Here is a 57,671-nt window from a genome sequence, read left to right as displayed (position 1 = left end):
CCGACCGACGGGAAGAGCTTCTGAGCGAGGACATCTACCGCTCGCGGGCGGAACTCACCGTCCACGGTCATGGCCGACTCGATCGCCTGGCGGACTGTCTCTCCGGTGGGCCCTGCAGCAGTCGCCCACGTGTCAGCCAGCAGGGTCGCGGCGAACTCGTCGAGGTCAGTCTTCGAGTGGGTGCGCTCAGGCTCCTTGATGAAGGCGAAGCTGTCGCGCGGACGCGCGAAGAACTCAGAGAGGAATGCTCGGCCAGGTACGTCATCGCCGATCGACGCTGACGTCGCGATCACCGAGAGCTGCTTGGGCCGTGTGTCGAGCCCGAGGCGCCTGAAAAGTCGGCGCAGGAGGAGGGCGACCTCGGTACCGGCGGTCCCACGGTACATGTGCAGCTCGTCGACGACGAGCGTGAACACATTGTCGGCTGACGCCTCGATCCACTGACGGGTCTTCTCGAAGATCGATGCCTCGTCGTCACGACCAAGAGCGATCGAGAGCATCGAGTAGTTGGTGATCAGGATGTCGGGTGGCGTCTCCTGCATGTCCCACCTGGAGCGCATCTCTCCACCGGTGAGGGACGGCAGGAAGTAGCGGGCATCCTTTTCCACCTCTCCTCGGCTCAGCCGCTCGAGGAGGGAGGTGTGCCGCGCGTCGGCTTGGCGGAGGATCTCGCGCAGCCGGTCGACTCGTTCTGGCTTCGCCGCGACTCTTGTGCCAGCAACCGGTGTCCGGCCGGTGTAGCGCCCGAAGAAGAACGGCTCGCCATGTGTCTCACGCGCGTACCACTCTTGGGCGGCATCCGAGTCCAGAGCCTGGCGGAGCCGGACGAGCTGGTCCTCCACCAAGGCGTTCATCGGGTAGAGCACAAGGCTCCGGACGGCTGCCGGGCGACCGCTTCGGTTCTCGCGCTGTGGCTGGAACGGACCCTTAGCAGCCCACCACGTCGAGTCGGTCCGAGAACGCTCGGACCAGGAGGTCGACTCCTTGACCAGTCGCGCGATCACCGGCAGAAGGAACGACTCCGTCTTGCCCGACCCAGTCCCAGTGCCGACCACGACATCGCGCCCAGAGAGGGAGGCGACGAGGGCTTCCGCCTGATGCTTGTACGGGTGAGCGTGCGGCAGGAGCCCCGAACGGATGAGGTCGGTCGCCTTCGGCACCTCCGCCTTCTCGAGGACTTCTGCCAGTGTCTCGGTCGACGGCTCGTAGGACGGGATCAGTTCGACGTACGGGGTGGTCAGCGCAACGCCGTCGCGGCGCAGCAGCGCCTCCCGCTCGGCGCTGATCGCTTGATCGCGCAGGTTGTAGGCGGTGTTGTAGAACCGCAGGAACGTCTCGCGCAGCGACGCATACGCGCCATCGACCGTCAAAGGTCTGTCGGTCATGCGCACTCTCCATCTGTTGAGTCCTGAAGGTCCTGGTCCAGCAGTTCGGCGACTCGGCTCGCTGCCGTGGGCCCGACGTTCTCGTACACGTAGTACTGGTCTGCTTGACTGCCTAGCGGGCGCCTCGTCGGCTGGAGGCCCGTGCGCAGCACCAGGGAGCGCTTGATGAGATGTGGCAGGTCGAGCGCAACCGGAGTAAAGAGCAGCCGCTTGCCCTGGTTGTGCTTGAGGTGAGTCCGTCGGTTCTCACGCGCCTCGTCCATCCACTTGCCCGTGGTGACGTCGGGCAGCAAGACCAGGTCGCTCATCAGCGTCGGGCGCCACGCGTGGACTCGCGTCCCGAAGGTGGTCCGGTACTGGTACAGCCCCGGTGCGGCATCGTTGCTCGCGTCACGCCACGAGTAGGACGTCCGCAGGCCGTGATCGCGTCGCCACACACTGAACCGACTGGACGGCGAGACCGTGAGCAAGGTGCCGTTCTGCACGATTTGGTCCGGTGTCGGGAGTGCGTCGAGCAAGCCGTCGGAGGGCTTTACGTCGCACGCCTCGATGCCCAGCGCCTCCAGACCCTCCACGATCTGCTCCATTGCACCCGGCTGTGGTGCCAGGTAGAGCGTCGTCGGGCCGAGGGGCCTGTGCGTTCGCGGGTCGGTCTGAGTTCGGCGGAACGGAAGGAAGAGCTGTGCCGCGCGGGCGACCGCCTCGTCGTCGTCCGCCGACGAGAAGAGCCGCTTCAGTGCGCCGATCGGGCGGGCACCGGTCAACAGACAGATGCCGTCTGCACTGGGGAGCCCGACGAGGGCGGCGGGCGCTACGTGCACCGCCTGGTTCGTGAAGTCACGCTCGATGTGACCGAGGACGCGAAGTCGCTCCAGGGCCAAGCGCCACTCGGCTGCGAGGTCGGGCCAGCCGGTGTCATGGCAGATCCACTCCCACGTGCTGGCGAACCTCTTCGCACTGGACTTCGTTTCCTTCAGCGTCGAGAGCCACATCAGCGCGACGTCGTACGGGTTCGTACGTTCGTATCCCCGCGGGCTCCGCGCGACATCGAGCCGTGCATCAACAGTGACCACGGGCGCGAGCTTGGGGCGGGCGGCCCCGGTGCCCCTTGGCAGCCCATCAGCGAGCGCTCGCGTCAGCACCTCGCTGCGACGCTTCTCCGCCGGGGCACCCTTCCATGTCCACTCCCGTCCGACGAGACTCGCAAGGAGATCCTGACGCTGCTGGAACCGCGAGTTGGCGAACGGCTGGGTCGCTCCGCGCTCCACGCGGCTCCTGAGCGGTTCACCATCCAGCAACGGCAACGACCGAGGGATCTCCACGGCGTGGATGAGCCCCCTCGACGAGACGCTCAAGAAGAACGCAGGGCGCACAATCGCATAGGTGGACTCGAACTGCTGCGCGACGACGCGCCGATGCGTCCCGCGCACAGCCCTCCGTACATCCAGGTTCCAAGTCTCTATGCCAGCACGCTCCAACCAGCGCTCGCGGCGGAGCGACGTGAGTTCGAACAACCCACCCTCGTCGTCGAGCACGAGCGCGGTGTAGTTCTCGCGCACCTCCGCGACGATCGTCGGTGCGGAGTCATGCCCACCGCGGAGCACCGCTCCCGCAAGTATTACCGAAGACGCATCCCGCTCCTTGCGGTTGGTAGCAACCGGAACGTCGGATATCTCCCAGCCGAAGCCGGATGCGACGGCGCGACGCCGCGACGGCGCGACGGTCTCGTAGCTGATGCGCTCGCCAGACACTGTGTCGACGACCAGATGCGCTCCGCTACGGAGGCGATAGGCAGAGAGTTCATGCCCGTCGGACGTGCCATCGATCTGGATGCTCTGGTCGAGCGTCGCCGGGTGCTGCTCGGGCATAAGGAGCTGGGGCTCGTAGCCGACGATGTACCGTGCCTGGGCCAGCCGCAGGCCACCGCGCAGTTCCATGCCGATCGGTGTCGGGGGTGTGATCACACCCAGCCCAAGCTCCTGAAGCGCCGGGCCGACCTCGCGCGCGGAGACATCGTGAAACCAGGACCAGCCAGCGGCCGGACCGGGTTCAGCAGCACTGCCGACAACGCCGAGCTCGCCTGCGACCGCCGCGACGTGCTGGTCGGCGACGAGAACGTCGTAGTGGGTCGCGGACGCGTTCCCGCGCACCTCGATCATCCCCTCGAGCAGCGGCTCGTCGCGGAACGCATACGCCTGCGCAGGGGTCATGCGTAGCGTGAGCCCAGGTCGCAGCGGGACCTTCGTTCCGCCGGTGAGAAGCGTGGACGAGTTCGACGGCGTGCGAACGAGGCGATAGGACTCGTCCGGCCCGATGGTCTCCGGCCCGTCTCCCAGGTCGACAGGGGCGTCGGTGACGCGATCGTCGACCTCGATCGCGAGCCCGAGGTAGTCCTCGTCGGGCTCGTAGAAGAGAAGCCCCTGAACGGAGCGACCGATTGCGGTGCGCGAGAGTTCTCGACCTTCAGCGAAGCGCTGGACTTCGTCGTCGAGGACGTCCGCAAGGATCTCCCGTGCCTCCGGGCTGTCGAACCGCGCACGGAAATGCCGCACACGGTCGCCGCCTCGGTACGTGAGCCACGCCCAGAAGTCGCTTAGTCGCCTCTGGCGGTCAACATCGGTGACCTGCGCGGCGCGTACCGTGCTCAGGTAGTCATCGATGAGGTACCGGTCCCGAAGTCGAACGAGCCCTTGGCTCCTCGCCCATCCCTGATTGGTGTAGTGCGGCGAGGGGGCGGCGCTTGGGAGCCCGAGGTACGCGCCAGCGCCATCGAGCCACTCGTTCCAGATCCTCCAGATTCCGGGCACGTGGAGGTCGTAGTCCGGCGGCATCCCGCCATCAATGGGCAGCCCGAGCAACTCGTTCTGGCGGGGATAGACGCTCGAGACGTGCCCCAGCGGCATCTCGGTGACAGCCAAGACCGTCATAGCGAGCGCCGCGATGATCGGCGGATCGCCGAGCCAGCCGCTCGCCTTCCACCGGCGAGCATCCAGGTACGCGCGCTCGAACGGCTGGCGACCACACGCATCCCGGAACGCCCGCGAGAAGTCCTCCACGGCCGCACCGGCGTCGAGACCCGCGACTGTCGCTAGCGTCTCGCGGTCGACGTAGAGGTAGAGGCGGCGCTGCGGTCTCGCGTCAGCCTTGAGGCGGTCCAGCAATGCCCTATTCCAAGCGTGCAGGTCCACTGAGCAGGTACTCCTTTGTTCCTGCTGCAACGTACCCCGAGGCTCCGACACGACCCACGGTGGCGTCGGGTGAAATGGCGCCGCAGTTCAGTTCGGTTCGTGCTGACGGCGTGCTCGCACCGAGCGCTCCACCGCCCTCGGCGCATGGCGTCGGCCGCATGGAGTTCCGCCGATCGCACCGGCGTCCGCCGTGTGCTGTTCCTGACCCGTGACGCGTTCAAGTCGTGCGGCGCCACGCCTCATCCGTCGGCCTTCCGAGCCGCTCGATGGTCGAGTGCAGGTTCGGCGGCTCCCGGGCGCGCGAGCAGAGCCAGGACGCGCACGGCCGCCGCCGACGCTGGCTCGTGCTCCCAGATGCGCACGACCGTCCAGCCCAGCTCGGCGAGCATGCGGTCCGTGTCCCGGTCTCTCGTGCGGTTCGCCGTGATCTTGGCCTTCCACCACTCGCTGTTGGCTCGCGGGCTTGTGCCGTGCTCGGGGCAGCCGTGCCAGAAGCAGCCGTCGACGAAGACGGCAACCTTGGCTCGGGTGAACGCGACATCGATCGTTCGGCGGCGCTGACCTGGCACCGGGAACGCGACGCGATACCGCAGCCCTCTAGAGAAGAGTTCGCGGCGCAAGGCCAGCTCAGGCGCCGTGTCTCGCCTCCGCGCCGCGCTCATCCTCAGCGACACCTCAGCGGACGACGCGCCCGGGTGCGCCGGGACATGTTGCGGCCGCGCCCGCCCGGCATCCATCAGAACCCCCCCTCACCCGTCTGCCTCGACCGCGAACACCCGATCTGTCGGACCTGGCCCATGCATGAACTGTGACGAGTGTCGAGGCAAGCGCGGCGCGACGTACCGCCACGGTCAGGTCTGTGGAACTGCCAGGATCGCCGAAGCACTCGATTCGCACCACGACCCGTGCTGCCCCTGGAAGGTCGCGTTCAGTCCGCAGCGCCGAGCACGCCAGCCGTAGCGTCAGGCTCGTCGGCGAGAACGGCCTTGATGAGCCTCTGTCCAGCGGGCGTGTGCTTGAGCAGATCCTTGTCGCGGCGGACGTGTTCGCGCAAGACGTGCCGGACGACGCCGACGTTCACACCGTTGCCCATCTGCTTGTACGTCGCGGCAGCACGCTGATCTCCGAAGTCGAACCACTCCGGCAGACCCTGCAAGCGCGCGGTCTCGCGCGGCGACAGGCGACGCTCCAACGGGCCGACGATCGACGTCTGCGTGATCGCAACGAGTGCAGGTAGGTACGTCGGGCGCTTCGCCCTGATGCCGGACGGACGGAAGTGCATCACCGTGTCCCACAGGCGTGGTGCGTCCTGAGCCTGCCACTCCAGCTTGCGACGTGACGCCGGGAACAGATCCGTGTACACACCCCACCGGTAGGCCCACGCCACGATCTCGGCGAAGTGCCGTTCGAAGAAGTCGTAGTTACGGCGGAGGTGCGACTGCTTCCAAGCGGGCAACGTCTCGTCGATCGTAGGGCGTGTCACCGAGGCAGGGACGAAGCCCTCGGGCATGTCGGTTCGAGCGACGTAGCGCTTACGGTCACCGACCACCTCACGCTCCGGCGCTTGGAAGCCTCTGATCACGACGAGGCGCGAGAGCTCTCGGAAGTCGGTCCACGAGTCTGCCCAGTACGGGAACCCTTCGAGCGGCCTTCCTGTCGCGCGGCGGATCGTCGACTCGAGGTCGTCCCACGCATCGATCCACAGCGTCTCCGTCTCGGTGAGGCGGAGGTCGACGTTGCTCGGCTCGGGGTCGCCCTCACGGATGATCCCACTCGTGAGGAGATCCCAGCCGGACTTGCGGTCGCCGGGCTGGAAGAGTTCCTTTCCGCCCTTCTTGGTCGGGAACCGGTCATTCATCGTGGCGACGGGCTCGGGCCCGACGGCCTCGGCGTCGATCTCACCGGTCTCCGTGCGCGGGATCCTCTCGTCGCGGAGGTGCTCGGGAATCAATGTCGCAGTGATGAACACTCGTTCGCGGACCTGGGGAGTGCCCCCCATCCACGCCGGGAGCAGGTGGGGCGAGAAGATCGCCGGCGCGCCCGAGACCTCGTAGCCGAAGAACCGCAGGGTCTCGATAATGGTCAGCCACTCGTGGCGGTGACGCGGCCCTACGAGGTTGCGAACGTTCTCAAGGATCAGGACCGTTGGTTCTCGCTCCTCGATGATCCTCGCGATGTTCCAGAACAGAGTGCCACGGGTCTCCGCCATGCCGTGCTGGGCACCCGACTTGGAGAACGGCTGGCAGGGGAACCCGCCCGTCAGGACGTCGATCGGGCCGTCGTAGCCCCGGAGCGTCACACCTTCATCGTTCGCGTCATCGGTGATGTCACCGAGCGCGGGCTTGTTCCAGTTGCGTTCGTAGACCGCGGCGGCCTCCCTGTCGATCTCGACGGCGTACTCGCACACACCGCCAGTTGCAGCCAGTGCGGCATGGAACCCACCGATGCCTGCAAACAGGTCGACGAAGCTGTACTTCGCGTTGGCCTTGCTCAACTGGTCTCCCACCTCTGAAGCTTGACAGCTCTCCGCGCCTTGTGCAAGTAGGACGCGCCTGACTGCGGAGGAGCTGTAGACAACCTAGCTCCCGACACCCACACGGCGTGCACACTCGTCCAGAGGACTCGGGCCTGCGGTGCCAGTCCGTCCCCGACTCGTTGCGACGGCGGCCCCTGCGGCGGCGGGCCGTGTCCGAAGATGGCCAAGCACCGCGCACACCTCGCCTGCGAGGCGGGTCTGGTAGGACTTGGCCATGGGTCTCCGCTCCTTCTCCGACGTCCCGAACCGGATCGTGCGGCTGTACCTCCAAGAGGCCGGTCGCCAGTACGACGCAAACCGTGGTCTGCCGCGGTTCGGCTCGATGACTCGTGCACTGATCGCGAGGTTCGAATCCTGCTGCGCGTACTGCGGCGAACCGGGCCTACGCCTTGTCGAGGAGCACCTCGTCCCGATCAACCGAGACGCCGTCGGGCTGCATGCCTGGGGCAACATCGTCCCGGCCTGCAGGCCCCGCAACGACATCAAGGCCGGGAAGCCCTGGTCGACCCATCCCAAACTCGACGCAGCCCGACGCACAGCGATCGCCACCTACGTCGCCGAGTACGCTTACGCGCCGAACGTCACCGAGCTCCGCGCAGTGGTGGAGAAGCTCTACGCCCTCGCCGACAGCCAGACACGGTCTCTGGTGGACTTCGGCCTCGTCGCCTCACGACCGTTCATCACTGGCCTCCACGTCGAAGACGGCTATGTGTCAGACACGTAGGCCGCTGGGCACCTCGGGCAGCGCGCTGGAGAAGATCAGGAAGTTGTCGATGTGCTTCTTCAGGATCTTGACCTTGGGCTCGCGCGCGGCACCGCTGGGTTGCCGGCCTTGGTGATGGTCGCCGAGAACGAGGCCAGCGTTCGCCTCGTTCACTTCGAGCACCTGCATACGGGCGAACCGCACCGACTCCTTGAACCGCCCAGAGTAGGAGAGTGGGCTGTACTCCTTGCCCTGAACGTGCCCGACGGACCGCCGCCACTCGTTCCACTCGATCGTGGCGACGTCGCCGTTGGTCTTCCCGTGGACCGTGTCGTGCTCGTAGATCACGTACCAGAATCGGCCGAACTCCTCGAGGCAGCGGACCAGGTCGTCGCGGTCGTTGCCGATGGCCTCCTGCTTCACGATGTTGGAGGCCTTCAGATCACCGTAGAAGTCGACACGCGGTCCGTCGTGGAAGACCAGGTCGTAGTCGTAGCCCCCGCGCTGCTTCTTCTTCTGGAACTGGACGATGTCAGCAAGCCCCTCTGCTCTCACGAACCTGTCGAAGCGGTACTCGAGGTAGAAGCCAGCCCACTCGTTCTGGAACCTGTCGGGCCAGGCGGCGGCGTGCATCTCCTGAACCGCGTCGAGCGCGCGCAGCCATCGGCCGGTGAAGAAGTCCTGGTTGAACCGCCGGAACACGTCGACGCTCGGGTGAGTGGTGTCTGCGACACCGAGGAGGTAGTCGGCGAACAGCTCAGCCCGGACGCTGGTCAGACGATTCCCGTTGCGATCGACGCGCTCGAACAGCCCGAGCGTCTGTGCCTGGTGAAGGTCGTTGGTCGAGACGTGGGCCGCAGAGTTGTTGGCAGCGCGCTGGATGTACGTCCGCGGGTCGAAGTCGACAAAGACGGTGACGGCGCGGTACCGGTAGATGCCGACGAAGCGGGTCACCAGTCCGTCGCGCGTGGCCTGTCGCTCGACCTCAAGCCACGACTTCGGGATCTGGATGCGCTTCTTGTAAGCGGGCCACGGGTACCCGAGGTGCGTCACCTGAGCCTTGAGGATGACCTGGTTGTGGAACCTGACCACGCGGGCACCGCCATACGTCGACGTCGTGGCGCCGGGCAGTGCGGACAGGAGGAGGTCGTTCTTCTCCTTCTCGGTGAGCGTCGTGTCGACGTCTGGAACGAGTTCCCCGTCAGGGCCGATCTGGTCAACGACGATTGATCCCACGCGCGCTCCTGCAAACTTGTTCTCGATGGACTGGGGTTCACCGACCCGACCCGACACGCCAGCGGCGTGGCCCGCCCCAACTCTGGCACAGGGGTACGACACTCTCGCTCGCCGCTCAGACGGACCTTCTCGCAGCACTCGTCTCGCGTTCGCAGTCGAGTGCGACGCCGCACCCCGGGTCCCCGCTAGATCGGGCTTCTCACACGCATTGTCCGTGCGCGCTCGCGTGGAGCGATGGTTCCGCTGATCCTCCGTCGAGGACCTCTAAGAACGCCGAAGGCCGCTGATCAGAACCTTCATCCTGACCAACGGCCTTCGAGGAGTGGAGCTAGGGGGATTCGAACCCCCGACCTTCTCATTGCGAACGAGACGCGCTACCAACTGCGCCATAGCCCCTCAAGCGAGGAACAGACTAGCACCCCGGGGGCGGGGTCTACCAAACCGGCCGTCCCCGGGGGAGCTACTGCCCCGCCGCCCGACGCCGCGCGAGGATCTCGTTGAGGTCGAGACCCAGCGTCTCGGTCGACGGCTTGCGCTCGTCGCCCGCCGCGGGCTCGGGTGCGCCCGACGGCGCGTCCACGACCACGTCCGCCGCGGCGACCGGAGCGGGAGCGGCACCTGCCCGAGCCGGCGAGACGACGTCGTCGTCCGTGAGCGGCGCGGGCTCGCGGCGCGGGGCCGTGGGCTTCATCGTGTACGTCGGCGGGGGCACGGGAACCGGGTCCCACGCACGGCCCGAGGGCACGCGGTCCTCGTCGACGCGCTCGACCTCGTCCGCGACGTCGGTCGCGACGGCCGGAGCCTCGGACGACCCGACGCGCGCAGACGCAGGCTCCTCGGAGCCGGAGTCCTCGGCCGTGGTCGTGCTCGGAGCCGTGACACGCTCGCGCGGCGATGCCCCGAAGGGGCCCTCTGCGGAGAGCGCGGCCGCCGTGGCGTTCGCCCGCGCGAGGTCCTGGGGCGTGACGCGCGGGATCATCTGCGTGCTCACCTGGGAGCCGTGCACGGCGCGGCCGGTGACGCGGGGACGCGCTCCCCGGGGCGCGGGCGGCGCCCCCAGGACGGTCCCGCGCGCGGCACGGGCGGCGGCGCGACGCTCGGCCAGCCACGCGGCGTCGGACCGCTGCGCGGCGAGCACCGCCCGACGGCCCAGCACGAGCACGAGCCCGAGGAACGCCGTCGGGACCACGCCGGCCCACCACGGGAGGTACCCGAGCGCGACGACGGCCCACACCGCGACGCTCGCGAGCAGCAGCACGACCGTGAGCGCGAGACGGCGGCGCGCCGCGGCGGCGCGCCGCTCGAGGAGGGCGAGGCGGGACTGCTCGGACGCCGGCTGACGGCGCGGCGGTGCCCCGCGCGAGGGTGACGCGCTGTCGGTGCTCCCCATGGCGTGCGATCCCTCCTCCTCGTGCGTCCGGCCGTCCGGCCGGTCCTGCGCCCCCGCACCCCCGAGGAGGGTACGACCACCGTCCGCGGACGGCCCCGGGCCGATCGACGCGACGGCCGCGACGCCGTCGAGCCGTGCGTCCCAGCCGCCCGAGCCCCCGCCGCCCGGGCCGGCGACGGCCAGGACGCGCAGGGAACCGGAGAAGCGGTCGTCCGTGCGCGCCTCCAGCAGCTGCTGCCGGTGACGCACCCGGTGCGGGACGTAGAACCCGACCCACAGCAGGAACACCGCGAGCGCGACGATCCCCGAGGCCGATTCCACGTCACGACCGTAGGCGAGGCGTGCGGCCACGGTCCGCACGCGCTCCGGCGTGTCGGTCGGCTCAGATGCTCTCGCGGCGCGTCGCCTGCCACCGCGCGAGGAGCCCGTCCGGGACCTCCTCGCTGGTGATCGCGAACGTGCGGTGGTCGCGCCAGGCCCCCTGGATGTGCAGGTACCGCTCGCGCACGCCCTCGTCGCGCAGGCCCAGCTTCTCCACGACGCGCAGGCTCGGGCCGTTCTCCGGCCGGATGTTGATCTCGATGCGGTGCAGGCCGAGGACCGCGAAGCAGTAGTCCGTCGCCATGGCCACGGACGTCGGGATGACGCCCCGGCCCGCGACGTGCTCGCTCACCCAGTAGCCGATGCTCGCGCCGCACAGCGACCCGTACGTGATCGAGGAGACCGTGAGCTGCCCGACGAGCTCGCCGTCCAGCTCCACGGCGAACGGCAGCGACGAGCCGGCCCGCGCCTGGGCGGACAGCACGCGGACGTACTCGGCGAACGTCGGCGGCCCTCCCCCGGTGTCGGGGCGCGGCGACGTGCCCTCCCAGCGCTCGAGCCAGTCCGCGTTGTGCGCGCGCAGGCGCATCCACGCGTTCGCGTCCCGACGGCGCAGCGGCCGCAGGACGATCGACCCGCCCAGCGTGTCGTCCCGCAGGGTCACGGGCCACGGCTTGGTGACGGTCCAGCCGCGCGTGATCTTGTGCGTCATGCGGCGGTGACCGTCCTCGGAGCTGTCGGCGGGCCCGGGCGGGTGCCCGGTCCTCGGTGCACAGGGTGACACCACCGGGCGCCCGCGCGCCACCGACCGGTGACGGGGGCACCCGGTGGTGCGACCAGGGGATCAGCCGAGCGTGACGACGACCTTCGCCTCGGCGCCCTCCGGCAGCGCGGGGATCGGGCTCGCCGGGTCGTGCTCGACGCCGTCGACCGTCACCGAGCGCACGCCCTTCGACACGTGGTCGGGGTTGCGGACCTCGATGTCGTAGACGGCGCCGCGCCACTCGCGGCGCACCTCGAACCCGTCCCAGTCCTTCGGGATCGAAGGGTCGACCACCAGGCCGTCGAGCGCGAGGCGGACGCCGAGGACGTACTTGGTCACGGCGGTGTACATCCAGCCGGCCGTGCCCGTGAGCCACGGGTTCTGCGCCTTGCCGAACCACTCGTGGTCGCGGCCGTAGAGGAACTGGACGTACGCGTACGGCTCCGCGCCGCGCACCTCGATGTTGTCGTTCTGGTGGTACGGCAGGATCGCGTCGTAGAACTGCACCGCCTCGTCCCCGCGGCCCAGCATCGCCTCCGCGATGATCGGCCACGCGTTGGGGTGGGAGAAGATCGCGGCGTTCTCCTTGATGCCCGGGTACACGCGCGTCACGAAGCCGACCGTGTCGTCGACCTTCGTGAACGCCGGCCAGTTGAGGTGGTTGCCGTACTCGGAGCCGAGCAGCTCGCGCACCGCGTCCATCGATGCCTCGCCGCGCTCCTGGCTCGTGATGCCCGCGATGACGGGCCACGCCTGGTGCTCGAGGAAGATCTTGCCCTCCTCGTTCTCGGCCGAGCCGATCTTCACGCCGTCGCGCGTGTACCCGCGGATCCACCACCGGCCGTCCCAGAGCTGGGCGTCCGCGACCTTGGCGATGCGCTCGCGCTCGGCCGTGAAGCGCGCGACGTCGGCCTCGGCCCGCTCGTCGCCCGCGGCCGCGAGCGGCTCCGCGATCTCGAGGAACGCGCCGATCGCCCACGCGTGCAGGAACGTCACGAGCGACGTCTCGCCGCCGCCGAGGTTGAGGCAGTCGTTCCAGTCCGCGCGCAGACCGAGCGCCACGCCGTTCTGGCCCACCTGCTGCGCGGAGAACTCGAGCGCCCGGACCAGGTGGTCGTACACCGTGGCGGGCGTGCCCTCGGCGAACGGGATCTCCAGGTCGAGGAACGAGCGGTCGCCCGTCTCCTTGACGTACTCGACGACCGACGGCACGAGCCACAGGTGGTCGTCCGAGCACGTGTCCTCGAGCCCGTGGATGAGGTCCTTCGGGTCGACCGTGGGCACGATCGTCGGGGACGGGACGTCGGGCAGCTTCTCGGCGTCGGGGTCGAACGCCTTGGGGTCGAACAGGTGCAGGCCGTAGCCGGCCTCCGTCTGGGCCCGCAGGAGCTCGACGATGCGCTGGCGCGTCTTCGTCGGGTTGGAGTGGATGACGCTCATGACGTCCTGCGCGGTGTCGCGGTACCCGAGACCCGCGCGTCCGCCGACCTCGACGAACGACGCGAAGCGCGACCACACGACGCACGTCTCGGCCTGGAGCAGCGTCCAGGCGTTGATCATCGTGTTCATGCCCTCGTGGGGGGTGCGGATGCGGAGCTTGGCCTGCTTGGCGCGCCAGTAGTCGCGCAGGCGCTCGCGCTCACGGTCCACGGCGGCGACGTCGGAGTACTTCGCCTGGATCGCGCGCCCGGCCGCGTCGCGCGAGCCGTACCCGAGCATGAAGACGAGGCGCTTGGTCTCGCCCGGCGCGAGCGTCACCTTGTGCAGCAGCGCGCCGCAGTGGTTCTGCGTCGTCGCGCTCTGGTTCGAGCCCTCGCCGCGCTCGATCGCGACCGGGTTGGTCTCGGTCCGGTACGGCCCGATGAAGCTGTCGCGCAGCGAGTCGTACGACGACGGCGTCTCGCTCGACGCGAAGTAGTGGTACGTCCAGGGCTCGTAGTAGAAGTCGTACTCGATGATCCCGTCCTCGTACGAGGAGCCGGACGCGTAGAGCGACATCTGCAGGTTCTGGTTGTCGATCGTGATCGTGTGGAAGCTGAACTCCACGTACGACCCCACGGTGAGCTCGCGCACCTCGTCGGTGGTGTTGGTGACCCGCACGTCCCACAGCTCCACGTCGTCGTCGAGCGGGATGAAGACCGTCTGCTCGGCGTCGATGCCCTTGTACTCGGAGCGGAACGTCGTGTAGCTCAGACCGTGCCGCGTGGTCCAGCGGCCCGCGCCCCCCGCGGGGTCGAGCTCCTCGTCGGGACCGACGAACGGCTTGCCGACCGGCTGCCACGACACCGACCAGTAGTCGCCGTCCGCGTCGTCGCGCAGGTACACGTAGTGCCCGGGGCGGTCGAGGGGGACGCCGTTCTGGCGGAAGCGCGAGATGCGCCCGTACTGCGAGCTCTTGAAGTACGAGTACCCGCCGCCGTTGTGCGACAGGACCGTGCACATGTCCCGGGTGCCGAGGTAGTTCGTCCACGAGACGGGGACGTCGGGGCGCTCGACGACGTACTCGTCGTGCGCGGTGTCGAAGTGGCCGTAGCGCATCGTTGCTCTGGTTCCTGTCGTGGGGGTGGGGCTGGGGGCGGGGGGTCGGGCAGGGTGGGGAGGTCCGGCGCCGTCACACGCCGGCGGTGACGAACCCCTGGAGCCACTCGAGGAGCTCGGCGGCCTTCTCGGGAGAGTCCGCCTCGACGAACATGCGCAGGACGGGCTCGGTGCCGGAGAACCGCAGGAGCGCCCAGTTGTCGTTCTCGAGGAGGATCTTGGTGCCGTCGAGGTGGGAGACCGAGACGACGGGGTACGGGCCGACGTGCGTGAGCGGCTCCGCCTCGAGGCGCCGCGGCACCTCGACGCGCATCTCCGGCGTCGCCGGCACGCCCGCCTCGAGCGTGTAGAGGCGACCCGTGATCTCGTAGATCATCGCGCGCAGCTCGGAGATCCGCTTGCCCGTGCGGGCCAGCATCTCGGCCACCAGGGCGCACGCGAAGATGCCGTCCTTGCCGAGGATCCAGCCGCGGATCGTCAGACCGCCCGACGACTCGCCGCCGAGCACGGCGCCGATCTCCTCCATGCCCGCCGTGACGTGCTTGAAGCCGACCTTGACCTCGCGCGACTCCTCGCCGAAGTGGGCCGCGAGGCGGTCGAGCAGGTGCGTCGTCGCGAGGTTGCGCACGACGCCGCCCTTCTCGCCGCGGACCTCGTGCAGGTACCAGTAGAGGAGGAGGAGGAGGTCGTTCGTCGAGATGTACTCGCCGGTCTCGTCGACGATCCCGATGCGGTCGGAGTCGCCGTCGGTGGCCATGCCGAGGTCGTAGCGACCCCCGCCCTGCTGGATCATCGTCACGAGCGTGCTCAGGCGCTGCAGGTCCGGCGCCGGCGCGACGCCGCCGAACAGCGGGTTGTGCGCCGCGTGGATGAACTCCGAGCGCACGCGCATGTCGGACAAGATCGTGCCGAGCGTGAGCTGGCTCGTGCCGTACATCGGGTCGACGACGACCTGCAGGTCGGAGCCGCGCACCGCCTCCACGTCGATGATCTTCTCGATCGCGTCGACGTAGGGGTCGGTGAGCGACCGGTCGACCACGACGCCCGTGCGGCGCGCCACGTCGATGTCGAGCGTGATGACGTCGTCGACGGACAGCGCGTTGGCCTCGTCCTGGTAGCGGTCCGTCTCGTCGTCGAGCGGCAGCGAACCGTCCTGGCGGAACACCTTCATGCCGTTCCACTCGGGCGGGTTGTGGCTCGACGTGACGATGATCCCGTACGCCGCCCCGAGGTAGGGCGCGGCGAACGTCACGAGCGGCGTCGGGACGTCGTCGGGCAGGAGCGTGACCGCGATGTTGTTGCCCGCGAAGACCTCGGCCGCGGCGATGGCCGACTCGCGCGAGAGGAAGCGCCGGTCGCCGCCGATCACGACGCCCTTGCCGTCGAGGCCGCGGCGGATCGTCTCGTTCGCGATCGCCTGGCACAGCCGGCGCACGTTCGCGAGCGTGTACCCCTCGCCGATGACCGCGCGCCAGCCGCCCGTGCCGAACACGATCTTGGTGTCCGTGTTCTTCTTCGGGACGAACAGGCGCTTGAGGACGATGTCCGCCGCCTGCGCGAGCTCGTCCGGCGTGTTGATGCCGCGGACCTCGTCGACGTCGACGATCCGGTACGACGAGATCCGCTTCCCCGCGCCGATGACGCGGCGAGCGAGCTCCGTGAGCCGGTGCTCGCCGTCGGACGCCATGCGCTCGAGCTCGCCGAACAGCAGCCCCGGCGCCGCCACGTAGGCGCCCACGTTGATCTCCGTGCGCGGCTCCGCCACGTCGCCCGCCTCGGACGACTCGAGGATCGCGGTGATCTCGCCCTCGGCGCGCACCACGCGCCCGTAGCCGTCCGGGTCGTCCACGACGGCCGAGAGGAGCGACAGGTCGGCGCCCGTGAGCGTGTGGCGGGTGAGCAGGCCCAGGAGCGACTCCGAGCGCAGCAGGGGCGTGTCCGCGTACGCGACGAGCACCGGCTCGTCGACGCCGAGCCCCAGCACCGACGCGACCGCCCCGCGCGCCGCGAGGACCGCGTCACCCGTGCCGAGCGGCGCCTCCTGCTCCACGTAGACGACGTCCTCGCCGAGCAGCTCGCGCACGGTCGGGTCGTCCGGCGCCACGACGACGACGATGCGGCTCGCGTCCACCACCCGACGGACGTTCGCCACGGCCAGCTCGACGACGGTCGCGCTGCCCAGCGGCTGGGACAGGAGGTCGCGCGACGCGGCGTCGTGCCCCGCGGCGAGCACGACGGCGGCCCTCGCGGTCCGGCTGTGCGCGCCCCCTCGCGGTCGCGGGGTCGTGGCGCTGGGCTTCGCGGGCGTCGTCGCGGTCATGGCGTCCTCACTGGTCGACCTCTGTCGGACAACGACTCATTTGTCAGGAGTCCGAACTACTGGCTCTCCCCGATCATAGGCACCCGAGACCCGTCGAAGGAACCCGATCCGGACCACCAGGGCCGAAGGTCACCCGCGCTGCGTCCGCGAGGAACCCCGAGCCGGGTGACAATAGGGACATGAGTGGCCCGGTCCAGCCGTACCCCCTGCACGGAAGCATCGAAGCCGAGGACGCGAAGGAGATCCTCCGCAAGGCCATCCGCACCAACCGCCAGGCGCGGTCCGAGCGGCTCCGCAAGGAAGCGGCCGCCGCGATCGCCGACGTCGTGGAGACCATCCCCGAGGTCGCCGCCGCCACGTGCGTCGCGACCTACGCCGCCCGCCCCGCGGAGCCCGGCACCACGGAGATGCTCGAACGGCTCTCCGCGCGCGGCGTGCGCGTCCTGCTGCCCGTGCTCGGCGCCGGCCTGCAGCGCGACTGGGCCCTGTACGACGGCCCGGCCGACCTCCAGGTCCGCGCCCCCGGCCGACCCCCCGAACCCGGCACCCCGTCGCTCGGCGCCGAGGCCATCGCCCAGGCGGACGTCGTCGTCGCCCCCGCGCTCGCCGTCGACTCGCGCGGCGTCCGGCTCGGCCAGGGCGGCGGCTGGTACGACCGCGCGCTCGAGCACCTGCGCCCCGGGACCAAGGTCGTCGCCGTCGTCTTCCCCGAGGAGGTCTACGACGCCTCCGACCGCCCGCTCCCGGTCGAGCCCCACGACAAGACCGTCGACGCCGTCGCGACCCCCCTCGGCTGGCGCTGGCTCCCGTAGCCCCGCCGCCCGCGCGGTCGGGCTGACGTGGGTGACCGCTCGGGCTGCCGCTCCGTCGCCACGGGGCGCGCGTGGTGACGAGATGCGAGAAGTGGCCCCTGGTACAGGGCCAGGAGGGGCAACTTCTCGCATCTCAGCAGGGCCATCCGCCATCGGTGGCACGGCGGCGCGCCCGGGCCGAGCATGACCGCCGGACCCGGGCCGCGGGTCGTTCGGTGAGGGGCAGGACGAGCGGTGGGGTCGGACCGTGTGCGCAGGACGTCAGAGGCGCACTCCTCGAACCGCCGCCCAACAGACCGGGGTGACGGTGCGCCAGTCCCAGCACACGGTCCGACCCCACCGCGGACCTGACCCAGCGGGCAGTAGACCCCACCGGACCAGCGGACCCCACCCCGCGGGCACCAGACCCTGCGGGCCGTGAACCGACCCCGGGACTACGGGACGAGGGTGAGCTCGTCCTTGCTCGCGTCGGCGACGGCCTGGGTGGAGAACGGCCAGTCGTAGGTCTCGCCCCGGGCCCAGGTCTTGAGCTGGTCCGCGTAGTGCTGGGACGCGGGGTGGCCGGACGTGCCCGTGACGGTGACCCAGGTGGAGCGGTCGAGGTCGTCGAGGTCGACGACCATCCGCATCGACGGGCCGGCCGTCACGTCGAACGACCCGGACGCCGCGTCCCACGCGGTGGCGTTGACGATCGAGGAGCCGCCGGGCATGCCGACGGGGTCGGGGTTGACCCAGTTGCGGACGGGGCCGGGGATGGACTCGCCGCCGAGGATCGGGTGCTCCAGCGCGAGCACGTGGAGCTTGCCCCATGCCCAGTCGGAGGGCTGCTTGCTCTGCTCGACGGTCAGGTCGAGGCGGGCGGACACGAGCGCTTGGGTGAGGACCTCGTCGCGCGTCTCGACGACGCTCACGGTCTGTCGGTCGTCCCAGAACGGGTCGGTCGGGTTCTCGAGGAGGTTCTGCACGACCGCGAGCCAGCGGCTCCCGCCGTTCGGGCGCGCCGACTCGGGCAGGTCGTCCCAGAAGGTGAGCTGGAGCAGGTTGCGCCAGACGGCGGCGAAGTAGGCGGCCGCGGCGGAGTCGGTGTCGGTCCGGTAGTCCCAGTCGGCGAGGAGCGCCTGGCCCTCGGCGGCGAAGCCGTCGTCGATCTCCTGGTCGAGCAGGAGCGGCACGAGCACCTCGGCGTAGGGGCTGCGGTCGTCGGTCTGGATCTCGTTCATCGTGTCGACGTCGACGGGTCGTCCGGCGGAGATCTCGGCCTCGAGGAGCTGGCGGATGCGCTGCGAGCGGTAGCCGTAGTCCCAGTCGGTGGTGAGGAACGGCGCGACGCCGGCGGGCAGCACGGCCTGGTTGGCGGCGACGACGAACCCCTCGGTCGGGTCGACGACGCGCGGCATCTGCTCGCTCGGGACGTAGCCCTGCCAGTCGTAGCGCTCGTCGGAGCCGTCGCGCGGCCACGTGCCGTCGGAGGGCACCTCGGCGTCGGGCACCGCCTGGCGGACGGGGATCTTCCCGGGTGCCTGGTAGCCGATGTGGCCGTCCGCCGTCGCGAAGACGATGTTCTGCGCGGGCACCTCGAAGAGCGCCGCGGCGGCCTGCATGTCGTCGGCGTCCTGGGCGAGGTTGAACGCGAAGACGGCGTCGGCGGTGCGGCCCGGCTCGAGCGCGGTCCACTGGAGCGAGACGGCGTACTCGCCCAGGCGGGTGTCCAGGGCGGGGGTGTCGACGGCGGACTCGGTCGCGGGGATCGCCTCGGAGACGATCGGCCCGTGGAGCGTCGAGCGGATCTCGAGCTCGACGTCCTCGCCGCCGGCGACGTGCAGCGTCTCGGTCCGGGTCTCGAGCGGCACCCAGTCGTCACCGCGCAGGTAGGTGTCGTCCCGCACGCGCTCGACGAAGAAGTCGGTGACGTCGGCGCCCATGTTCGTCAGGCCCCACGCGAGCTGCGCGTTGTGCCCGATGATGACGCCGGGGAAGCCGGCGAACGAGAAGCCCGCGACGTCGAACCCGCACTGCGGCCCGACCTCGTTGCAGTGCAGCCCGACCTGGGCCCAGATCCCGGGGGCGCCGAGGGCGAGGTGCGGGTCGTTCGCGAGGATCGGCTTTCCGCTGACGGTGTGCTCGCCGGAGACGACCCACGAGTTGGAGCCGGTGCCCTCGCCGCGCCCGACGAGCACGGGGACGGCGTCGAGCGCGCGGTCGGCGGCCTCGAGCGCGCCCCGGAGGTGGTCCGAGCCGTACGCGGCGCGCGCCTCGGGGCCGAGCTCGAGCGCGACCTGCTGGGGGTTGTCGAGCTCGCCGGGGTCGAGGATCGGCGCGTTGACCTCGGACGGGTAGGCGGGGAAGAGCGCGGCGACGCGGGCCGTGTCCTGGAGGGTGCTGAACGACAGCGCGCGCTCGAGCTCGTCGTCGTAGTTGCCGCGCAGGTCCCACGCCATCGCCTTGAGCCAGGCGAGCGAGTCGACGGGGTCCCAGGGCTCGGGCTCGGCGACGTCGACCTGGAGGCCGAGCACGGTGTACTCGATCGCGATCTCGGACGGGCTGCGGTTCTCGAGGTACGCGTTGACGCCCTCGGCGTAGGCCTGGAGGTACGCCTTCGTCTCGGGCGAGACGACGTCCCACTCCTCCTCGGCGACCTGCCGCCAGCCGAAGGTCCGCGTCACGGTGTCGGCGGCGATCGCGTCGGGGTTGTCGCCCACGAGCTCCGCGAGCCGACCCGCGGTGACGTGCCGGCGGTAGTCCATCTCGAAGAAGCGGTCCTGCGCCTGGACGTAGCCCTGGGCGCGGAAGAGGTCCTCGGGGGTGTCGGCGTAGATCTGCGGCACGCCCTGGGCGTCGCGCAGCACCGTGACCTGGGCGTCGAGCCCGGGGAGCTCGACCTGGCCGGAGGTCTGCGGCAGCGGCCGGCGCACGGTGACGACGACGAGCGCGGCCCCCGCGACGAGCGCGAGGACGAGCAGCACGGCCACGCCGATCAGGACACGCCGACGGCCGGACCGACGACGCCGGGGCGGGGCCGCGGTCTCGACGGGGTTCGCGGGGTCGGTACCGGGGACGGCGTCACCGGCGGGGGCCTCGGCGGGTTCGTGCGCAGACACGGATGCGAGACTACCCCGGCCCTGAGCGAGCGCCGCTCCGCGTATGATTAGCACTCGGAAGTTTCGAGTGCCAGGCGGTGTTGACACCGACGACCCGGCCGAGACCGACCCGATCCCGACCTGCCGGTGGCCGCCCCGACGGCCGTCTCGTGAACGAGGAGAACCCGTGCCCACCTACGCGTACACGTGCACCGCCTGCGGTCACGCCTTCGACATCCACCAGTCGTTCAGCGACGACGCCCTGACGGTGTGCCCCGAGTGCTCGGGGCGCCTGCGCAAGGTGTTCTCCTCCGTCGGTGTGACGTTCAAGGGCTCGGGCTTCTACCGCACGGACTCGCGCTCGGGCGGGAAGTCGTCGACGGCACCGGCCGCCGCGAAGCCCGCCGCTTCCTCCGCCGCGTCCGGCACGAGCAGCGCGTCCGGCGGCACGAGCAGCACCCCGTCGTCGAGCGGCTCGACCGCGTCCTCCTGACCTGACGCCCGGGGCGTCAGACCGAGGCGCCCCGGACGACGGCGGTCGACCACAGCCTGCACCGGGCGGCGTCGGCGGGCTTCGACCACGCGCCCCGTCCACAGGGCCGGACCGGCCCGCGTCTGCCCCGGGCGCGCGCGCCGCTACGGTCGCGCCCATGCTGCGCTCCCCCCGCCCGCCGGATCCCCGCCCGCGACCCGACCGCTCGACGGCGCGGCGTCGGCTGCTGCGCGGGGTGTGGTGGCGCTCCCGCTTCGTCGTGGCCGCGCTGTGCTGCGGGGTCGCGGCGTCCGTGGCCGTCGGGGCGCTCCGCCCTCCCCCACCACCGACCGCGCCGGCGGTCGTCACGACGCGCGAGGTGCCCGCGGGCGCCGTGCTGACGGACGCGGACCTCCGCGTGGACCCCGTAGCGGCGGAGCTCGTCCCGGCGGGCTCCGCGGCCCGGCCCGACGACGTGGTCGGACGCCGCGCGACCGTCGCCCTGCCCGCGGGCACCCTGCTGCAGGACGCGCTCGTGGCCGGCGGCGAGCTCGCCGCCGCGGCTCCCGCGGGCACGGTCGTCGCACCCGTCCGGCTCGACCCCGGTGTCGCCGCCCTCCTCGGCCCGGGAGACCGCGTCGACCTGCTCGCCGCCGGCGACCAGGCGCTGACGACGGCGCTCGCCGGAGCGCCGACCGACGGACAGCAGCCGCCGGCCGCGGATCCCTACCTCGCCCGCGCGGCCGTCGTCGTGCCCGCACCGGAGCCCGACGACGGGGGCGGGCTGCTCGGCACGGGCGGGTCGGGCACGGACGTCGTGACGCTCGTCGCCGTGCGTCCCGAGGAGGCCGTCCGCCTCGCCGCCGTGAGCGGACAGGCGAGCGTCACGGCCGTCCTCGTCCCCTGACGGACGGCCCCGGTCGCGCCGACGGGTGAACCGACGACCGGTGCCCGACCCGCCGGGCGAGGCCGTTGCCGGGCGGCGCCCGCGTTGGGAGGATCGCGCGTGCACCTGTCGTGGCGCCGCCGCCACGCGGACCACCGACCGGAGAGGGAAGCAGCACATGAAGGGCGTGTTCCAGGGATTCAAGGAGTTCGTGCTCCGAGGCAACGCGATCGACCTGGCGGTCGGCGTCGTCATCGGCGCGGCGTTCTCCTCGGTCGTCGACGCGATCGTCACCTACCTGATCAACCCGATCATCGGCGCCATCTTCGGCAAGCCGGACATCTCCAACCTGTGGGACATCACGTTGCGGCCCGCCCACGGCGACGTCGAGGCCTCGGTCCTCTCCGTCGGCGGCATCCTCAACGCGATCCTGCAGTTCCTCATCATCGCGATCGCGCTCTACTTCGTCATCGTCCTCCCGATGAACAAGCTCGCCGAGCGTCGCAAGCAGGACGTCGAGCCCGAGCCCGAGGCACCGGCGGAGGACGTGCGCGTCCTCCAGGAGATCCGCGACCTCCTCGCCGCCCAGGCCGGCAGCGGCCCGGGCCGAGCACCCGGCGGCCCGACGCCGCCGCGCGACCTCTGAGCACGCCCCCCACCGCCACCTGACCCCACGCGCCGCGGCGCCCCTCGGACGAACCCGGGGTCGCTCCTCACCTCACGCCGAGAGTGGGGAACGACCCCGGGTTCGGCGCATCAGCGCGCGGTCGGTGGCGTGCGGTCAGTGCCGCCCGTAGTGCGGCGGGACGTCCCCGAGCAGCCGGTCGTCGTTCTCGCCCCGGCCCCCACGTCCGGGCGCCGCCTCGTCGCCCCAGCCCTCGGACCGCTCGTCGGCGCTCACCCCGGACACGACCTCGCTCTCCGTCCCCCGTCGCACGGCCCGCCGCGGCCGCCGACGCCGCACCGCGCCGCCGGGCACGTCGTTCGGGCGGTCAGGACTCGGGTCGGACGTGGTGCTCACGCCTCCATCGTCGCACCGCCCGAGCGCCCGACGTCAGCCACCACCTGCTCAGGCCACTGAGATACGCGAGGACAGCCCACGCGGGAGCCGCGACAGGGTGACCTGCACGACGCCAGCACGTGACCCAGGCGACGCGGCCGTGGTCGCACGCGTGCTCGACAGCGCGGACCACGCCGGGCCCGCGCACCAGAGCCACGGTGCGACGGACGGCGGCGGCTCAGCGACGAGATCGCAAGCAACCGGCCCACGGTGAGACGACGTGGCGGGGTGGGAGGCGGCGCCGGGTCGTGGCGGGGTGGGAGGCGGCGCCGGGTCGTGGCGGGGTGGGAGGCGGCGCCGGGTCGTGGCGGGGGCCTGGCGGGAGCCGCGAGGAACGAGCGGCGGATGGTAGACCCGGCGCCGCCTCCCACCCCGCACCCGACCCGACCAGGCGGGCAGTCGCTCCCCCGTCCCCGCGCCCACGGTGACGACCCCGAACGGGTCGGCCGAAAGTCAGAGGTCGTCGTCGCCGTGCTGCTCGTCGTCGTCGATCACCGGCACGACCACGATCCGGTCGCCGCCGCCGGTCTGCGCGACACCACCCGTCTCGGGCAGCCGCGCGTCGCGCACCGCCTGCACGACCCGTCGGATGCGCTCGGCCTCCTTGGCGGGGTCGAGGAACGCGGCGGCGGACCACACCTGGGCGACGGTCCACCCGATGCGCTCGAGGCGTTCGGCCACCTGCCGGTCCCGCACGCGCACGCTGCGCTCGGCGACGTAGGCGGCGTCGTCGGTGAGGACGGCGACGAGGAGCTCGCCGGGCAGGTCGGGGTGGCCGACGACGAGCGGGATGCGGTCGCCGTCGCCGATGCCGTAGTCGGTCTCGACGACGAGGCCGGCTCGCCAGAGGCGCTCGGCGAGGTCGAGCACGAGCCGGTCGGGGCTGCCGCCGAGGTCGACGCCGTTGCCGAGGGTCACCTGGTCGGCCGCGCCGCTGCGCTGCTCGGCGAGGTCGAGGACCTCGGCGAGCAGCCGGGCGCCGGCGCCGCGCAGCCGCTCGGGGTCGAGGTCGCCCGCGGTGAAGCACGACACGACGTGGAGCCGGCGGCGGGTCGCGCCGACCGAGTCGAGCAGCATGGCCTCGGCGCCGGGGGTGTTGAGGATGCCGAACCGGTGGAGCACGCGCCCGTGCGGGGTGCGGCCGAACCCGACGGACAGGACGATCGTGTCGCGCACGAGCCCGGCGACGCCGGAGACGTCGGCGACGACCACCGGTTCCTCCCGCGCCCCGGAGAAGAAGCCGGCGAGCGCGGGGTTCTGGCGCACCTCGACGAGGAGGGCGTCGCGGATGCGGTCGGCGTGCAGGGGCGTGACGGTGACGATCGCGAGGGACTCGTCGGGCCGCGTGAGCGCGTGCTCGATCGCGACCTCCACGACCCGGTCGACCTCGGCCTGGGTGCTCTCGACCGCCCCGGACGCCGGGTCGGGCATGCCGGCGCCGTCGACGACGTCGAGCTGGACGAGGACCTCGGCGCGCGGCAGGGGCGCGGGGCGCAGGACGCCGTCGTAGCCGTGCTCGGCGAGGAAGGTCGTGACGAAGGGGTCGCGCCGCGAGCCGTCGGCGAGCAGCTCGACCGTCGGGAGCAGCTCGGCGAGCTCGCGCACGGTGTCGGTCGAGGCGGCGCGCGGGTCCCCCACCGCGACGACCTGTCGGCCACGGGCGAGCGCGGAGAGCACGAGCTCGACGGGTGCGTGCTCGATCGCGTCGAGGACGACGAGGTCGACGGTGCGCGTCGCGGGGACGAGGTGCGGCACGAGGGTCGGCGTGGCGACGAGCACGGGTCGCAGGCGCCGCAGCACGGCGGGGTGCTTCTCGGCCGTCTCCCGCAGGCTCACGAGGCGACCCTCGAGCAGCTCGGTGAACAGGTCCTCGGCCTCGTCGCGGTGCTCGCGCATCGCGGTCCCGAGGTGCTCGCGGACCGCCGCGCGGACGGGTGCCGCGAGCGACGCGACGTGCGTGCGGTCGAGGTCGCGGAACCGGCGCGCGAGCGCGTCGAGGCCGGCGCCGTCCTGCCCGGCCAGGGCCTGGTCCTGGGCGAGCACCTGCTCGAAGACCGAGCTCCACCACGCGAGCTCGAGCTCGGGACCCACGAAGTCGGGCTCGACGCGGCGGGCCGCGAGGTCGGCGAGGAGCTCGCCGAGGCCGAGGTCGGTGAGCCGGCGCAGGATCGCGGTGCGCGCCGGGAGGGAGTCGAGGGACTCGGCGTCCTCGGCGAGCGCGTCGAGGCGCGCCGCGAGGGCGTCGAGCGGCGTGTCGAGGAGGTCCCGGCCACCGGGGGTCCCGTCGAGCGCGGGCTCGAGCTCCTCCACGTCGATGCGCACGGCCTCGTGCGTGTCCTCGATCGCGGACAGCCCCTCGGGCAGCACGGGCCAGCCGCCGCGCGGGCACTGCTCCTGCCAGACCGCGCGCTGCGCCTGCACCTCGACGAGCGCGGCGTGCAGGTCGGGCACGCGGACGCCGGGACGGACCATGTCGCGCGCCTGGCGGTGCAGCCGCCTGCGGGCGAACCAGCCCATCTCGATGCCGCGCTCCGCACGCCACTGCTTCGTCGCCGTCGCCTCGACCATGTCCTGCGCGGTGCGCTCGAAGATGAGGGGCTGGAACACGTCGAGCGTGCCCCGCATGCCGCCGAGCATGGTGAGCTGGTCGCCCCACTGCCGCAGCGTCGTCGCAGGCGTCAGCCCGGTGCGCTGGGCGACCTGCTCGACCTGCGCGCGCAGCTGCGGGAGCGTGTGCGTACGGAGGCGCTCGACGCGCACGAGCGCGTCGTGGGCCTCCTGGGGCGTCGTGAGGGCGGCGCCGTACCACGGGGTCGAGGTCGCGCGCGTGGTGAAGGCACCGAGCAGGGCGGCCTCGCGCAGCTCCGCCGCGACACGCTCGCGCTGCGGCCCGACGCCGAGCACGACCTCCGTCGTCAGGCGTACCCGGGTGTCGGGCGCCGGTCGCTCGGCGGTGAGGCGGGCGAGCGCCTGGAGCGCGTCGTAGGCGGACACTCCCCACGGGTCGCGCACGAGGTGCAGCGCCTCGATGTACCCGGCGAGCCGGGCGCGCGCGCCGAGCAGCGCGTCGCGCGTGCGCGCGAGGTCCTCGTCCTCGCCCGGCTCGGGCTCGGTCGCCATCGCGGACAGGAGGCGGTGCGACGCGGTCTCGCGCCAGGTCGGCTCGGGGACGATGTCGAGCACGAGGCCGCCCAGGCCGAGCTCGTCGAGCCGCGCGAGGAGCGCGTCCGCGGCCCGGCGGTGGCCCGGGACGTACAGCACGTGGCGCCCCGACGCCGCGGCCTCGGCGACGACGGCCGCGAGCGTGCCCGCGACGTCGGACCCGGCGGGCGCGTCGACGAAGAGGTGCGACCCGCTCGCGAGCACGTCGACGACGTGGCGCTGGGACGGGTCGAGGTCGCCGGCGCCGCGCTCGTGCACCGGGTCCGCGTCGCCGACGCGCGGCGCGGGCAGCTCGGTGCGCAGCGCGGTCGCGGAGCGCTCGTCCCCGGCGAGCGCGGCGACGACCTCGTGGCGCTCCAGCGCGGGTGCCAGCTCGTCGAGGTCGTCGACGAGGACCTGCCCCGGGTGCACGAACGTGCCGACGAGGACGCGGTGGGTCAGGTCGAAGTCGTCGAGGACGGCCTCGCCGAGCGCGGCGATGCGGCGGGTCGCGTCGCCGGGGTCGAAGCCCGCGCCGGTGAACGTGGAGCGCGCGAGCGTCACGGGGTCGAGGAGCGCGCCGTGCGCGCGCAGCGTGCGCGCGAGGAGCGGGTTGATCTCGGCCGTCGGCTCGAGGGTCAGCTCGTAGTCGGTCTCGCCGTCCCCGCGCGGGGTGACGGTCAGGGGACGCAGGAGCACCGGGGCGCGCACGGTGCGGGACGTCGGCTCCTGCTCGGTCTCCTCGACCGCGCCCGGGGGCCGGTGACCCGCGTCGGGGACGTGCGCGCCGTCGGGCCCGTCCCGCTCGTCGGAGACCGCACGACCGTCCTCACCCGTGGCGTCGCCGGGGCCGGGTCCTGCCGCTGCGGGGCCGACGACGTCGTCGTCCCCGCTCGGGACGACCGTCGCGGGGGCGCGGCCGGCGACCCGGGCCAGCGCTGCGACGTCGTCCTCGGCCAGCGGCGCCGAGAGGCTCTGGGTCCAGGTCGCCACGCCGATCGCCAGGTACGTGGGCGCGACGCCGTAGCGCTGGGCGTGCTCGGCGGCGCGGACCACGACGGCCCGCGCACGGCGCCGCGCGGCGGGCAGCGACCCGCCCTCGCGGAACAGGTTCGAGAGCCGGGTCGGCCGCCCGGCGAAGAGCTGGGCGACGCCGGAGGGGTGGGCCGCCGTCAGGTCGACGACGGCGTCGCCGAGCAGCGAGACGTCGGCGAGCGACGACCCGCCGGCGAGCTCGACGAGACCGGCGCGCCACCGCGCCACGGCCTCGTCGACGAGGTCGGCCGTCGTGGGCTCCGGGACGAGCACGGGGCGGGGCGGCGTCACGTCGGCCGCCTCGGCGGAGGGCTGGTCGGTCTCGCCGGGAGCGGTCGCGGGCAGCCGAGCAGGATCGGCCACGCTCCGGGCGGCTGAGCTGGTGCGGGCTGCGGCATTCACCCTCCGACGCTAACCGGCCGCCTCGCGAGGCCCGGCGCGGCGCGCCGGAGGGTCGACGACCCGGACCGTCGGGCGGCGGCGTGCCGGGGCCGCCCGACCGCCGGTCGTGCGCGAGGTCACGAGGAGGCAGGACGACGAACGGCCCCGGATCACGAGAATTCGTGTTCCGAGGCCGTCGTTCCGAACTATTCCGGGGCGTTCTCCCGGAGAAGTGTGAAACAGCGCGCACCGCGCAGGGGGCAGGCGATGCGCGCTGTCGAGGACAATCTTGCACGGCGAGATGCCAGGCGTCAACACGGCCCACGGCACTGGACGGGTGAATCACCCGCGCGACCCAGAAGCGCCTGAGAACCACCTGGACGAGCGTCCACAACATGCGCGGGATTCCGCGAATTCGACGGCCGCGACGGCCGCGGCGACCTGTGGCGCACGCCACACCCGGAGGTCCTCGCGCACCCCCGTGACGCGCCGACGCGACCCTCGGCAGGATACGTCGCCGCCCGCGGCACCGGGCCTCGTCCCGCCCGGGGACGCGACGAGCGACGCCGGCGCGCACCGCCGTGGCGCTCCGACCGGCGGCGTCACAGGATCTTTCCCGTTCCTCTGAGCCCCCGGCACGACGCCCCTGAGCGAGGTCCACACGGGCGGCCTACCGTGGGAGGACGCCCGTGGCCCGACGCCGGTCCCTGGCGCGCGGCCGTCGTCCACGGCCGGTGGCGGCGGGCGGTCCTGCCCGCCGACGACCGGAGACCCGCACCACGTGACGACACCCCCCGCACCCCGCCCCGACAGCGACGACTCCGCCCCGCGACCCGCGACCCACGACGCCGGCCGCGAGGCAGGACGTGCCGCCGCGGAGACCGCGCCCGCGAAGGAGCGCGAGGCCCCGGCCCGGCTCTCCCTCACGCAGGTCGTCGCGAGCGCGCTCGCCGCCGTGAGCACCACGGTGCTGCTGTCGTACTTCGGGACCGCAGGGACGATCATCGGCGCCGGCATCGCGAGCGCCCTCACCGTCGTCGCGAACTACGTCTACACGCGCTCGATCCAGAAGACGCGCGAGCAGCTCGTGCCCGTCGTCGGCAAGGTCGTGCAGGTGACCACCGGCGGGAGCACCCCCCGCGACCGCGCCACGACCACCACCGTCACGACCGCCGTCGCGAGCGTGCCGCGCGGGACGGTCGTCGTGGACGGCTCGGCGCCGGACGCGGGGTCGGGCACGGGGGCGACGGGCGCCCTCGCTCCGGGCGGCGACGCCACCGAAGAGGCCGACGGCGACCCCGTGGCCCCGGAGCAGCCGCAGAACGCCTGGCTGCGGCTCGTCGACCGCTACGGCCGCGGGCGGGTCCTGACCGTGTCGGCGCTCGCGTTGTTCGTCGTCGTGATGGGTGTCGTCCTCGTGGTCGAGCTCGCGATCGGCAAGCCGATCTCGGACGCCGTGCGGGGCGTGGAGGGCTCGGGGACGACGATCAGCCGCGAGCGCTCGACCGGGACCGACGCTCCCGCGACGCCCACGCCGTCGGGCCCGGCAGTGGACCCGTCGACCGTGCCGACCCAGGACCCTGCCCCGACCCCGTCGACGACGCCGACGGACGAGCCGTCGACGACCCCGACCCCGGACCCCACCGAGAGCCCCACCCAGGAGCCCTCGCCGGACCCGACGACGCCGGACCCCGGTCCCTCGACCACGCCCGAGCCCGGCACGGGCGAGGGGACCGGCGCGGGAACGGGTGAGGGCGCCGAGGCCGAGACGGGCGGGAGCACCGGCACGGCGCCGACCCCCGCGCCGTCCACGCCCGCGTCCGCGTCCGCGTAGGACCGTCCGGCCGCACGACGGCGGTGGGAGGATCCGAGGATGCGCCGGTCTCCCTACGCCACCACCCGTCGCGCGACCGTCCTCGCGCTCTCCCTCGTGACCGCGCTCGCTCTGGCGCTGGCCGGGTGCACGGCCGACCGCCCCGACGGGCCCGCCGTGCCGCCGGACCGGCCCGCGGACGTCGCCGGGGCCGTCGACCGCGACGACGGCGGTCCGCGGCTCGTCGACGCCTCCGACCCCTACTACGAGGGCATGGCGCTCCTGTCCGCGAGCACCGTCGTCCTGGACGCGGACGGCGGGCGGGTCGACGGCGACGCCCTGGACGACGGTGACGTCGTCGAGGTGTGGGCCGACGTCTGCGCGGAGTCGTCCCCGGTGCAGTGCCAGGTGCTCGCGGTCCGCGTCGTCGCCTGAGCAGGCTCGCCCGGCGAGCACGGTGTCGTTCGGTGCGCCTGGCCAGATTCGAACTGGCGACACCCGCTTTAGGAGAGCGGTGCTCTATCCCCTGAGCTACAGGCGCGCGGCCCCGGGGAACGGGCCGGAGGACAGCCTAGCCGTCGGCGACCGTCGGAGGCGAAGCGCGCCCGCGGCCCGGCGGTGGCCACCGGGCCGGAGCGCGGCCGGCGGGCGAGGATGGGCCCATGCCCACCGGACGTGCCGACGCGCCACGCCGCGTCCTCCTCGACTGCGACCCCGGCCACGACGACGCGATCGCGATGCTGCTCGCGCACGGCAGCCCCGCCGTCGACCTCGTGGCCGTGACGACGGTCGCCGGGAACCAGACGCTGGAGAAGGTCACGCGCAACGCGCTCGCCGTCGCCGAGCTCGCAGGGATCGACGTCCCGGTCGCGGCCGGGTGCGACCGGCCGCTCGTCCGGCCGCGGATCGTCGCACCGGACATCCACGGCGAGTCCGGGATGGACGGGCCGGTCCTGCCCGCCCCGCGCCGCGCCGTCGACCGCCGCCACGCGGTCGACCTCATCGTGGAGACGGTCATGGGCGCCGAGCCCGGCGAGATCACCCTCGTGCCGACGGGGCCGCTGACGAACGTCGCGATGGCGGCGCGCCGGGAGCCGCGCATCGTGCCGCGCGTGCGGGAGGTCGTGATGATGGGCGGGGGCTACCACGGGGGCAACCGCACGCCGGTCGCGGAGTTCAACGTGCTCGCCGACCCGGAGGCGGCGCACGTCGTGCTGCACGAGCCGTGGCCGGTGACGATGGTCGGCCTGGACCTCACCCACCAGGCCGTCGCGACGCCGGACGTGCGCGACCGGCTCTCCGCGCTCGACACCACGGCCGCCCGGTTCGTCGGCGAGCTGCTCGACTTCTACGGCGCGACGTACCGCTCGGCGCAGGGCTTCCTCTACCCGCCCGTCCACGACCCGTGCGCCGTCGCGTGCGTGATCGACCCGGAGGTCATGACGACGCGCCGCGCCCCGCTGGACGTCGAGCTCCATGGCGCGCTGACCACCGGCATGACGGTCGCGGACCTGCGCGGCGACGAGCCCGGCCCCGACGAGTGCCGCACGCAGGTCGCGGTCACCCTCGACCACACCCGCTTCTGGGACCTCGTCCTCGACGCCCTCGCCTGACGGGTTGTGGGCGGTCAGGGGCGCATCGCCGTGACGAAGCGGTAGCGCAGGCCGGTCGACGACGTCGCCCAGTCGCCCTCGTGCGCAGCCCAGCCGTCGGGGATCTCGGGCGCGTAGGTATCGCCCTCGACGACGGTGTCGATCTCCGTGACGACGCAGCGGTCCGCGAGCGCGATCGTCGCGGCGTAGAGCTGCGCGCCGCCCATGACCCACACCTCGCCCGACCCGGTCTCGCTCGCCGCCGCGCGGGCCACCGCGAGCGCCGCCGCGACCGACCCGGCCACGCGCACGGGCGCGTCGGTCTGCTCGGCCGGGCGACCGCCGTCGGGCACCGCACCGCCGGACGCACCGACGCGCGGCGACGGGTCCCCCGGTGACCACCCGGGCTGCCGCGTCACGACGACGTTCACGCGCCCGGGCAGGGGCCGGAACCGGGGCGGGAGCGAGTCCCACGTGCGGCGGCCCATGACGACGGGGTGGCCGGACGTCACGCGCCGGAAGTGCGCGAGGTCCTCGGGCAGGTGCCAGGGCATGGTGCCGCCCGCACCGATGACGGGCCGCCCCGCGGCGTCGCGCGCCTGCGCCCAGACCAGCCCGAGCGTCTCCTCCCCCACCGCCGTCAGACCGCGATCGGGGCCTTGATCGTCGGGTGGTGCTGGTACCCGACGACCTCGATGTCCTCGTACTCGTACGCGTCGATCGAGTCGCGCGGCGCGAGGCGCAGGGTCGGGTACGGGTACGGCTCGCGCGTGAGCTGCTCGCGCACCTGCTCGACGTGGTTGTCGTAGATGTGCACGTCGCCGCCGGTCCACACGAAGTCGCCGACCTCGAGCCCGGTCTGCGCGGCGACCATGTGGACGAGCAGCGCGTACGACGCGATGTTGAACGGCACGCCGAGGAAGAGGTCGGCCGAGCGCTGGTAGAGCTGGCAGGACAGCCTGCCGTCGGCCACGTAGAACTGGAAGAACGCGTGGCAGGGCGGCAGAGCCATGTTCTCGATCTCCGCGACGTTCCACGCCGAGACGATGTGCCGGCGCGAGTCGGGGTTCGCCTTGATCTGCTCGATCACCTGCGCGACCTGGTCCACGTGCCGCCCGTCCGGCGTCGGCCACGAGCGCCACTGGACGCCGTAGACCGGGCCGAGCTCGCCGTCGGCGTCCGCCCACTCGTCCCAGATGCTCACGCCGCGCTCCTGGAGCCAGCGCACGTTCGAGTCGCCGCGCAGGAACCACAGCAGCTCGTACGCGATCGACTTGAGGTGGACGCGCTTGGTCGTGACGAGCGGGAAGCCCTGCGACAGGTCGAAGCGGAGCTGGCGCCCGAACACGCTGCGCGTACCCGTCCCGGTGCGGTCGCCCTTGGGGGTGCCGTGGGCGAGGACGTCGCGCAGCAGGTCCTCGTACGGGGTCGGGACCGGCCGGGCGGGGCTGCCCGACGGCGCACGCTCGCCCTCGGTCACGACGGCGAGGGTCGGGGAGGTCGAGTCGGGGGCCACGGTCGTCAGTGTGGGTCGTCGCCGCGGGGCGGGTCAACCACTGCCGTCGGCCTGTCCCGACCTCGACCGCGCACGGCCGCGGGCGCTCGTCGACGAGGGTGACGCACGTCATGTCACGCCGCGCGCTCCCGGACGGTCAGAGGGGTAGAGCGCCGGACCGGACGCTCGTGGGCACAGGAGGCAGTGATGGAACGCATCGTGGTCGTCGGTGGGGGCTACGCCGGGTTCACGGCGGCCCGGGAGCTCGAGAAGCGCCTGCGGCGCGAGCAGCGCCGCGGCGAGGTCGAGGTGGTCCTGGTCGACCCGCGCCCGTACATGACGTACCAGCCGTTCCTGCCCGAGGTCGTCGCGGGCTCGGTCGAGGCGCGCCACGCCGCCGTCGCGCACCGGGGCCACCTGCGCCGCACGCGCCTGGTCGACGGGACGGTCGAGCGCGTGGACCACGCGCGCCGCACGGTCGTCGTGCGGCCGCGCTCGGGCGAGCCGTACGACCTGACGTACGACACGGTCGTCGTGACCGCGGGCGCGGTGACGCGCGTCTTCGCCGTACCGGGCGTCGCCGAGCACGCGATCGGCATGAAGCACGTCGAGGAGGCCGTCGCGATCCGCGACCGGATGCTCACGTCGTTCGACCGCGCGGCGAGCCTGCCCCCGGGCCCGGAGCGCGAGCGGCTGCTCACGGTGACGTTCGTCGGCGGCGGGTTCTCCGGCGTGGAGGGGTTCGCCGAGCTCCTGTCGCTCGCGCACGACCTCACGCGCGTCTACCCCGAGATCGACCCGGCGGAGCTGCGGTTCCACCTCGTCGAGCGCACCCCGCGCCTCCTGCCGGAGGTGACGGAGCGTCCGGGGCGGTGGGTCGTGCGCGAGCTCGAGCGCCGGGGTGCGCACGTGCACCTCGAGACGGGCATCGTGTCCGCCGAGGGCGGGGTCGTGACGCTCTCGACGGGCGAGTCGTTCGCCACGGGGCTGCTCGTGTGGACGGCGGGCAACGCGGCGAACCCCGTCGTCGCGACGCACACCGACCTGCCGGTGGACGCGCGCGGCTACCTCGTCACCCGACCGGACCTGCGCGTCGGGACGGTGGACGACACCGTCCCCGACGCCTGGGCCGCGGGCGACGGCGCCGCCGTGCCCGACCTCGCGGTGCCCCGGCCGGGCGCGCTCACCGTCCCCAACGCGCAGCACGCCGTGCGGCAGGGCCGGCGCCTGGCGCGCAACCTCGTCGCGGCCCGGCGCGGTCGGGCCACGCATCCCTACGTGCACGGCAGCCTCGGGGTCGTCGCGACGCTCGGTCTCGGCTCGGGGGTGTTCGAGTACCGCCGGCTCGTCCTGCGCGGGCGCCTCGCGTGGCTCATGCACCGCGGCTACCACGTGCTCGCCATCCCGACCGGGGAGCGCACGGCCCGCGTGCTCGCCGTGTGGGCGACGGGCGCGCTGTTCGGGCGCGACGTCGTCTCGCTCGCCGCGGTGCAGCGCCCTCGCGCGGCGTTCGTCGCCGGGGCGACGGCGACCGCCGCCCCCACGAGCGCCACGACGGTGCCGGCGCGGCCGGCACCGGAACCCGCGGTGCCCGGACCTCTCCGCGCGGCCTGAGACCGCCGTCCGGACGGGGAATCACGCGACCGCCGTCCGCGTTCTCCGGTCGACCGACCGGTGGGCGACGAGCGCACCGGCACCGCACGAGTGCGAGGATCGACGCATGACGACCGAGCCAGCCACCACGACCCCGCAGACGGGCACCGACGAGATCGCCCCGTCGTCGCCGTCGCCCACGGACGCCCTGTGGGTCGAGCGCACGGGCGTGCGCACGTACACCGGCTACTCCGCGCGCGGTGCCCAGGTGCCCATCGGCCCCGCGAGCGCGGGTGCGGTGTTCACGCCGGGCGAGCTGCTGAAGATCGCGCTGGCCGCGTGCGCGGGCATGAGCTCGGACCGCACGTTCGCGCGCCGCCTGGGCGACGACTACGCGGTGACGATCCACGCCGAGGGCGTCAAGGACCTGCCCGAGGACCGCTACCCCGAGATCACGGAGCGGTTCGAGATCGACCTGTCCTCGCTCGACGACGAGGCGCGCGAGCGCCTGCTCACGGTCGCCGAGCGGGCGATCGAGAAGACCTGCACAGTGGGACGGACGATCAAGGCCGGCGCGACCGTGCACACGGTGTTCCAGCAGCCGGGCGGCAGCGTCGAGTGACGACCGGGCCGTGAGGCCCGACCGACGACGGGAGGCGTGATGGCGCACGAGCAGCCGTCCGGTACGCCGGACTACGGGACGTGGGACCCCCGGGGGACCCCCACGTCGGACGCCGTCGCGCGGCGGGGTCGTCGCGCCGTCCGGGCGCCCCAGGACGCGGCCGTCGACGCGACGGACTGGGCCGCCTACCGGCCCACGCCGCTGCTCGACGCGGCGCTCGACAAGGCCGTGACCATCCCCTCCCACGTCATCCGGTCGCACGTGGACGGCGTACGACGCCGGAACCCGGAGGCGAGCCCCGCGCAGATCGTGCGGATCCTCGAGCGCGAGTACCTGCTCGTCATCCAGGCCGCGGGCGGCGCCGTCGGTGCGGCGGCGGCGTTCCCGGCGGTCGGGACCGGTGTCGGGATCGCGTTGACGTCGAGCGACATCGCGACGTTCTTCGCGTCGTCGGCGGCGTTCGCGCTCGCCGTCGCGGACGTGCACGGGATCGCCGTGGACGACGTCGCACGCCGCCGTGCCCTGCTCCTCGCCACCGTGCTCGGCGAGAAGGGCGCGCGCGACGTCGAGCGCGCGACCCAGGGCTCGGGCCTCGCGTGGGGCAAGGTCCTGCTCACGAGCATGCCCGCCGGGACGCTCGTCAAGGTGAACAAGGCGCTCGGCAACCGCTTCCTGCGCACCCAGCTCGCCAAGCAGTCCGGCCTCGCGATCGGGCGCCTCGTCCCGTTCGGGGTCGGGGCGGTCGTCGGCGTCGCCGGGGCGCGCGCGCTCGGGCACGGCGTGATCGGCCAGTCCCGGCGCGCGTTCGGGCCGCCGCCGTCGGTGTTCGGGCGGCTCCTGGAGGTCGTCGAGTCTCCGGTCGAGGACGCACCGCCACGGCTCGTCCCGGTGCCCGACGACGCCGCGAGCCCTCGGCGCCGTCATCGCCTCCTGCCGGGGCGCGGCCGGCGGGACCACTCCCCCGCGCGCGACGCCGAGTGACGCCCGCAGCGCCTGACGACCCGGCGGACGACCATGCCGGCATCGCCCGGCGGGCGGGAGACGGCGCGGCTCGGCGCGTCTCCGTCGCGCGCGACCTGGCCGTCGACGCGACCGTCGCGTTCGCGTGGGTCGCGGACCCGCGCACGCACCCGCGCTGGATCCCGCTGACGGCCATGGCGACCCCGGCCGTCCGCGGTCCCGAGGTCGGCGACCGCTTCACGATGGTGAGCGGACCGTCCGCCCGTCGTACGGGGCGGGGGTTCACCGACCGCATGGTCGTCGAGTCGCTCGACCGCCCGTCGGTCGCGGCGGGCCGGACCGGGAGCACGCGGGTGCACAAGCTCGGCCCCGTCCTGCTCGGCGACGCCGGGTTCGACGTCGTGCCGCTCGGCCGCGGACGCTGCCGCGTCCTCTGGTGGGAGGAGGCGTACCTCGCCGTCCCGCTCCCCCGCGCCGCCACGGCGCCGCTCGTCGGGCTCGCGCTGCGCTGGATGATGCGGACGTCACTGCGCCGCCTCGAGGCCCGCCTGCTCACCCACCGCTGACGCGGGTCGACCGGTGCCAGGGGCCGGGTCGACGCCCCGCGGCCGCGCGCCCCAGACCCGCCGAACCCGGGGTCGCTCCCGACCCACGGCTGCGGGTGAGGAGCGGCCCCGGGTTCGGCAGGGTCGGCGAGATCGGCGAGGTCAGGCCGATGGCGCGTCCTCGACCGGGGCGTCCTCCACAGGCGTGCCCGACGACGCGGGGGTGCCCGCGTGCGGCGCGGGGGTGGTGGCTGCGGGGCCGGCGAGGATCAGGTAGAGCTCGCGGCGCGTGCGCTCGAGGAGCTCTGCCGCGGCCTGCGCCTGCTCGTCGGTGCCCGTGCGGGCGACCTGGTGGACCGCCGCGGCGACGGCCTCGACGCCCGCGCGCAGCTCGCGCCGCGAGCGGCCGCCGCGACCGGCGGCCTCGGCGAACGGGTCGCCCAGCTCGGCGGCGTGCTCCGCGACGTACGCGGTGCCCGCCTCGGTGAGCGTCGCGAGGCGACGCCCGCCGTCGGCCGAGAGCTCGACGAGCCCCTCGTCCTGAAGCAGGTTCAGCGCGGGGTAGACCGCGCCGGGGCTCGGGCGCCACTGGCCCTCGCTCCGCTCGGCGATCTCCTGGATGACCTGGTAGCCGTGCATGGGCTGCTCGGCGAGGAGCAGCAGGACGGCGGCGCGGACGTCGCCGCGGCCGGCGCGCCCCGGGCCGCGACCGCGGCCCCCGTGACGACGCCCGCCGTGTCCCGGGCCGAACCCGGGACCGCCGGGGCCGCCCGGGCCGAACCCGCGCTCGCCGGAGCCGGGGCCGAAGCCGCGTCCGCCGTCGGCCGGGCCGCCGAACCCGCGGCCACCGCCGCGGCGCGCGCCGCCCCGACCACGGGGACCGTCGCCGCGGAACCAGGCCGCGTCGTCGGGCACGGGCGGGAAGCCGTCGCGACGACGGCGGTCCGGGCGCGGCCCGGGTCGCTCGCCGAACGGCTGGGACATGTTCTGGACGTTCTCCGGGGTCCTGCCCCGGTGCTGGTGTGCGTAGCTCATGGGATGCGTCTCCTGTGTTCGTGGGCTCCGAGTGTTCCGCGGAGCGGTGGCGGGCCGTGGCGGCCTCGCGAGGGTCGCGAGTCGTCGGTTCGACTCTCAGCGATACGCTAACGATATATCGATAGAGTATCGCTGTCAACGCCCTGCCATGGAGCGCCGTGTCCCAGGACGCGGGCAGGCCGCGGACGTACGCTGGCATCCAGCAGCCAACCGGCAGCCCACCAGCACCATCGGACGCCACCCCCGTCCGACCACCACCCGGGCCGCACCACCCCGGCAGGCCCGGCTCCCGCGAGGAGGCGGCGATGCGCCCAGGCCAGCCCCGGCACTACCTCATGTGCCGGCCCACGTACTTCACCGTGAGCTACGAGATCAACCCGTGGATGGACCGGCGCACCCCGGTCGACACCCCGCTGGCGGTCGCCCAGTGGGAGCGCCTGCGCGACACCTTCCGCGACCTGGGCCACACCGTGGAGACGATCGACCCCGTCCCGGGTCTGCCGGACATGGTCTACGCCGCGAACGGCGCGACCGTCGTCGACGGCCTCGTCTACTCCGCGCGCTTCGCCCACCCCGAGCGCGGCCCCGAGGGCCCCGCCTACCTCAAGTGGTTCGCCGACCAGGGGTACGTCACCCACCTCGCCGAGCACGTCAACGAGGGCGAGGGCGACCTCCTCGTGGCGGGCGAGGCCGTGCTCGCCGGCACGGGCTTCCGCACCGAGCGCGCCGCGCACGCCGAGGCCGCCGCGCTGTGGGGACGCGAGGTCGTGACGCTCGAGCTCGTCGACCCGCGCTTCTACCACCTCGACACCGCGCTCACCGTGCTGCGCGGAGGCTCCGGCACGGCCCCGGGGGGCACGCAGCCCGACGGCGGCGCGCACCCCGGCCTCACCGGCCCGCCGCCCGTCGACCTCGCCTACTACCCGCCCGCGTTCTCGCCCGCGGCGCAGGAGGTCCTGCGCGAGCGCTACCCCGACGCGCTCCTCGCGACCGAGGAGGACGCCGTCGTGCTCGGCCTCAACGCGGTGAGCGACGGCGCGCACGTCGTGCACGCCCCGCGCGCCGAGCGGCTCGCCGCGGCGCTGCGCGAGCGCGGCTACGAGACGCTCGCCGTCGACACGTCCGAGCTGCTGCGCGGGGGCGGTGGTGCCAAGTGCTGCACCCTCGAGATCCGCGAGATGGGCGCCGGGCCGGTCGCGACGTCGGGGAGCGCGTCGTGACCGCGCAGGACGTCCGCCCGGTCGCCGGGCCGGCGGACGAGACGCCGCGCGACGCCCTCGCGCACAACTACCACCCGCTGCCCGTCAACGTCTCGACCGCCGAGGGATCGTGGGTCACCGACGTGGACGGGCGTCGCTACCTCGACTTCCTCGCGGGCTACTCGGCCCTCAACTTCGGGCATCGCCACCCCGCGCTCGTCGCGGCGGCGACCGCGCAGCTCGGGCGTGTCACGCTCACGTCGCGCGCGTTCGACCACGACCTCCTGCACCCGTTCGCCGCCGCGCTCGCCGGGCTCGTCGGGCCGCTCACCACAGGGGGACCCGACTCGCTCGTGCTCCCGATGAACACCGGCGCCGAGGCCGTCGAGACCGCGATCAAGACCGCGCGCAAGTGGGGGTACGACGTCAAGGGCGTCCGCCCCGGGGAGGCGACGATCGTCGTCGGCTCCGGGAACTTCCACGGCCGCACGACGACGATCGTGTCGTTCTCCGACGACGAGGACGCGCGCCGCGGGTTCGACCCCTACACGCCCGGCTTCCGGGTCGTGCCCTACGGCGACGCCGACGCCGTCGCCGCCGCGATCGACGACGCCACCGTCGCGGTGCTGCTCGAACCCGTCCAGGGCGAGTCCGGCGTCGTCGTGCCGCCCGCCGACTACTGGCCGCGCCTGCGCGCGCTCACCGCCGAGCGCGCCGTGCTGCTGGTCGCGGACGAGATCCAGTCCGGCCTCGGCCGCGCGGGCACGACGCTCGCGGTCGAGACCTGGAGCGTGCGGCCCGACCTCGTGACGCTCGGCAAGGCGCTCGGCGGCGGGATCCTGCCCGTGTCCGCCGTCGTGGGACGCCGTGACGTGCTGGAGGTCCTCACGCCCGGCACGCACGGCAGCACGTTCGGCGGCAACCCGCTCGCGTGCGCGGTCGGCCTCGCCGTCGTCGACCTCCTGGCCACCGGCGAGCCGCAACGCCGGGCGCGCGAGCTCGGCGCGCGGTTCCAGGACCGGCTCGCCGGGTTCGTGGGCGCCGGGCTGCTCGACGGCGTCCGCGGCCTCGGGCTGTGGGCGGGACTCGACCTCGATCCCGCGCGCGGGACCGGTCGCGACCTGTGCGAGGCGCTGCTCGCGCGCGGCGTCCTCGCCAAGGACACGCACGGCTCGACCATCCGTCTCGCTCCCCCGCTGACCATCTCGGCCACCGACCTCGAGACCGGGCTGTCCGCCCTGGAGAACGCGCTCACGGACCTTGCGCGGGGTCGGTAGAGTCCGGAGGGTGACCACGCCCGAGCACACCGCACCCGGTACCACCACCCTCGCGTCGTCCCTGGACGACCTGCGTCGCGCGTACGCCGACCTGCAGGCCCTGGGGCTGAAGCTGGACCTCACGCGCGGCAAGCCCTCGGCCGAGCAGCTCGACCTCTCCGAGGCCCTGCTCGCGCTCCCGGGCGAGGGCGTCCACACCGACGCCGACGGCACCGACGTCCGGAACTACGGCGGCCTCGACGGCCTCCGGCAGCTCCGGGAGATCTTCGCCGAGCTGCTCGGCGTGCCCGTGGAGCAGCTCCTCGCGGGTGGCAACGCGAGCCTCACGCTCATGTACGACACGCTCGCCTACGCGACGCTCTTCGGCGTCCCCGGCTCCGAGCGCCCGTGGGGCCGTGAGGAGAAGGTCCGCTGGATCTGCCCCGTGCCCGGCTACGACCGGCACTTCTCCGTGTGCGAGGCTCTCGGCATCGAGATGGTCACCGTGCCCATGACGGCGGACGGGCCCGACGCCGCGGCCGTCGCCGCTCTCGTCGCCGACGACCCCACGATCAAGGGCATGTGGGTCGTGCCGACGTACGCCAACCCCGACGGCTCGGTCGTCACGGAGGAGGTCGCGCGAGCGCTCGTGTCCGTGCCCGCCGCCGCCCCCGACTTCCGCATCCTCTGGGACAACGCGTACGCCCTGCACCACCTCACCGACGACGAGGTCCGCAGCGCCGACGCGATCGCGCTCGCCGCCGAGGCCGGTCACCCGGACCGCGTGATCCTCTACGCCTCGACGTCGAAGATCACGTTCGCCGGCGCGGGCGTCGCGTTCCTCGCGTCGTCGCCCGCGAACGTCGCCTGGTACAAGAAGCACCTGTCCGCCCAGTCCATCGGCCCGGACAAGGTCAACCAGCTCCGGCACGCGCTGTTCTTCGGCGACGCCGACGGCGTGCGCGCCCACATGCGCAAGCACCGCGACATCATCGCGCCCAAGTTCGAGGCGGTCACGGGCATCCTCGCCGAGCGCCTCGGCGGCACGGGCGTCGCGTCGTGGACCGAGCCGAAGGGCGGCTACTTCGTCAGCCTCGAGGTCGTCCCCGGCACCGCGTCACGCGTCGTCGAGCTCGCGAAGGCCGCCGGCATCGCCCTCACGCCCGCGGGCGCCCCGTTCCCCTACGGCAAGGACCCCGACGACAAGGTCCTCCGCCTCGCCCCGACCCTCCCCCCGATCGAGGAGGTCCGCGTCGCGATGGACGGCGTCGCGACGTGCGTCCTCCTCGCCGCGGCGGAGGCCGCCGCGCAGTAGAGGGTCTCCGACCCCGCGAGAGAGAGCCTCCGGTCGCGAGGTAGAGACCCACGGGTTCTACCTCACGGCCGGAGGCTCTCCTTCGCGCGGCCACACTCCGCTCTGCTTCTGACGAATCGCACTGGTCGTCGGGCGGCCGCGCGGCGCAGGATGGAAGACGCGCGACCGATGAGTTCCGCCGGCCCCGACGGTCGGTGGGTGGGTGGCCCGGGGAGCCGGGCGGCTCGTCGGTTCCGGCGAACGACCACCCGCGGAGGGGACATGACCGACACTGCACGTGGCGACCTCGCCGTCGAGGCACGCGGCCTCGTCAAGCACTTCACGACCGGGAAGTCCGTGACCAAGGCGGTCGACGGCATCGACCTGCTCATCCCCGAGGGGACCGTGTTCGGCGTGCTCGGGCCGAACGGCGCGGGCAAGACGACCGCGGTCCGCATGCTCGCGACGCTCCTGCGCCCCGACGCGGGGACGGCGCGCGTGCTGGGCCACGACGTGGTGCACGACGCCGACAAGGTGCGCTCCGTCGTCGGGCTCACGGGGCAGTACGCGTCGGTGGACGAGGACCTCACGGGGACGGAGAACCTCGTGATGCTCGCACGGCTCTACGGGTTCCTCGGCGGCACGGCGCGCGGGCGCTCGGCCGAGCTCCTGGAGGCGTTCGGCCTGGGCGACGCGGGCGACCGCCAGGTGAAGACGTACTCGGGCGGCATGCGGCGACGCATCGACCTCGCGGCGAGCCTCGTCATGAGCCCGCGCGTCATCTTCCTCGACGAGCCGACCACCGGGCTCGACCCGCGCAGCCGCAACCAGGTGTGGGACATCGTCCGCGTGCTGGTGGCGGACGGCGCGACGGTCCTGCTGACGACGCAGTACCTGGAGGAGGCGGACCAGCTCGCCGACCGGATCGCCGTGATCGACCACGGCAAGGTCATCGCGGAGGGCACCGCGACGGAGCTCAAGCGCTCCGTGGGCGAGGGCGCGGTCCACGTCCGGCTCGCCGACGCGACCCGGCGGGGTCGCGCGGCGGAGGTCGTGGGCGCACTGCTCGGCACGGAGATCACGCTCGCGAACGACCCGTACGCGTTCACGGCGCGCGTTCCCGACGACGGCGCCGCGGACGTCGCGCGCATCCTGCCCGCGCTCGGGGACGAGGGCATCGTGGTCCCCGAGTTCACGCTCGGCCAGCCGAGCCTCGACGAGGTGTTCCTCGCCCTGACGGGCCAGCCCATGGACGACGACGAGACGACCGAGGAGGTGGCCTGATGGCCGCGGACCCCACCATCACCGCCGCGGAGCTGCGCGCGCCCGAGGCGAACGCGCTGCGGGCCGCGGTCGCGCTCGATCGACGGCCCTCGCGGCCGTCCGCGGTGTCGGCGACCTTCACCTACACGTGGCGTGCGCTGCTCAAGATCAAGCACGTGCCAGAACAGCTCTTCGACGTCACGGTCTCGCCGATCATCTTCACGCTCATGTTCACCTACCTCTTCGGCGGCGCGCTCGCCGGGGACGTGCAGAGCTACCTCCAGTTCCTGCTGCCGGGCATCCTCGTGCAGGCGGTGCTCTTCACGACGATCTACACCGGCTACACGATGAACACCGACATCAGCAAGGGCGTGTTCGACCGGTTCCGGTCGTTGCCCGTGTGGCGGCCCGCGCCGATCGTCGGTGCGCTGCTCGGCGACACGGTGCGCTACACGATCGCGTCGGCCGTGACCCTCGCGCTCGGCCTCGTCCTGGGTTTCCGCCCGCCGGGCGGGGTGGTCGGTGTGGTCCTCGGGGTCGTGCTGCTGCTCGTCTTCGCGTTCGCGTTGAGCTGGGTGTTCACGGCCCTCGGGCTCGTGCTGCGCTCCCCCAACGCCGTCATGGGGACGTCGATGCTCGTGCTCATGCCGTTGACGTTCGCGTCCAACATCTTCGTCGACCCGTCGACGATGCCGGTCGTGCTGCAGCGCTTCGTCGACGTCAACCCGGTGACCCACCTCGTGACCGCGGTCCGCGGCCTCATGGCGGGAGAGCCCGCGACGGAGGGGATCGTGTGGGTCCTCGTCGCGTCGGTCGTCCTGACCGCGGTCCTCGCCCCGATCACGATGCGCCTCTACCGCAACCGCAGCTGATCGGCCGCCGGGCACCCGCCGCGGGGCCGGACGCGCGAGGCGCACCGCCGCCCGCGTCCGGCCCTCCTGGTGGTTCTCGGGCGCTCAGCCGTCCTCGGCCGTCGGCGCGTCGTCCTCGCACTTCTTGGTCACGACCATGACCGGGCACGCCGAGTGGTGCAGGACGGCCTGGCTCGTGGAGCCGAGCAGCAGCCCGCGGAAGCCGCCGCGCCCGCGGGAACCGACCACGACCAGGTCAGATGCCGTCGAGAACTCCGTGAGGAGCTCGGCGCCCGTGCCGTCGAGGACGATCCGCTTGATGGTGAGCCCGGGATGCTCCGCCTCGTGGCGGTCGATGATGACGTTGAGGCCCTCGGTGATGTCCGCGAGCACCTGCTCGTGGTCGATCGACGCGGGCAGCCACGCCAGGAGGCCGGCACCGGCACCGACCGGGACACCGGCGACCGCGACGAGCTCCGCGTCCCAGGCCTGGGCCTGACGGATCGCGTGGCGCAGGGCGATCTCCGCCGACGGCGACCCGTCGACGCCGACGACGATGCGTCGCAGGGGCTTCACGGTGAGGGGCTCCTGCGACGCTCCTTCCTCGCTCTTCGCCTCGGAGCGGTAGGGCACCACGACGGTCGGGCAGTGGGCGTGCGCGGGCAGCGCCGAGGAGACGGTGCCGAGGAGCCGCTCGGTGAAGCCGCCCCGGCCCCTCGTGCCGACGACGACGAGCGAGTGCTCGCGCGACATCTCGACGAGCACGCCCGCGGCGTCGCCCGTCGTCACCGTCGCGGTCGTGCGGACCCCGGCCGCCTCGGACCGCGCACGCGCCTCCTCGAGGACCGCCCGGGCGCCCTCCTGGATGGCCGAGTCGTCGAGCGCCGCGTAGCCGCCGTCCAGCGACGCAGCGGTGAACGACGGCAAGGAGTAGGTACAGACGATGTGGAGCGGCCAGCCCACCCGCAGCGCGTACGCGGCGGCCCAGTCCAGGGCGTGCAGGCTCGGTGCCGAGCCGTCGACGCCGACGAGGACGGATTCCGTGCGGGTCATGAGCGACTCTCCTCTCGACGGCCCGGTGCCATCGGACGACCAACCTAGCCGAGACCAGCGCGCCCGTCCGTCTGCCACGAGTCACGAACACGTCAAGAATGCCACGAACCCCGCCTCCTCGCGACGATGCGCGAGGTGACGGGGTTCGTCAGGCCAGTGACCGCCAGGGCCCTGGGGCGTGGGCGATCAGGCCACGCGGATGAACGTGGGGTTCGACTGCCAGATCTGACGGAACTGGACGGTCTTCCCGGGGCGCGGGGCGTCGATCATCATGTTGTCGCCCGCGTAGATCGCGATGTGGCCCGGCGTCCAGATGAGGTCGCCCGGCTGCGCCTGGTCGCGCGACACCTTGGTGCCGACGGAGCCCTGGGCGCTCGACGTGCGCGGCAGGCTGATGCCGACCTGCGCGTAGACGTAGCTGGTGAATCCCGAGCAGTCGAAGCCGTCGGGGGTGGTGCCGCCGTAGACGTAGGGGACGCCCACGTAGCGCGCGGCGATCGAGACGATGGTCGAGCCGTAGGCCGAGGCGGGAACCTCGACGGCCGCCTCCTGCTGGGCAGGAGCCTCGGACTGGGTGGACTGACGCTCCTGCGTGCGGCTCGTCTGCGTGGTGCGGACGGGCTCCGGCTCCGGCTCCGGCTCGGGGGCCGGGGTCACGGTGACGGGGGCCGCCGCCTGCTCGATCGTGAACGCCGCGTCGGCCGCGACGGTCACCGCGGGAGCGGCCTCGAGCGCCTGGCGCGCCTGCGCGGTGAGGGCGCTGAGGTCGACGGCGTTGAGCTTGCCGGACTCGTTGTCGACGGGGGCCGCGGTCGCGGGGGCGGCGGCACCGATCATCGAGACGATGAGGCCCGAGGACGCGGCGACGACGGCGGTGCGGCGACCGACGGTCGACATCTGGTCCGACGCGGCCTGGGCGATGGAGCTGAGTGGCGTCACGGGACGCCGCGCCGCGCGGTGGCGGGCGCGAGTCGTGCTCACGGTCACTTTGTGCCTCTCCAAGACGCCTGCGAGGTCAGCTGTCGGGTTCGGGTGGAAGAGTCACCCGGCCGTCAGGACCGAGGTCCGTCGGGCTTCACCCCAAGGGCGCTGTCTCCAGCACCCGGAAGTGGGTCCCCCGTCCCTGTCATCGGGTCGTCGTTGGCCTCTTGCGGTGACAGGGTTAGGCGTTCCGCGCGAGGACTCCGTCGAATGGGTATTCCGATGGAGCAGCACCGACCGTACAGGACGCCCCGGCAAAAGTCACGTTCCCATTACGAATCGACGCGGACGATCATATCGCCCCAGGTCAGCGCCCATTTGCCGGTGAACGGGCGGCTAGCCCCGGGCGACGAAGAGGTGACGCGCGACGTCGTCGGGCAGGTCCAGCACGACCGCCGCACCCTCCCCCTGCACGGTCGCGCCGCCGTCGCCCGTCGACCGCACGACGAGGGTGCGACGGGGCAGCACCTCGGCCTCCGCGAGGCGCGCGAGCAGCTCGACGTCGACCTGGATCGGCTCGGCGATCCGCTGCAGCACGACGCGCGTCTCCGCGCCGTCACGGCCGTGCTCCGCGAGGAACACCGGGAGCGAGACGACGCCGTCGAGGAAGTCGACCTCCTCGAACTGCTCCCCCAGCTCCGGCAGGCCCGGGATCGGGTTCCCGTACGGGTCGAAGTGGGGGTGGTCGAGCAGCCCGATGAGGCGCTCCTCGACGAGCTCGCTCATCACGTGCTCCCACCGGCACGCCTCGGTGTGCACGTACTCCCAGTCGAGCTTGATCACGTCGGTCAGCAGGCGCTCGGCGAGGCGGTGCTTGCGCATGACGCGCGTCGCCTTGTCGTGGCCGACGGACGTGAGCTCCAGGTGGCGGTCGCCGGTGACGACGACGAGGCCGTCGCGCTCCATGCGCGCGACCGTCTGCGACACCGTGGGTCCCGAGTGACCGAGGCGCTCCGCGATGCGCGCGCGCAGCGGGACGATGCCCTCTTCCACGAGCTCGTAGATCGTCTTCAGATACATCTCGGTGGTATCGATCAGATCGGTCACGTCACGCTCCCAGTCGCTCGTCGGCTCGGGGCGCCCGGTCGTCGTCGCCGCGGGGCGCCTGCCCGCACCGGCGGGCCGCTGGGGGACAGTCTATGGCGAGCCCGTGACCCGGCCTGGGGACGGCGCGGGAGAACCCGTGGCGCCGGTCCCGCCCCACGGCTCCGGCACCCCCTCCGCGACCCGGCGACCGCCGTCGTCGCCCGTCCGCGGACACCGCTCCCGACCCGGGCGCCACGCGCGTAGGGTGACGGCGTGCCCGATCCCGCGAACGCCACCATCACGATCCCCTCGGACCTGCTGCCGGCCGACGGCCGGTTCGGCTCCGGGCCGAGCAAGGTCCGCGCCGCGCAGGTCCGCGCCCTGTCCGACGCCGGCGCGTCCCTGCTCGGGACGTCCCACCGTCAGGCGCCGGTCCGCGCGGTCGTGCGCCGGACGCGCGACGGGCTCGCCGAGCTCTTCGCGCTGCCCGAGGGGTACGAGGTCGTGCTCGGGAACGGCGGCTCCACGACGTTCTGGGACGTCGCCACGGCGAGCCTCGTGCGCACCAAGGCGCAGCACGCCGCGTTCGGCGAGTTCGGCGCCAAGTTCGCCGCCGCGACGACGTCGGCGCCGTTCCTCGAGCCCTCGCAGGTGATCTCGGCCCCCGCCGGGTCCGTCGCGCTGCCCGAGCCGGCCGACGACGTCGACGTGCACGCGTGGCCGCACAACGAGACCTCGACGGGCGCCATGGCTCCGGTCCGACGCGTGGAGGGGTCGCGCGAGCGCGGCGCGCTCACGCTCGTCGACGCCACCTCGGGCGCGGGGGCGCTCCCCGTGGACGTCGCCGAGACCGACGTCTACTACTTCGCGCCGCAGAAGGTCTTCGGGTCCGACGGCGGTCTGTGGCTCGCGCTGTGCTCGCCCGACGCGCTCGCGCGCGCGGAGGAGGTCGAGTCGAGCGGCACGCGCTGGGTGCCGGAGTCCCTCTCGCTGCGCACGGCGGCGGCCAACTCGCGGCTGGACCAGACGCTCAACACGCCCGCGATCGCCACGCTCGTCATGCTCGCGGAGCAGGTCGAGTGGATCCTCGGCAACGGCGGTCTCCCCTGGGCCGCGGCCCGGTCGGCCGAGTCGGCAGCCCACCTCTACGGCTGGGCCGAGGCGCGCGAGTGGGCGACGCCGTTCGTCGCCGACCCGGCGCAGCGCTCCACCGTCGTCGGCACGATCGACCTCGACGACGCGGTCGACGCGACCGCCGTCGTGGCCGCGCTCCGCGCGAACGGGGTCCTCGACGTCTTCCCCTACCGCAAGCTCGGCCGCAACCAGCTCCGCGTGGCGATGTTCCCGGCGATCGAGCCCGACGACGTCCGCGCCCTCACGGCGTGCGTCGACCACGTGGTCGCGCACCTCGCCTGACCCGAGAACCGCCGAGCACGCCCCCACCCCGCGTCGAGCACGACATGAGGGTCGTCATGGCTTCCATGACGACCCTCATGTCGTGTTCGACGCGGGGTGACGGGCGTCAGGCGGCGCGGGCCGCTTCCTCCGCGTCCTCGATCCCGAGGCGACGGCTCGTCTCGGCGCGGGCCGAGCGGTCCGCCGGGGTGCCCGCGTCGAGGTAGCGGACCACGAGGTGCGGGCGCTGGAGGACGCGGTAGCGGACCTCGAGGTGCCAGTTGCGCACGGCCCAGACGGCGGCGCCCACGGCGACCAGGCCGGCGGTGATCGACCCGACGCCGATGGCCCAGCGCGGCCCCCAGGCCTCGGCGATCCAGCCGACGAGCGGCGACCCGACCGGCGTCGCGCCGAGGAACACGATCATGTAGAGCGACATGACGCGCCCGCGCATGACGGGGTGGACGGACATCTGGATCGTGGAGTTGGCCGCGGTCATCATCGTCAGCGACGCGAGGCCGACGGGGATGCAGGCGATCGCGTAGCTCGGGTAGGTCGGCATGAGCGCCATGACGCCCGTCGCGACGGCGAACCCGAACGCGGACCCGATGACGAGCCGGACGCGCGGGCGCTCGCGCCGCGCGGCGAGCAGAGCACCGGTCAGCGACCCGATGGCGAGGATCGACCCGAGGATCCCGTACTCCCCCGGGCCCTTGCCGAACTCGACCTTGGCCATCATCGCGGACGTGAGCTGGAAGTTGAGCCCGAACGTCGACACGACGCCGACGACGACCATGATGACGATGATGTCGGTGCGCCTGCGGACGTACCTGATGCCCTCGCGGATCTGCCCCTTCTCGCGCGGGGCGCTGGGCAGGACGTGGAGCTCGCGCGTGCGCATGTACACGAGCGCGAGGATCGTCGCCCCGAACGTGACGCCGTTGAGGACGAAGAGCCAGCCCGAGCCGACGGCCGCGATGAGCAGACCGGCGACGCCGGGCCCCACGAGTCGCGCGGCGTTGAACGACGCGCTGTTGAGCCCGACGGCGTTGGACAGCTTGTCGGCGGGGACCATCTCGGCGACGAACGTCTGGCGCACCGGGTTGTCGAACGCGGTGACGACGCCGAGGAGCCCGGCGAACACGTAGACGTGCCAGAGCTCGACGCGCCCGGACAGGACGAGGGCACCGAGGCCGAGGGCGAGCACACCCATCGCGCCCTGCGTGGCCATGAGGAGCCGGCGGCGCGGGAGCCGGTCGGCGAGCAGGCCCGCCCACGCGGACAGGGCGAGCACGGGCGCGAACTGCAGCGCTGTCACGACGCCGACGGCGATGCCGGAGTTGTCGGTGAGGTCGGTGAGGACGAGCCAGTCCTGCGCGACGCGCTGCATCCAGGTGCCGACGTTCGCGACGAGCGCGGCGCCGAACCAGACGCGGTAGTTGTAGTACTTCAGGGAGGAGAACGTCGCGCTCATCGGGCGGCGATCCGGGTCAACAGCTCACTGGCGCGGGCCAAGGTCTCTCTTTCGTCGGGGGTGAGGGAGGACAGCTGCTGCGTGAGCCACGCGTCCCGGCGGCGGCGGGTCTCCTTGACCTCGCGCACGCCGGCGTCCGTGAGCCGCACGACGACCTGACGCCGGTCGCTCGGGTGCTCGGTCTTCTCCACGAGCCCCATCTCGACGAGGGCGTTGACGGCCCGGGTCATCGACGGCGGCCTGACGCGCTCGTGCTCGGCGAGCTCGCTCGGCGACATGGCGCCGTGCTTGTGCAGGACCGTGAGCACGCCGAACCGCCCCTCGGGGAGGTCGGCCTCGCCGCGCTGGGCACGCAGGCGGCGCGAGATGCGGGTGAGCGCGACGCGGAGCTCGCCGCCGAGCGTCGCGGGCCGGCACTGGCTCCGGGAGGGGGCAGTGGGGTCCGCAGCAGGCATGATAGTTACCTTAACTCATTACCTTGAGTAAAGAAAGGGGCGCACGTCACCCCCGCGGGGCAGAGCGGTGAGGGGTGCGACCCGGGTCAGGGCACGTAGGCGACGACGGTGCGGCCGTCACCGCGTGCGACCACCGGCCCCGTCCCGTGCGGGACGAAGACCGACTCGCCGCGCGCCAGGCGCACCTCGACGGAGCGCGCACCCGAGCCTCCGGCGAGCGTCACCGCACCGTCCAGGCACAGCACGACGCGCGGACCGGCGTCGGGCAGGGCCACCGGGCCCGTGACCCGGCCCGCCCGGAGCGCGAACTCCGCCACGGGCGGGCGGTAGGTGACGAGGCCGGAACCGTCCTCGACCAGCCGCGGCCGTGCGGCGGGTCCGGGCGTGCACGTGGCGCACTCGAGCAGCGCGTCGACGTCGACGAGCTTGGTCGTGAGCCCGGCACGCAGGACGTTGTCCGAGCTCGCCATGATCTCGACCGCGCACCCGGACAGGTAGGCGTGCACGTGCCCCGAGGGCACGAACATCGACTCCCCGGGGGCGAGCGTGACCCGGTTGAGCATGAGGGAGACGACGGCGCCCGGGTCGCCCGGGTGCTGGTCCGCCAGCGAGAGCACCGTGGCGTCGGCACGCTGCGACGTCCGACGAGGAGCCCCGGACGCCGGAGCGGCACCGGTCCCGGACGCTGCCTCGGCCCGGGCCCGCACCGACGCGACGGTCCGCGCGAGGTCCGCCGCGACGTCGGGCTCGGAACGCGCGTGCAGGGCGAGCGTGAACGCCGCGCGGACGCCCGCCTCCGTGGGGCTGGCGAGGAGCGCCGACCGCATGCGCCCGACGAGGTCGCCGTCGAGGCCGTCGAGGAGCTCGAGGATGCGCGTCGGACGGCGGAAGCCCGACAGCCCCTCGAAGCGCGTCACCGCCACGACCATCTCGGGCTTGTGCTGGTCGTCGTGGAAGCTGCGCAGCGGCGAGTCGCGCGCCACGCCCTCCCGGTTCTCGCGGTTGAACCCGGCGCGCGCGAGGTGCGGCCGCGGGTGGACCTGCAGCGAGAGCGCGCGCTCGGCGGCGAGCACCTTGAGCAGGAACGGCAGGCGGGGCCCGTGCTGGTCGAGCACGCGCTGGCCCAGGGCCCCCACCGGGTCCGCGCGCACCAGGTCCGCGAGCGTCGTGCCCGATGCCGCCGGCACGCCCGGTCGCGCCTCGGCCGGGCGCCGTTCGCCGTCGGGCACGACGCGCGACGGCGCGAGCGGGTGCGCGCCCATCCACAGCTCGGCCGCCGGACGACCGTCCGGTGCCACCCCCAGGAGGTCCTGGATCGCCGACGTCGAGCCCCAGTCGTACGGCTGGACGGTGTTCTCCAGCCGGTAGAACGCGGGCGGACGAGCGGCGGGGAGGGCGTCGACCGACGCCTTCCCCGACCGCTCGTCCGCCGCGCTCGTCATGGGCCGAGCCTAGAGGCCCAGCGCCTCCCGGATCGGGCCGAGGAGGAAGTACACGAGGAACATCGCCGACGCGACCCACATGAGCGGGTGGATCGCGCGGACCTTGCCGAGCGCGAGCTTGATGACGACGAACGCGAGGAATCCCGCGCCGATGCCGTCCGCGATCGAGTAGGTGAACGGCATGACGATGATCGTGAGGAACGCCGGGATCGCGATCTCGACGTTCTTCCACGAGATGCCGGCGATCTGGGTCATCATGAGGAACCCGACGAAGACCAGCGCCGGTGCGGCGGCCTCGTAGGGCACGAGCGCGACGAGCGGCGACAGGAACGTCGCGAGCAGGAACGCGACGCCCGTGACGACCGAGGCGAGACCGGTGCGCGCACCCTCGCCCGCGCCGGTCGTGGACTCGACGAAGCTCGTGTTCGACGACACCGAGCCCGCGCCGCCCGCGGCCGCGGCGAGCGAGTCGACGACGAGGATCGCGCGCGAGCGCGGCGGGACGCCGTCGGCGTCGTTGAGGCGCGCCTCGGCGCCGACGGCGACCATGGTGCCCATCGTGTCGAAGAAGTCCGCGAGCAGGAGCGAGAACACCAGCAGGATCACGGTGACGGTCGCGATGTTCTGGAACGAGCCCAGGAGCGAGAACTGGCCGAGGAGGCCGAAGTCCGGGACCTGCACGACGCCGTCGAACGTGGGCGCGTTGAGGTTGAAGCCGTTCGGGTTGGAGCCGTCGGGCGCCTTGGCGCCGATGTGCAGCGTGTTCTCCAGCGCGACGGCGAGCGCGGTCGCGGTGAGGATCGCGACGAGCAGCGCGCCCTTGACCTTGCGGACCCACAGCACGATCGTCAGCACGAGGCCCACGACGAACACGAGGATCGGCCACGTGCCGAGGTTGCCGAGCGCGAGGAGCGTGCCGCTGCCCGCGGTGACGAAGCCCGCGTTGACGAGGCCGATGAGCGCGATGAAGAGGCCGATGCCCACGCTGATGGCCGTCTTCAGCTCGACCGGGACCGCGCGGAAGACCGCCTCGCGGAACCCGGTGAGCACGAGGAGCAGGATGATGAGGCCCTCGATGACGACGAGACCCATCGCGTCCGCCCAGGTCACCCCCGGCAGCGAGGCGATGGAGTACGCCACGACCGCGTTGAGGCCCAGCCCGGCCGCGAGGCCGAGGGGGAAGTTCGCGAAGACGCCCATGGCGATCGTCATGACGCCCGCGACGAGCGCGGTCGCCGCGGCGATCTTGCCGAAGTCGGGCGCGTCGCCGCCGCCGAGGAACTGGCCCGTGCCGTCCTGGACCGTCCCGATGATCAGCGGGTTCAGCACGATGATGTAGGCCATCGCGAAGAACGTGACGAGACCACCACGGATCTCGGTGCCGACCGTCGAGCCGCGCTCGGTGATCTTGAAGAAGCGGTCGATCGCGCCGGACGCGGGGGCAGGCGCGTGCTCGTCCTCGTGGACGGGGGTGGGTGTGGACATGGTGAGAATGCTGCCAGAACCCTGTGACCGCGCGGTAACACGCGGGACACGGTCCGGCATCGTCCCCGGTGGGCGTCCGCCCACGTCAGGCGGCCCCGACGGCGGCCAGCGTCGCCCCGGGTGTGCTCGACGCCACGTCCGCGCCGTCGTGGCCGGTCCTGCCGCGACCGCCGAGCGCCGTGGGGCGCGGCGTGCCGGCCCCGTGCCCGAGCCGCTCCGCGGTCGCGAGGTCGGTGACGGTCCGGGGAGCGCCGGTCGCGAGCTGCACGGCGTGGAGCGCGTCGAGGATCGCGGCCGCCCGCTCGCCGGCCGGGCCGGCAGGGACCCCGTGGACGAGCCGGGCCGGGTGGAGGACGTCGACGACCGCGTGCCCGGTCCGGTGCTCGTCGGGGACCCACGCGACGGTCGCGCGGACGCCGTCGGCGACGAGGCCTGCCGCAAGCCACTCCGCCGTCCCGGCGGGGACGCGGGCGCGCCCGACGACCAGGTCCCCGGGGCCGAGGTGCGGGGCGAGGTCGTCGAGCGCGTCGCGGAGCGTCACCACGCGCGAGACGCCGTCCGGGTCGGGGTCGGGTCCCGCGCCGACGCACAGGACGTGCACCCGCGCACCGGCGACCGCCGTGCGGTCCGTCGTCGGGCGCAGCCGCCCGCTCACGAGGCCGAGCGCGAGGAGCCGGTGCAGCCGCGGCTCAGCCGCGTGGCCCAGGCCCGTGCGGAGCGCGTCGAGGGCAGCGGGGTCCGTGTCGTGGAGCACGACCTCGTGGCCGGCGGCCGCGAGGGACGCCGCGTGCAGGACGCCGCGGCGACCGCATCCCGAGACCGAGACCCGCACGACGCACCTCCCCGCGCCCGACCCTGCATCCCGGCGGGCCTCAGTAGGCCCCGGAGCCGGAGAACACCGCGCGCGCCGTGCGCGCGAGAATGAGGAAGTCGCCGAACATCGTCCAGTTCTCGACGTAGTAGACGTCGAGCCGGACGCTCTCCTCCCACGACAGGTCCGACCGGCCCCCGACCTGCCACAGCCCCGTGAGACCCGGCTTGACCAGGAGGCGACGACGCACCTTCTTCTCGTACTGCTGCACCTCGCGCGGCAGCGGCGGCCGCGGCCCGACGAGGCTCATGTCGCCGCGCAGCACGTTGAAGAGCTGCGGGAGCTCGTCGAGCGAGTAGCGGCGCAGCACGCGGCCGACGGGCGTGACGCGCGGGTCGTCGCGCATCTTGAACAGCGGGCCGGCACCGTCGTTCTGCTCCTCGAGGTGCTGGACCTCGCGGTCGGCCCCGGCGCGCATCGACCGGAACTTGAACATGGGGAACGTCCGTCCGTTGCGGCCGACGCGCTCCTGACGGAAGAGCACCGGGCCGCGGCTGGTGAGGCGGACGGCGAGCGCGACGATCACGAGCACCGGGAGCGCGGCGAGCGTGATGAGCGCCGCTCCCGCCCAGTCGATGACGGACTTCACGGCGAACTTGGGGCCGGTGAAGCGCGGCGCGTCCACGTGCAGGAGCGAGACGCTCTCCGCCGGCGTGATGGTGATGCGGGGACCGGCGACGTCCGCGAGCTCGGCCGTGAGCATGAGGTCGACGCCGTACGGCTCGAGCTCCCAGCCGAGCCGGCGGACGACCTCGGCCGTGATGGCGTCCGAGCCCGAGACGGCGACGACGTCCGCGCCGACCCGCGTGGCGACCTCGCCCGCGTGCCGCAGCTCCCCGAGGACGGGGACGCCGCGGATCTCCTCGCCCGCCCCGAACCCGCCCGACGGGACGCACACGCCCACGACGCGGTACCCCGACTCGTCGCGGCCGTTGAGGTCGCGGATGAGCCGCTCGGCCTGGTCGCGGTGACCGATCGCGAGCACAGCCGACCGCATGCGACCGTGGGCCCGCTGACCGTGCAGCCACTGCCGCCACGCGTACCGGCCGAGGAGCAGGCCGCCGAGGCCGATCGGGAACGCGAACGCGAGGTACCCCCGCGCCTCCGGGAAGCGGAGCAGGAACGCGAGGACCGCGAGGACGGCGAAGAGGCGCCACGACGCGTCGAAGATCCGGTGGTACTCGGTGGGGCCGCTCCCCATCACCCGCGGGTCGCGCGTCCGGCTCGCGACGAGCGAGACGGACCAGGCGACCCCGACCAGCAGGCTGAGCACGACGTACGGAACGCGTGCCTCACGGACGGGCTCGTCGATGAACTGGTCCCAGCGCAGGAAGTAGGCGACGAGGACGGCGACGACGATCACGGCGGTGTCGGTGAGCAGGAGCCGGCGCCGGTAGGCGACCTCCCAGCCCTGGGCCGCGAACGCGGCGCGCGCGGCGCGGATCCGCGCCGCGGGAGTCGTGGAGAGAAGGGTGCGCAGGCTCCGCCTGGCGTCCTCGGTGACGCTGTGGGACATGCGTCCACCTCCGGTCGGTTCCACACCCTGCATGGCGACTCATCCTAGGGTTCAGAAACTGCGGGAACGAGGGTTGCCAGGGGGTTTCACCCGGGTGAGAAGACGTTCCGCACCGTCACGGTCGGAGTCGTCCTGAGGGGCAGGATCCTGCGGATCTCGTGCCGCGCTAGCCGCTCGGAGAAATAGATTGGACGGGTGTCCAGGTTCCACGTTCTGCCGAAGGTCCGGATACATCGGACGAAGGTCCCGAAGCGATGTGCGGCCCGGCGCCGACCAGATCCACCTGGACGAGTGACCATGTGTGGAGGCCGTAGCGCGGCGCCTGCATCCTAGCGTGCCGTTGCGAGCGGTCCCGACGTGTGTTCACACCAGAAGGAGATGTGGTGCAGGTCACGGGTGTGACAGCCAGGAGCGGGTGAAAAACCGCGCGGTGGCTACGATGCCCCTGTGCCCTCGTTCGTCACGCTGCTGCTCCACCCCGACCGCCGCCGCCCCGACCCCGGGCCCTGGCGGGTCGACCTGCGCGTCGTGATCCTCGTCGGCATGGGCCTCTGGACCGTCGCGCTCGTCGTGTGCACGGCCCTCCTCGCGACCGGCGCGATCACGCCGCGCGCCGTCGCGACGTGCGGCGTCGGCCTCGTCCTCGGCCTGCTCGGCCTCGTGTGGGAGCGCCGGAACCGCACCCGCTACCGCGCGTCCTCGGACGACTGAGGGTCGTCCCAGGCGGTCCGCGCGAGCGCGTCCTGCGCCGCGTCGGGGTCGCGGAGCGCCTGCTCGAGCACGAACCGCGCGCCGTGGCGCCCCGTCGCGACCGCGAGCCCCGCCGCGAGCCCGGCCGGGCCGGTCGCGTGGACCACGGCGTCCGCTCCCCCGCCGTGCTCCACCCACCACGGCACCGCGACCCCGCCCACGCGCAGGTCGTCGTGACGTTCCCAGGTGCGGGGCGCCGCGCCGTCGAGGACCGCGCGCACCGCCTCGGGGACGTCGCCACGACGGCCCGGGGCGTCGGGGGCGGGCGCGGTGCGCGGGACGGTCCGGACGTCCAGGAGGTCGGCGACCTCGGCCAGCAGACCCGGCGGCGCCGGGAGGACCGCGCGGACGGGTGACCACATCGGGTCGGGGGCGACGGCGACGTCGTCCGCGCCGACCACCAGCACCGCCCCGGCACGCAGCGCGGGCAGGCGCTCGGGCGGCGGGTCCAGCCGCTCGCCCCGGGCCGCGAGGGCGCCGAGCGCGCGCCAGAGCGTCAGCGCGGCCCGCGCGTCGACCGCCTCTCCGACGTCGGGCAGGTCGTCCAGCAGCTCGACCCACTCGTCCGGCGCGAGCTCCGCGAGGTCCCGCACGCCGCCCAGCGCGGCCAGCACCTCGTCGTCGAGCCCCGCCACGTCCGGCGGGGCCGGGCGCAGGAACGGGACGTGCCGGAGGCCCGACCCGAGCGCGAACGCGCCGCCGAGCTCCTCGCGCAGCCACCACGCGGTGTAGGAGCGCGCCGTGGTGGTCCGACCTCCCTCGGCCCGCACCGGGGCGAGCAGCGCCTCCCGGGTCCCGGGCTCCGTGGCGAGGCGCGCGAGCGCGTCCGGCCACGCCGCGTCGGCGACCGCGTCGAGGTCCGCGACCGCGAGGACGTCGCCCGCGTACGCCTCGGGACCGAGCGTCGCCGCGAGGTACGCGAGGTACCCGCCCCAGTCGGACAGCCAGCCCTCCGGGGCGTGCGGGTCCAGGTCCGGCTCGTCGTCCGACGCCGGCGTGAGCACGTCGCGCACGCGCAGCACCCCGAGCCCGTCGGCCGCGCCCACCGCGCGCAGCACCGGCTCGCCCCAGCGGTCGACGACCGCGGGATCGACCAGGTCGAGCGTGTCGAGCGCGTCCGCGGCCCACGTCCCGGGCAGCGCGCAGCCGCGCACGGGCGACCAGCCACCGTCCGCCGTCGGCACGGGCAGCTCGCCCCACCAGAAGGGCAGGCCCGCCCGCGCCGGGTCCGGTGCCGCGCGCACCGCGGCAGCGACCAGCGCGAGCAGCCGGCCCACGTCCGCCGTCGGGTCGTCGCCCGCGTCCGCCGCGTCCGAGGCCGCCAGGACGCGCTCGCGCACCGCCCCCTCGGAGAGCACCGCCCGGAGGTGGGTCGCCCGTGCCCCGAGCCGTTCGAGCAGCGGGTGCGCGGCCCGCGGGTCGACCACGCGCAGCCCGAGCTCGGCCGCGTCGCGCGCGTCGAGCGCACCGCCGTCCGACGGCTCGCCCGGCCCGGCGTCCAGGAGCAGGAGCCCGCGCGCGCCGCGCACGACCTGCCCGCCGAGCAGCGGCACGGGGAGCGCCCCCAGGGCCTCGAGCACCGACCTGTCGCCGGCGTGCGGTGCCAGCGCGTCGTACAGCGACCGCCAGCGCGCCGGGTCGGCGACGAGCGGGAGGTCGTCCACGACGTCCGCGAGGTCCACGACCCGTGTGCCGAGCGACCGCGCGACCGCACGGAGCGGCCCCGGGACGTCCACCAGGTGGGCGACCCCCAGCTCGGACCGCACGCGCGCGTCGCCCACGTCCCCCGCGAGGACGCACGCCTCGGCGGGCGTGACCAGGGCCTGCCGCACGGTCGCCGCCGCGCCCCCGTCCTCGAGCACGTCGTCGTCGGCACGGAGAACCCCCGCGGCGGGGCGCGCGACCGGCGCGTCGAGCGGCAGGAGCGGGGTCCGGGCGAGCGCCGCCTCGGCCGACGCGCGGACCTCCGCGTCGACGGCGCTCGCCGGCAGCCCGGTCGGGACGAGGGCGAGCACGTCGGCACCGCGCTCGGGCGCGAGCTCGCCGAGCAGCTCCGCGTACGCACGCCCCGCCGCACGCGCCACGTGCGCGGTGACCGGCCCGGGCGGGACGTGCCGGCGCGCCGGGTCCAGCGGGAAGGTCGCCAGGAGCAGCGCGGGGAAGGTGAGGCGCTCGTCGGTGGGGGTCGGGGCGTGCAGCACGTCGGTGCGCGCCCCGTCGTCCGGGAGCGCCCACGTGACCGACCACCGCGTCGACGCACGCTCCTCGACCGGGCGGTCCGCGAGCAGCGCCGCGTCGATCGTCCCCTCGCGCCGCAGGACGGTCCACCGGTCGGCGACGTCCGCGACCCGTCGCTCCTCGACGCCGTCCCCGGCCACGACGACCTCGGCGAGCGCCGGGAGCGCGAGCAGGAGCGGGTCCCCCACGTCGGCGAGCTCCGCGCGGACGGCGGCGAGGGCGT

At 73.3% G+C, this 57,671-nt stretch carries 44 protein-coding genes, 2 tRNA genes and 1 riboswitch (2 of these 47 cut by a window edge); of the genes, 19 read left to right on the top strand and 27 right to left on the bottom strand.

Features of this window, described 5'->3' with window-relative positions; translation table 11 throughout:
* The 4 genes from ACTJIY_RS05055 to ACTJIY_RS05040 form a co-directional block, all read right to left on the bottom strand.
* Window positions 1-1,385, bottom strand: the 5' portion of a protein-coding gene (locus ACTJIY_RS05055; RefSeq protein ID WP_440673776.1) for a DEAD/DEAH box helicase. 3,985 nt of this gene lie to the left of the window's left edge; 1,385 of the gene's 5,370 nt are visible here — the first part of the coding sequence; it begins with the start codon at window positions 1,383-1,385; its stop codon lies off the left edge, out of view.
* Window positions 1,382-4,573 (bottom strand): hypothetical protein, encoded by a 3,192-nt coding sequence (locus ACTJIY_RS05050; RefSeq protein WP_440673775.1) that lies wholly within the window; start codon window positions 4,571-4,573, stop codon window positions 1,382-1,384. Before ACTJIY_RS05050 ends, ACTJIY_RS05055 begins: the two co-directional genes overlap by 4 nt.
* A gap of 239 nt (window positions 4,574-4,812) precedes the next feature.
* The gene (locus tag ACTJIY_RS05045; RefSeq protein WP_440673774.1) at window positions 4,813-5,310 is read right to left on the bottom strand and encodes a very short patch repair endonuclease; all 498 of its coding nucleotides are present in this window, start codon (window positions 5,308-5,310) and stop codon (window positions 4,813-4,815) included.
* 191 nt (window positions 5,311-5,501) lie between these two features.
* A complete protein-coding gene (locus tag ACTJIY_RS05040; RefSeq protein WP_440673773.1) occupies window positions 5,502-7,067 on the bottom strand; it encodes a DNA cytosine methyltransferase in 1,566 nt (521 codons plus the stop codon).
* Between the two features lie 256 nt (window positions 7,068-7,323).
* Here ACTJIY_RS05040 and ACTJIY_RS05035 point away from each other — a divergent pair, with 256 nt between their 5' ends.
* Entirely contained in the window at window positions 7,324-7,833 is a 510-nt protein-coding gene (locus ACTJIY_RS05035) for an HNH endonuclease (RefSeq protein ID WP_440673772.1), read from the top strand.
* On the opposite strand, the gene ACTJIY_RS05030 is transcribed toward ACTJIY_RS05035, so the two are convergent.
* From ACTJIY_RS05030 to ACTJIY_RS05005, 6 genes are all read right to left on the bottom strand, one after another.
* Window positions 7,822-9,048: a hypothetical protein gene (locus ACTJIY_RS05030; protein ID WP_440673771.1), complete on the bottom strand. Its 1,227-nt coding sequence runs from the start codon at window positions 9,046-9,048 to the stop codon at window positions 7,822-7,824. The two genes, ACTJIY_RS05035 and ACTJIY_RS05030, sit on opposite strands and share 12 nt — an antisense overlap.
* 323 nt (window positions 9,049-9,371) lie before the next feature.
* Window positions 9,372-9,444: transfer RNA gene (locus tag ACTJIY_RS05025), tRNA-Ala, on the bottom strand.
* A 64-nt stretch (window positions 9,445-9,508) separates the two neighbouring features.
* Complete coding sequence (locus ACTJIY_RS05020) at window positions 9,509-10,759, bottom strand: hypothetical protein (protein WP_440673770.1); 1,251 nt, start codon at window positions 10,757-10,759, stop codon at window positions 9,509-9,511.
* Window positions 10,760-10,820: 61 nt separating this feature from the next.
* On the bottom strand, window positions 10,821-11,471 hold the full coding sequence (locus tag ACTJIY_RS05015; protein ID WP_440673769.1) for a GNAT family N-acetyltransferase: 651 nt from the start codon (window positions 11,469-11,471) through the stop codon (window positions 10,821-10,823).
* A 132-nt stretch (window positions 11,472-11,603) separates the two neighbouring features.
* Complete coding sequence (locus ACTJIY_RS05010; RefSeq protein WP_440673768.1) at window positions 11,604-14,060, bottom strand: GH36-type glycosyl hydrolase domain-containing protein; 2,457 nt, start codon at window positions 14,058-14,060, stop codon at window positions 11,604-11,606.
* A gap of 73 nt (window positions 14,061-14,133) precedes the next feature.
* Complete coding sequence (locus ACTJIY_RS05005) at window positions 14,134-16,380, bottom strand: NTP transferase domain-containing protein (protein WP_253052763.1); 2,247 nt, start codon at window positions 16,378-16,380, stop codon at window positions 14,134-14,136.
* Between the two features lie 179 nt (window positions 16,381-16,559).
* Between ACTJIY_RS05005 and ACTJIY_RS05000 the strand changes: the two genes are divergently transcribed.
* Window positions 16,560-17,192 carry a 5-formyltetrahydrofolate cyclo-ligase gene (locus ACTJIY_RS05000; protein ID WP_253052761.1) on the top strand — a complete coding sequence of 211 codons (633 nt, stop codon included), beginning with the start codon at window positions 16,560-16,562 and terminating at the stop codon, window positions 17,190-17,192.
* Window positions 17,193-17,626: 434 nt separating this feature from the next.
* On the opposite strand, the gene ACTJIY_RS04995 is transcribed toward ACTJIY_RS05000, so the two are convergent.
* On the bottom strand, window positions 17,627-20,290 hold the full coding sequence (locus tag ACTJIY_RS04995; protein WP_440673767.1) for a penicillin acylase family protein: 2,664 nt from the start codon (window positions 20,288-20,290) through the stop codon (window positions 17,627-17,629).
* Window positions 20,291-20,456: 166 nt separating this feature from the next.
* Between ACTJIY_RS04995 and ACTJIY_RS04990 the strand changes: the two genes are divergently transcribed.
* From ACTJIY_RS04990 to mscL, 3 genes are all read left to right on the top strand, one after another.
* Complete coding sequence (locus ACTJIY_RS04990; RefSeq protein WP_440673766.1) at window positions 20,457-20,762, top strand: FmdB family zinc ribbon protein; 306 nt, start codon at window positions 20,457-20,459, stop codon at window positions 20,760-20,762.
* 157 nt (window positions 20,763-20,919) lie between these two features.
* A complete protein-coding gene (locus ACTJIY_RS04985) occupies window positions 20,920-21,648 on the top strand; it encodes an SAF domain-containing protein (protein ID WP_439158377.1) in 729 nt (242 codons plus the stop codon).
* Window positions 21,649-21,805: 157 nt separating this feature from the next.
* A complete protein-coding gene (gene mscL, locus ACTJIY_RS04980; RefSeq protein ID WP_353708514.1) occupies window positions 21,806-22,273 on the top strand; it encodes a large conductance mechanosensitive channel protein MscL in 468 nt (155 codons plus the stop codon).
* Window positions 22,274-22,408: 135 nt separating this feature from the next.
* Here the strand turns inward: mscL and ACTJIY_RS04975 are convergent, their stop codons facing one another.
* On the bottom strand, window positions 22,409-22,648 hold the full coding sequence (locus ACTJIY_RS04975; RefSeq protein ID WP_440673765.1) for a hypothetical protein: 240 nt from the start codon (window positions 22,646-22,648) through the stop codon (window positions 22,409-22,411).
* Window positions 22,649-23,140: 492 nt separating this feature from the next.
* On the bottom strand, window positions 23,141-27,226 hold the full coding sequence (locus tag ACTJIY_RS04970; protein WP_440673764.1) for a hypothetical protein: 4,086 nt from the start codon (window positions 27,224-27,226) through the stop codon (window positions 23,141-23,143).
* A gap of 799 nt (window positions 27,227-28,025) precedes the next feature.
* Between ACTJIY_RS04970 and ACTJIY_RS04965 the strand changes: the two genes are divergently transcribed.
* Window positions 28,026-29,078 (top strand): hypothetical protein, encoded by a 1,053-nt coding sequence (locus ACTJIY_RS04965; RefSeq protein ID WP_440673763.1) that lies wholly within the window; start codon window positions 28,026-28,028, stop codon window positions 29,076-29,078.
* A 39-nt stretch (window positions 29,079-29,117) separates the two neighbouring features.
* Entirely contained in the window at window positions 29,118-29,492 is a 375-nt protein-coding gene (locus ACTJIY_RS04960) for a hypothetical protein (protein WP_440673762.1), read from the top strand.
* Between the two features lie 33 nt (window positions 29,493-29,525).
* Here the strand turns inward: ACTJIY_RS04960 and ACTJIY_RS04955 are convergent.
* A tRNA-Arg gene (locus ACTJIY_RS04955) sits at window positions 29,526-29,598 on the bottom strand.
* A 121-nt stretch (window positions 29,599-29,719) separates the two neighbouring features.
* On the opposite strand from ACTJIY_RS04955, the gene uriH reads away from it, so the two are divergent.
* The gene (uriH, locus tag ACTJIY_RS04950; RefSeq protein ID WP_439158381.1) at window positions 29,720-30,670 is read left to right on the top strand and encodes a uridine-preferring nucleoside hydrolase UriH; all 951 of its coding nucleotides are present in this window, start codon (window positions 29,720-29,722) and stop codon (window positions 30,668-30,670) included.
* Window positions 30,671-30,684: 14 nt separating this feature from the next.
* Here uriH and ACTJIY_RS04945 read toward each other — a convergent pair whose 3' ends face one another.
* The gene (locus ACTJIY_RS04945; RefSeq protein WP_440673761.1) at window positions 30,685-31,284 is read right to left on the bottom strand and encodes a dihydrofolate reductase; all 600 of its coding nucleotides are present in this window, start codon (window positions 31,282-31,284) and stop codon (window positions 30,685-30,687) included.
* A 5-nt stretch (window positions 31,285-31,289) separates the two neighbouring features.
* The gene (locus tag ACTJIY_RS04940) at window positions 31,290-32,129 is read right to left on the bottom strand and encodes a thymidylate synthase (RefSeq protein ID WP_440673804.1); all 840 of its coding nucleotides are present in this window, start codon (window positions 32,127-32,129) and stop codon (window positions 31,290-31,292) included.
* A 222-nt stretch (window positions 32,130-32,351) separates the two neighbouring features.
* On the opposite strand from ACTJIY_RS04940, the gene ACTJIY_RS04935 reads away from it, so the two are divergent.
* From ACTJIY_RS04935 to ACTJIY_RS04920, 4 genes are all read left to right on the top strand, one after another.
* Complete coding sequence (locus tag ACTJIY_RS04935) at window positions 32,352-33,758, top strand: NAD(P)/FAD-dependent oxidoreductase (RefSeq protein ID WP_440673760.1); 1,407 nt, start codon at window positions 32,352-32,354, stop codon at window positions 33,756-33,758.
* 106 nt (window positions 33,759-33,864) lie between these two features.
* Window positions 33,865-34,359 (top strand): OsmC family protein, encoded by a 495-nt coding sequence (locus ACTJIY_RS04930; RefSeq protein ID WP_440673759.1) that lies wholly within the window; start codon window positions 33,865-33,867, stop codon window positions 34,357-34,359.
* Between the two features lie 39 nt (window positions 34,360-34,398).
* Window positions 34,399-35,340: a hypothetical protein gene (locus ACTJIY_RS04925; protein ID WP_353708507.1), complete on the top strand. Its 942-nt coding sequence runs from the start codon at window positions 34,399-34,401 to the stop codon at window positions 35,338-35,340.
* On the top strand, window positions 35,337-35,885 hold the full coding sequence (locus ACTJIY_RS04920) for an SRPBCC family protein (RefSeq protein WP_440673758.1): 549 nt from the start codon (window positions 35,337-35,339) through the stop codon (window positions 35,883-35,885). Before ACTJIY_RS04925 ends, ACTJIY_RS04920 begins: the two co-directional genes overlap by 4 nt.
* A gap of 141 nt (window positions 35,886-36,026) precedes the next feature.
* Here ACTJIY_RS04920 and ACTJIY_RS04915 read toward each other — a convergent pair whose 3' ends face one another.
* On the bottom strand, window positions 36,027-36,899 hold the full coding sequence (locus tag ACTJIY_RS04915; protein WP_440673757.1) for a PadR family transcriptional regulator: 873 nt from the start codon (window positions 36,897-36,899) through the stop codon (window positions 36,027-36,029).
* A 305-nt stretch (window positions 36,900-37,204) separates the two neighbouring features.
* Here ACTJIY_RS04915 and ddaH point away from each other — a divergent pair, with 305 nt between their 5' ends.
* The 5 genes from ddaH (at window position 37,205) to ACTJIY_RS04890 (ending at window position 42,783) form a co-directional block, all read left to right on the top strand.
* Window positions 37,205-38,119, top strand: coding sequence for a dimethylargininase (gene ddaH / locus ACTJIY_RS04910; RefSeq protein ID WP_440673756.1), 915 nt, complete (start codon window positions 37,205-37,207; stop codon window positions 38,117-38,119).
* Window positions 38,116-39,375, top strand: a complete 1,260-nt coding sequence (gene rocD / locus ACTJIY_RS04905; protein ID WP_440673755.1) for an ornithine--oxo-acid transaminase — start codon at window positions 38,116-38,118, stop codon at window positions 39,373-39,375. The genes ddaH and rocD overlap by 4 nt, the downstream gene beginning before the upstream one ends.
* A 10-nt stretch (window positions 39,376-39,385) precedes the next feature.
* A complete protein-coding gene (locus ACTJIY_RS04900) occupies window positions 39,386-40,669 on the top strand; it encodes an aminotransferase class I/II-fold pyridoxal phosphate-dependent enzyme (RefSeq protein WP_440673754.1) in 1,284 nt (427 codons plus the stop codon).
* 261 nt (window positions 40,670-40,930) lie between these two features.
* Window positions 40,931-41,932, top strand: coding sequence for an ATP-binding cassette domain-containing protein (locus ACTJIY_RS04895; protein ID WP_253052729.1), 1,002 nt, complete (start codon window positions 40,931-40,933; stop codon window positions 41,930-41,932).
* Window positions 41,932-42,783: an ABC transporter permease gene (locus ACTJIY_RS04890; RefSeq protein ID WP_253052727.1), complete on the top strand. Its 852-nt coding sequence runs from the start codon at window positions 41,932-41,934 to the stop codon at window positions 42,781-42,783. The genes ACTJIY_RS04895 and ACTJIY_RS04890 overlap by 1 nt, the downstream gene beginning before the upstream one ends.
* Before the next feature lie 84 nt (window positions 42,784-42,867).
* Here the strand turns inward: ACTJIY_RS04890 and ACTJIY_RS04885 are convergent, their stop codons facing one another.
* From ACTJIY_RS04885 to ACTJIY_RS04875, 3 genes are all read right to left on the bottom strand, one after another.
* Window positions 42,868-43,815 (bottom strand): universal stress protein, encoded by a 948-nt coding sequence (locus tag ACTJIY_RS04885; protein WP_440673753.1) that lies wholly within the window; start codon window positions 43,813-43,815, stop codon window positions 42,868-42,870.
* Window positions 43,816-44,001: 186 nt separating this feature from the next.
* Entirely contained in the window at window positions 44,002-44,802 is an 801-nt protein-coding gene (locus tag ACTJIY_RS04880) for a C40 family peptidase (protein ID WP_253052723.1), read from the bottom strand.
* A 2-nt stretch (window positions 44,803-44,804) separates the two neighbouring features.
* A riboswitch (cyclic di-AMP (ydaO/yuaA leader) is annotated at window positions 44,805-44,965 on the bottom strand.
* A gap of 167 nt (window positions 44,966-45,132) precedes the next feature.
* Window positions 45,133-45,843 (bottom strand): metal-dependent transcriptional regulator, encoded by a 711-nt coding sequence (locus ACTJIY_RS04875; protein WP_253052721.1) that lies wholly within the window; start codon window positions 45,841-45,843, stop codon window positions 45,133-45,135.
* Window positions 45,844-46,095: 252 nt separating this feature from the next.
* Between ACTJIY_RS04875 and serC the strand changes: the two genes are divergently transcribed.
* Window positions 46,096-47,238: a phosphoserine transaminase gene (gene serC, locus ACTJIY_RS04870; protein WP_440673752.1), complete on the top strand. Its 1,143-nt coding sequence runs from the start codon at window positions 46,096-46,098 to the stop codon at window positions 47,236-47,238.
* 106 nt (window positions 47,239-47,344) lie between these two features.
* On the opposite strand, the gene ACTJIY_RS04865 is transcribed toward serC, so the two are convergent.
* The 6 genes from ACTJIY_RS04865 to ACTJIY_RS04840 all read right to left on the bottom strand — a co-directional run bounded on the left by ACTJIY_RS04865 (window position 47,345) and on the right by ACTJIY_RS04840 (window position 54,460).
* Window positions 47,345-48,691, bottom strand: a complete 1,347-nt coding sequence (locus ACTJIY_RS04865) for an MFS transporter (protein ID WP_440673751.1) — start codon at window positions 48,689-48,691, stop codon at window positions 47,345-47,347.
* The gene (locus ACTJIY_RS04860) at window positions 48,688-49,146 is read right to left on the bottom strand and encodes a MarR family winged helix-turn-helix transcriptional regulator (protein ID WP_253052715.1); all 459 of its coding nucleotides are present in this window, start codon (window positions 49,144-49,146) and stop codon (window positions 48,688-48,690) included. Before ACTJIY_RS04860 ends, ACTJIY_RS04865 begins: the two co-directional genes overlap by 4 nt.
* A gap of 86 nt (window positions 49,147-49,232) precedes the next feature.
* Window positions 49,233-50,588, bottom strand: a complete 1,356-nt coding sequence (manA, locus tag ACTJIY_RS04855) for a mannose-6-phosphate isomerase, class I (protein ID WP_440673750.1) — start codon at window positions 50,586-50,588, stop codon at window positions 49,233-49,235.
* A 9-nt stretch (window positions 50,589-50,597) separates the two neighbouring features.
* Window positions 50,598-52,073 carry an NCS2 family permease gene (locus ACTJIY_RS04850; protein ID WP_440673749.1) on the bottom strand — a complete coding sequence of 492 codons (1,476 nt, stop codon included), beginning with the start codon at window positions 52,071-52,073 and terminating at the stop codon, window positions 50,598-50,600.
* Window positions 52,074-52,158: 85 nt separating this feature from the next.
* Window positions 52,159-52,905, bottom strand: a complete 747-nt coding sequence (locus tag ACTJIY_RS04845) for a hypothetical protein (RefSeq protein ID WP_353708495.1) — start codon at window positions 52,903-52,905, stop codon at window positions 52,159-52,161.
* Window positions 52,906-52,945: 40 nt separating this feature from the next.
* The gene (locus ACTJIY_RS04840; protein ID WP_440673748.1) at window positions 52,946-54,460 is read right to left on the bottom strand and encodes a sugar transferase; all 1,515 of its coding nucleotides are present in this window, start codon (window positions 54,458-54,460) and stop codon (window positions 52,946-52,948) included.
* Between the two features lie 447 nt (window positions 54,461-54,907).
* Between ACTJIY_RS04840 and ACTJIY_RS04835 the strand changes: the two genes are divergently transcribed.
* On the top strand, window positions 54,908-55,171 hold the full coding sequence (locus ACTJIY_RS04835; protein ID WP_253052702.1) for a DUF2530 domain-containing protein: 264 nt from the start codon (window positions 54,908-54,910) through the stop codon (window positions 55,169-55,171).
* On the opposite strand, the gene ACTJIY_RS04830 is transcribed toward ACTJIY_RS04835, so the two are convergent.
* Window positions 55,147-57,671: the 3' portion of a sacsin N-terminal ATP-binding-like domain-containing protein gene (locus ACTJIY_RS04830; RefSeq protein WP_440673747.1), read on the bottom strand. Its footprint extends 622 nt past the window's final position; only the last 2,525 of its 3,147 coding nucleotides appear in the window; its start codon lies off the right edge, out of view; the stop codon is at window positions 55,147-55,149. The genes ACTJIY_RS04835 and ACTJIY_RS04830 overlap by 25 nt on opposite strands.

It is taken from the genome of Cellulosimicrobium sp. 22598 (genome assembly GCF_052044445.1).
GTDB classification, from domain to species: Bacteria; Actinomycetota; Actinomycetes; order Actinomycetales; family Cellulomonadaceae; genus Cellulosimicrobium; species Cellulosimicrobium cellulans_G.
This window is presented reverse-complemented; position numbering and strand designations above follow the sequence as displayed.

Excerpts from the sequence above, each read along its gene's own strand:
- ACTJIY_RS05000 (WP_253052761.1), top strand. The coding sequence starts at position 16,560 with ATGAGTGGCCCGGTCCAGCCGTACCCCCTGCACGGAAGCATCGAAGCC.
- ACTJIY_RS05045 (WP_440673774.1), bottom strand. The coding sequence starts at position 5,310 with ATGGATGCCGGGCGGGCGCGGCCGCAACATGTCCCGGCGCACCCGGGC.
- ACTJIY_RS04930 (WP_440673759.1), top strand. The coding sequence starts at position 33,865 with ATGACGACCGAGCCAGCCACCACGACCCCGCAGACGGGCACCGACGAG.
- ACTJIY_RS04985 (WP_439158377.1), top strand. The coding sequence starts at position 20,920 with ATGCTGCGCTCCCCCCGCCCGCCGGATCCCCGCCCGCGACCCGACCGC.
- ACTJIY_RS04925 (WP_353708507.1), top strand. The coding sequence starts at position 34,399 with ATGGCGCACGAGCAGCCGTCCGGTACGCCGGACTACGGGACGTGGGAC.
- mscL (WP_353708514.1), top strand. The coding sequence starts at position 21,806 with ATGAAGGGCGTGTTCCAGGGATTCAAGGAGTTCGTGCTCCGAGGCAAC.
- ACTJIY_RS04915 (WP_440673757.1), bottom strand. The coding sequence starts at position 36,899 with ATGAGCTACGCACACCAGCACCGGGGCAGGACCCCGGAGAACGTCCAG.
- ACTJIY_RS04890 (WP_253052727.1), top strand. The coding sequence starts at position 41,932 with ATGGCCGCGGACCCCACCATCACCGCCGCGGAGCTGCGCGCGCCCGAG.
- ACTJIY_RS04895 (WP_253052729.1), top strand. The coding sequence starts at position 40,931 with ATGACCGACACTGCACGTGGCGACCTCGCCGTCGAGGCACGCGGCCTC.
- uriH (WP_439158381.1), top strand. The coding sequence starts at position 29,720 with ATGCCCACCGGACGTGCCGACGCGCCACGCCGCGTCCTCCTCGACTGC.
- ddaH (WP_440673756.1), top strand. The coding sequence starts at position 37,205 with ATGCGCCCAGGCCAGCCCCGGCACTACCTCATGTGCCGGCCCACGTAC.
- ACTJIY_RS04885 (WP_440673753.1), bottom strand. The coding sequence starts at position 43,815 with ATGACCCGCACGGAATCCGTCCTCGTCGGCGTCGACGGCTCGGCACCG.
- ACTJIY_RS04865 (WP_440673751.1), bottom strand. The coding sequence starts at position 48,691 with ATGAGCGCGACGTTCTCCTCCCTGAAGTACTACAACTACCGCGTCTGG.
- ACTJIY_RS05015 (WP_440673769.1), bottom strand. The coding sequence starts at position 11,471 with ATGACGCACAAGATCACGCGCGGCTGGACCGTCACCAAGCCGTGGCCC.
- ACTJIY_RS04850 (WP_440673749.1), bottom strand. The coding sequence starts at position 52,073 with ATGTCCACACCCACCCCCGTCCACGAGGACGAGCACGCGCCTGCCCCC.
- ACTJIY_RS04860 (WP_253052715.1), bottom strand. The coding sequence starts at position 49,146 with ATGCCTGCTGCGGACCCCACTGCCCCCTCCCGGAGCCAGTGCCGGCCC.
- manA (WP_440673750.1), bottom strand. The coding sequence starts at position 50,588 with ATGACGAGCGCGGCGGACGAGCGGTCGGGGAAGGCGTCGGTCGACGCC.
- ACTJIY_RS04840 (WP_440673748.1), bottom strand. The coding sequence starts at position 54,460 with ATGTCCCACAGCGTCACCGAGGACGCCAGGCGGAGCCTGCGCACCCTT.
- ACTJIY_RS05035 (WP_440673772.1), top strand. The coding sequence starts at position 7,324 with ATGGGTCTCCGCTCCTTCTCCGACGTCCCGAACCGGATCGTGCGGCTG.
- ACTJIY_RS05010 (WP_440673768.1), bottom strand. The coding sequence starts at position 14,060 with ATGCGCTACGGCCACTTCGACACCGCGCACGACGAGTACGTCGTCGAG.
- ACTJIY_RS04935 (WP_440673760.1), top strand. The coding sequence starts at position 32,352 with ATGGAACGCATCGTGGTCGTCGGTGGGGGCTACGCCGGGTTCACGGCG.
- ACTJIY_RS05005 (WP_253052763.1), bottom strand. The coding sequence starts at position 16,380 with ATGACCGCGACGACGCCCGCGAAGCCCAGCGCCACGACCCCGCGACCG.
- ACTJIY_RS04960 (WP_440673762.1), top strand. The coding sequence starts at position 29,118 with ATGCGCCGGTCTCCCTACGCCACCACCCGTCGCGCGACCGTCCTCGCG.